The organism is Pantoea sp. IMH (genome assembly GCF_000599885.1).
Taxonomy (GTDB): Bacteria; Pseudomonadota; Gammaproteobacteria; order Enterobacterales; family Enterobacteriaceae; genus Erwinia.
Map to the genome: position 1 here is coordinate 685,306 of NZ_JFGT01000005.1, position 57,671 is coordinate 742,976.

The 57,671-nt window shown below is 55.4% G+C and carries 49 protein-coding genes and 1 other annotated feature (1 of these 50 running past the window's edge); of the genes, 30 read left to right on the forward strand and 19 right to left on the reverse strand.

Annotated features, from left to right (window positions below):
- The 4 genes from EA20_RS0111555 to ascF form a co-directional block, all read right to left on the reverse strand.
- Positions 1-689, reverse strand: the 5' portion of a protein-coding gene (locus EA20_RS0111555) for a mandelate racemase/muconate lactonizing enzyme family protein (protein ID WP_024966976.1). It extends 463 nt beyond the left edge of the window; only the first 689 of its 1,152 coding nucleotides appear in the window; the start codon lies at positions 687-689; its stop codon lies off the left edge, out of view.
- A gap of 371 nt (positions 690-1,060) precedes the next feature.
- Positions 1,061-2,080 (reverse strand): LacI family DNA-binding transcriptional regulator, encoded by a 1,020-nt coding sequence (locus EA20_RS0111560; protein ID WP_024966977.1) that lies wholly within the window; start codon positions 2,078-2,080, stop codon positions 1,061-1,063.
- Positions 2,081-2,431: 351 nt separating this feature from the next.
- Positions 2,432-3,859, reverse strand: a complete 1,428-nt coding sequence (locus tag EA20_RS0111565) for a 6-phospho-beta-glucosidase (RefSeq protein WP_024966978.1) — start codon at positions 3,857-3,859, stop codon at positions 2,432-2,434.
- A 12-nt stretch (positions 3,860-3,871) separates the two neighbouring features.
- The gene (ascF, locus tag EA20_RS0111570) at positions 3,872-5,338 is read right to left on the reverse strand and encodes a PTS cellobiose/arbutin/salicin transporter subunit IIBC (RefSeq protein ID WP_024966979.1); all 1,467 of its coding nucleotides are present in this window, start codon (positions 5,336-5,338) and stop codon (positions 3,872-3,874) included.
- A gap of 1,084 nt (positions 5,339-6,422) precedes the next feature.
- Here ascF and EA20_RS0111575 point away from each other — a divergent pair.
- Positions 6,423-9,494 (forward strand): autotransporter outer membrane beta-barrel domain-containing protein, encoded by a 3,072-nt coding sequence (locus tag EA20_RS0111575; RefSeq protein ID WP_038381665.1) that lies wholly within the window; start codon positions 6,423-6,425, stop codon positions 9,492-9,494.
- A gap of 311 nt (positions 9,495-9,805) precedes the next feature.
- Here the strand turns inward: EA20_RS0111575 and EA20_RS0111580 are convergent, their stop codons facing one another.
- Entirely contained in the window at positions 9,806-10,807 is a 1,002-nt protein-coding gene (locus EA20_RS0111580) for a zinc-binding alcohol dehydrogenase family protein (protein WP_024966981.1), read from the reverse strand.
- 97 nt (positions 10,808-10,904) lie between these two features.
- On the opposite strand from EA20_RS0111580, the gene EA20_RS0111585 reads away from it, so the two are divergent.
- Entirely contained in the window at positions 10,905-11,801 is an 897-nt protein-coding gene (locus tag EA20_RS0111585; RefSeq protein ID WP_024966982.1) for a LysR family transcriptional regulator, read from the forward strand.
- 92 nt (positions 11,802-11,893) lie between these two features.
- Here EA20_RS0111585 and ettA read toward each other — a convergent pair whose 3' ends face one another.
- Positions 11,894-13,561, reverse strand: a complete 1,668-nt coding sequence (gene ettA, locus EA20_RS0111590) for an energy-dependent translational throttle protein EttA (RefSeq protein WP_024966983.1) — start codon at positions 13,559-13,561, stop codon at positions 11,894-11,896.
- A 306-nt stretch (positions 13,562-13,867) separates the two neighbouring features.
- On the opposite strand from ettA, the gene EA20_RS0111595 reads away from it, so the two are divergent.
- Entirely contained in the window at positions 13,868-14,815 is a 948-nt protein-coding gene (locus EA20_RS0111595) for a 2-hydroxyacid dehydrogenase (protein WP_024966984.1), read from the forward strand.
- Positions 14,816-14,915: 100 nt separating this feature from the next.
- Here EA20_RS0111595 and deoR read toward each other — a convergent pair whose 3' ends face one another.
- Together deoR and deoC are read right to left on the reverse strand one after the other, a co-directional pair.
- Positions 14,916-15,692 (reverse strand): DNA-binding transcriptional repressor DeoR, encoded by a 777-nt coding sequence (deoR, locus tag EA20_RS0111600; RefSeq protein ID WP_024966985.1) that lies wholly within the window; start codon positions 15,690-15,692, stop codon positions 14,916-14,918.
- 22 nt (positions 15,693-15,714) lie between these two features.
- A complete protein-coding gene (deoC, locus tag EA20_RS0111605) occupies positions 15,715-16,395 on the reverse strand; it encodes a deoxyribose-phosphate aldolase (RefSeq protein ID WP_024966986.1) in 681 nt (226 codons plus the stop codon).
- A gap of 183 nt (positions 16,396-16,578) precedes the next feature.
- On the opposite strand from deoC, the gene rbsK reads away from it, so the two are divergent.
- The 5 genes from rbsK to trpR all read left to right on the forward strand — a co-directional run bounded on the left by rbsK (position 16,579) and on the right by trpR (position 22,421).
- Positions 16,579-17,493: a ribokinase gene (gene rbsK, locus EA20_RS0111610; RefSeq protein ID WP_024966987.1), complete on the forward strand. Its 915-nt coding sequence runs from the start codon at positions 16,579-16,581 to the stop codon at positions 17,491-17,493.
- Between the two features lie 13 nt (positions 17,494-17,506).
- Positions 17,507-18,832: an L-fucose:H+ symporter permease gene (gene fucP / locus EA20_RS0111615; protein WP_024966988.1), complete on the forward strand. Its 1,326-nt coding sequence runs from the start codon at positions 17,507-17,509 to the stop codon at positions 18,830-18,832.
- Positions 18,829-19,860 (forward strand): aldose 1-epimerase family protein, encoded by a 1,032-nt coding sequence (locus tag EA20_RS0111620; RefSeq protein ID WP_024966989.1) that lies wholly within the window; start codon positions 18,829-18,831, stop codon positions 19,858-19,860. The genes fucP and EA20_RS0111620 overlap by 4 nt, the downstream gene beginning before the upstream one ends.
- Before the next feature lie 255 nt (positions 19,861-20,115).
- On the forward strand, positions 20,116-22,038 hold the full coding sequence (sltY, locus tag EA20_RS0111625) for a murein transglycosylase (RefSeq protein WP_024966990.1): 1,923 nt from the start codon (positions 20,116-20,118) through the stop codon (positions 22,036-22,038).
- Positions 22,039-22,091: 53 nt separating this feature from the next.
- A complete protein-coding gene (gene trpR, locus EA20_RS0111630) occupies positions 22,092-22,421 on the forward strand; it encodes a trp operon repressor (protein ID WP_024966991.1) in 330 nt (109 codons plus the stop codon).
- On the opposite strand, the gene yjjX is transcribed toward trpR, so the two are convergent.
- Positions 22,401-22,955 (reverse strand): inosine/xanthosine triphosphatase, encoded by a 555-nt coding sequence (gene yjjX, locus EA20_RS0111635; RefSeq protein ID WP_024966992.1) that lies wholly within the window; start codon positions 22,953-22,955, stop codon positions 22,401-22,403. The genes trpR and yjjX overlap by 21 nt on opposite strands.
- 50 nt (positions 22,956-23,005) lie before the next feature.
- On the opposite strand from yjjX, the gene gpmB reads away from it, so the two are divergent.
- The gene (gene gpmB, locus EA20_RS0111640) at positions 23,006-23,653 is read left to right on the forward strand and encodes a 2,3-diphosphoglycerate-dependent phosphoglycerate mutase GpmB (protein WP_024966993.1); all 648 of its coding nucleotides are present in this window, start codon (positions 23,006-23,008) and stop codon (positions 23,651-23,653) included.
- Positions 23,654-23,792: 139 nt separating this feature from the next.
- Here the strand turns inward: gpmB and robA are convergent, their stop codons facing one another.
- On the reverse strand, positions 23,793-24,674 hold the full coding sequence (gene robA, locus EA20_RS0111645; RefSeq protein ID WP_024966994.1) for an MDR efflux pump AcrAB transcriptional activator RobA: 882 nt from the start codon (positions 24,672-24,674) through the stop codon (positions 23,793-23,795).
- A 187-nt stretch (positions 24,675-24,861) separates the two neighbouring features.
- Between robA and creA the strand changes: the two genes are divergently transcribed.
- Positions 24,862-25,335 (forward strand): protein CreA, encoded by a 474-nt coding sequence (gene creA / locus EA20_RS0111650; RefSeq protein WP_024966995.1) that lies wholly within the window; start codon positions 24,862-24,864, stop codon positions 25,333-25,335.
- Between the two features lie 54 nt (positions 25,336-25,389).
- On the opposite strand, the gene arcA is transcribed toward creA, so the two are convergent.
- Positions 25,390-26,106: a two-component system response regulator ArcA gene (arcA, locus tag EA20_RS0111655; protein WP_024966996.1), complete on the reverse strand. Its 717-nt coding sequence runs from the start codon at positions 26,104-26,106 to the stop codon at positions 25,390-25,392.
- A 614-nt stretch (positions 26,107-26,720) separates the two neighbouring features.
- On the opposite strand from arcA, the gene EA20_RS0111660 reads away from it, so the two are divergent.
- The 5 genes from EA20_RS0111660 (at position 26,721) to thrC (ending at position 32,451) form a co-directional block, all read left to right on the forward strand.
- Positions 26,721-27,407, forward strand: a complete 687-nt coding sequence (locus tag EA20_RS0111660; RefSeq protein WP_024966997.1) for a tRNA/rRNA methyltransferase — start codon at positions 26,721-26,723, stop codon at positions 27,405-27,407.
- Positions 27,408-27,611: 204 nt separating this feature from the next.
- Positions 27,612-27,683: a thr operon leader peptide gene (gene thrL, locus EA20_RS20980; protein WP_200868324.1), complete on the forward strand. Its 72-nt coding sequence runs from the start codon at positions 27,612-27,614 to the stop codon at positions 27,681-27,683.
- Positions 27,619-27,741 (forward strand) — a sequence feature (Thr leader region). It overlaps the preceding gene by 65 nt.
- A 25-nt stretch (positions 27,742-27,766) precedes the next feature.
- A complete protein-coding gene (gene thrA, locus EA20_RS0111665) occupies positions 27,767-30,229 on the forward strand; it encodes a bifunctional aspartate kinase/homoserine dehydrogenase I (RefSeq protein ID WP_024966998.1) in 2,463 nt (820 codons plus the stop codon).
- Positions 30,230-30,231: 2 nt separating this feature from the next.
- Complete coding sequence (gene thrB, locus EA20_RS0111670; RefSeq protein ID WP_024966999.1) at positions 30,232-31,161, forward strand: homoserine kinase; 930 nt, start codon at positions 30,232-30,234, stop codon at positions 31,159-31,161.
- 3 nt (positions 31,162-31,164) lie between these two features.
- The gene (gene thrC, locus EA20_RS0111675) at positions 31,165-32,451 is read left to right on the forward strand and encodes a threonine synthase (protein ID WP_024967000.1); all 1,287 of its coding nucleotides are present in this window, start codon (positions 31,165-31,167) and stop codon (positions 32,449-32,451) included.
- Between the two features lie 69 nt (positions 32,452-32,520).
- On the opposite strand, the gene yaaA is transcribed toward thrC, so the two are convergent.
- Entirely contained in the window at positions 32,521-33,294 is a 774-nt protein-coding gene (gene yaaA / locus EA20_RS0111680) for a peroxide stress protein YaaA (protein ID WP_024967001.1), read from the reverse strand.
- Positions 33,295-33,543: 249 nt separating this feature from the next.
- Between yaaA and tal the strand changes: the two genes are divergently transcribed.
- The 3 genes from tal to EA20_RS19715 all read left to right on the forward strand — a co-directional run bounded on the left by tal (position 33,544) and on the right by EA20_RS19715 (position 36,652).
- Complete coding sequence (tal, locus tag EA20_RS0111685; RefSeq protein WP_024967002.1) at positions 33,544-34,497, forward strand: transaldolase; 954 nt, start codon at positions 33,544-33,546, stop codon at positions 34,495-34,497.
- Positions 34,498-34,638: 141 nt separating this feature from the next.
- On the forward strand, positions 34,639-35,226 hold the full coding sequence (gene mog, locus EA20_RS0111690; RefSeq protein ID WP_024967003.1) for a molybdopterin adenylyltransferase: 588 nt from the start codon (positions 34,639-34,641) through the stop codon (positions 35,224-35,226).
- 127 nt (positions 35,227-35,353) lie between these two features.
- On the forward strand, positions 35,354-36,652 hold the full coding sequence (locus tag EA20_RS19715; protein WP_038381583.1) for an MFS transporter: 1,299 nt from the start codon (positions 35,354-35,356) through the stop codon (positions 36,650-36,652).
- 138 nt (positions 36,653-36,790) lie between these two features.
- On the opposite strand, the gene satP is transcribed toward EA20_RS19715, so the two are convergent.
- Positions 36,791-37,393, reverse strand: coding sequence for an acetate uptake transporter (gene satP / locus EA20_RS0111700; protein WP_024967004.1), 603 nt, complete (start codon positions 37,391-37,393; stop codon positions 36,791-36,793).
- Positions 37,394-37,713: 320 nt separating this feature from the next.
- On the opposite strand from satP, the gene dnaK reads away from it, so the two are divergent.
- The 4 genes from dnaK to nhaR all read left to right on the forward strand — a co-directional run bounded on the left by dnaK (position 37,714) and on the right by nhaR (position 43,320).
- A complete protein-coding gene (gene dnaK, locus EA20_RS0111710; protein ID WP_024967005.1) occupies positions 37,714-39,627 on the forward strand; it encodes a molecular chaperone DnaK in 1,914 nt (637 codons plus the stop codon).
- A gap of 206 nt (positions 39,628-39,833) precedes the next feature.
- Positions 39,834-40,979, forward strand: coding sequence for a molecular chaperone DnaJ (dnaJ, locus tag EA20_RS0111715; RefSeq protein WP_024967006.1), 1,146 nt, complete (start codon positions 39,834-39,836; stop codon positions 40,977-40,979).
- 201 nt (positions 40,980-41,180) lie between these two features.
- Entirely contained in the window at positions 41,181-42,341 is a 1,161-nt protein-coding gene (gene nhaA / locus EA20_RS0111720) for a Na+/H+ antiporter NhaA (RefSeq protein WP_024967007.1), read from the forward strand.
- Between the two features lie 58 nt (positions 42,342-42,399).
- Complete coding sequence (nhaR, locus tag EA20_RS0111725) at positions 42,400-43,320, forward strand: transcriptional activator NhaR (protein WP_024967008.1); 921 nt, start codon at positions 42,400-42,402, stop codon at positions 43,318-43,320.
- Between the two features lie 60 nt (positions 43,321-43,380).
- On the opposite strand, the gene rpsT is transcribed toward nhaR, so the two are convergent.
- A complete protein-coding gene (rpsT, locus tag EA20_RS0111730; protein WP_024967009.1) occupies positions 43,381-43,644 on the reverse strand; it encodes a 30S ribosomal protein S20 in 264 nt (87 codons plus the stop codon).
- A 314-nt stretch (positions 43,645-43,958) separates the two neighbouring features.
- Here rpsT and ribF point away from each other — a divergent pair, with 314 nt between their 5' ends.
- The 6 genes from ribF to rihC all read left to right on the forward strand — a co-directional run bounded on the left by ribF (position 43,959) and on the right by rihC (position 50,646).
- Positions 43,959-44,897 carry a bifunctional riboflavin kinase/FAD synthetase gene (ribF, locus tag EA20_RS0111735; RefSeq protein ID WP_024967010.1) on the forward strand — a complete coding sequence of 313 codons (939 nt, stop codon included), beginning with the start codon at positions 43,959-43,961 and terminating at the stop codon, positions 44,895-44,897.
- Positions 44,898-44,927: 30 nt separating this feature from the next.
- Positions 44,928-47,744: an isoleucine--tRNA ligase gene (gene ileS / locus EA20_RS0111740; protein WP_024967011.1), complete on the forward strand. Its 2,817-nt coding sequence runs from the start codon at positions 44,928-44,930 to the stop codon at positions 47,742-47,744.
- Entirely contained in the window at positions 47,744-48,244 is a 501-nt protein-coding gene (gene lspA, locus EA20_RS0111745; protein ID WP_024967012.1) for a signal peptidase II, read from the forward strand. Before ileS ends, lspA begins: the two co-directional genes overlap by 1 nt.
- 9 nt (positions 48,245-48,253) lie before the next feature.
- Positions 48,254-48,724 (forward strand): FKBP-type peptidyl-prolyl cis-trans isomerase, encoded by a 471-nt coding sequence (gene fkpB / locus EA20_RS0111750; RefSeq protein ID WP_024967013.1) that lies wholly within the window; start codon positions 48,254-48,256, stop codon positions 48,722-48,724.
- Positions 48,705-49,658: a 4-hydroxy-3-methylbut-2-enyl diphosphate reductase gene (ispH, locus tag EA20_RS0111755; protein ID WP_024967014.1), complete on the forward strand. Its 954-nt coding sequence runs from the start codon at positions 48,705-48,707 to the stop codon at positions 49,656-49,658. Before fkpB ends, ispH begins: the two co-directional genes overlap by 20 nt.
- A gap of 70 nt (positions 49,659-49,728) precedes the next feature.
- Positions 49,729-50,646: a ribonucleoside hydrolase RihC gene (rihC, locus tag EA20_RS0111760; RefSeq protein WP_024967015.1), complete on the forward strand. Its 918-nt coding sequence runs from the start codon at positions 49,729-49,731 to the stop codon at positions 50,644-50,646.
- A 184-nt stretch (positions 50,647-50,830) separates the two neighbouring features.
- Here rihC and EA20_RS0111765 read toward each other — a convergent pair whose 3' ends face one another.
- Genes EA20_RS0111765 through EA20_RS0111785 form a run of 5 tightly spaced genes read right to left on the reverse strand, consistent with a single transcriptional unit; the run spans position 50,831 to position 55,139 of the window.
- On the reverse strand, positions 50,831-51,649 hold the full coding sequence (locus EA20_RS0111765; protein ID WP_024967016.1) for a PTS system mannose/fructose/sorbose family transporter subunit IID: 819 nt from the start codon (positions 51,647-51,649) through the stop codon (positions 50,831-50,833).
- A complete protein-coding gene (locus tag EA20_RS0111770) occupies positions 51,649-52,443 on the reverse strand; it encodes a PTS sugar transporter subunit IIC (RefSeq protein WP_024967017.1) in 795 nt (264 codons plus the stop codon). Before EA20_RS0111770 ends, EA20_RS0111765 begins: the two co-directional genes overlap by 1 nt.
- Positions 52,444-52,453: 10 nt before the next feature.
- On the reverse strand, positions 52,454-52,948 hold the full coding sequence (locus EA20_RS0111775) for a PTS sugar transporter subunit IIB (RefSeq protein WP_024967018.1): 495 nt from the start codon (positions 52,946-52,948) through the stop codon (positions 52,454-52,456).
- Between the two features lie 9 nt (positions 52,949-52,957).
- Positions 52,958-53,386: a PTS sugar transporter subunit IIA gene (locus EA20_RS0111780; protein ID WP_024967019.1), complete on the reverse strand. Its 429-nt coding sequence runs from the start codon at positions 53,384-53,386 to the stop codon at positions 52,958-52,960.
- A 4-nt stretch (positions 53,387-53,390) separates the two neighbouring features.
- Complete coding sequence (locus EA20_RS0111785) at positions 53,391-55,139, reverse strand: class I mannose-6-phosphate isomerase (protein ID WP_024967020.1); 1,749 nt, start codon at positions 55,137-55,139, stop codon at positions 53,391-53,393.
- 186 nt (positions 55,140-55,325) lie between these two features.
- Between EA20_RS0111785 and EA20_RS0111790 the strand changes: the two genes are divergently transcribed.
- Together EA20_RS0111790 and dapB are read left to right on the forward strand one after the other, a co-directional pair.
- Positions 55,326-56,333, forward strand: a complete 1,008-nt coding sequence (locus EA20_RS0111790) for a LacI family DNA-binding transcriptional regulator (protein ID WP_024967021.1) — start codon at positions 55,326-55,328, stop codon at positions 56,331-56,333.
- A gap of 144 nt (positions 56,334-56,477) precedes the next feature.
- Positions 56,478-57,299: a 4-hydroxy-tetrahydrodipicolinate reductase gene (dapB, locus tag EA20_RS0111795; protein ID WP_024967022.1), complete on the forward strand. Its 822-nt coding sequence runs from the start codon at positions 56,478-56,480 to the stop codon at positions 57,297-57,299.
- Positions 57,300-57,671 lie beyond the last annotated feature (372 nt).

The following is a 57,671-nucleotide window of genomic DNA, read 5'->3' on the forward strand; positions in this document are numbered from 1 at the left end:
GGCTCCTCCAGCCAGCCCAGCTTGAGCTCTGCCAGCTGGCGGGCGCGGCGGCTGGCTTCTTCTGTCGTCCAGGGGCAGTTCACATCCACCATCAGCGTCGCCTCCTGCGGCAGCGCGGCTCTGGCAGCGGCAATAGCCGCGTAGTCGGTTTCATGCAGTTTGAGCGTGTGAAAACCGGCCTGCCACGCACGCTGTACCTGACGGGCAACTTCTTCCGGCTGGTTGTTATAGCTGACCAGGCTGGCATAGAGGCCAATCTCATGGCGCTCTGCGCCCAGCAACTGCCACAGCGGTTTGCCCTGGATCTGCCCCAGCAGATCCCAGAGCGCAATGTCTATCGCCGACAGCGCATAGCGTACCGGTCCGCTGCGGCCAAAGGCGTGCAGCGCTTTTTCCGCTTCGCTCACCAGCGCCGCCAGCGCTTCACGACTCTCTGGCACGGGCTTATTCAGAAAAAGGGGAATAACCAGCGATTCCAGCGCCTGAGCCGTCACCGGATTAGATAAATGCCCGAACCCCTCGCCCCAGCCTTGCAGGCCGTCGTCGGTGGTCAGACGGACCAGCAGCGTCTCCATCTGCTTCAGGGCGGGCGATGCCGCATTCCAGGCCGTTTCCTGCTTCTCGGGCGTTGCGCGATCGCTTGCAAAAGGAATAGCGAGGCGAATCACCTCAATGTGACTGATTTTCATGCCATAAACCTCATCATGTAGGGGAAGTCAGCAGCATATAATCGGATTTTTAAGCGCCAGCTGACCAGGAAAGCATGTTGCCTGTTCAGTATAAAAAGGGGGGCAGAGTGCGGCATCGTTCAGCCGCACAAGGATGGCGGGGGAGGAGGGAAGAAATTCTGGCATCTGGCTAAGCGGCTGCGAGATGGCTCACAAAAGACAGATAGAAACAAACGTAAGGGCCGTCGTGACACTGACCGCCCTGTAAAAAGCGCAGGCGGCCCGGCCGGAACCGCCTGCGGCGAGAGCGTCTTACCGCTCAGCGCGTGCAGCGGACTGCTGGCAAACGGTTAATAACCCATTTCCCCTTTCGGCAGGCCCCACCGCAGGCGTTATTTTTCCGGCGCGGCGGCATTAGCCACCGATTCACGCAGAATCAGCCCGCAGGTAAAGTCCTTATGGGCCGTCATGTCGCCGCCGTCCAGCATGGAAATAAGGCGGTTAATCACCTCATTGATCATCCCGGTTACCGGCGCTTTGACGCTTGCGAGCGCAGGCTGCAGGAAAGGCGCGACGGGGATGTCGTCAAAACCCAGCAGCGAGACCTGTTCAGGCACGCTGAGTCCGGCGGCGTTGAGCTGCTTTAGCGCGCCCACCGCCATATCATCATTACTGGCAATCAGTGCGCTAAAGGCGATGTCGTGCTCCAGCAGCTGCCTGACGGCCTGCGCACCGCAGGCGGGCGTCCACCGGCCTGCGACGATAAGTTGAGGGTCAGCGGGGAGGCCGGCATGGTGCAGCGCGTCTTTATAACCGGCGAGACGCTCAAGCGCGGTTGGGGAGTCGGGCGATCCGGTAATAAAGGCGATGCGCCGGTGACCGCGTGCGATCAGCGCCTGCGCGGCGTTAAAGGATGACGCTTTATGATCGCAGCAGACGGAATGGCTGGGATGCTTCCGCAGCCTTCGGTTCACGACCATAACCGGCTGGCGTGTTTGCCCGATAATATCGTCCAGATCGGCAATGCTGAGAAAACGCGGATATAAAATGATGGCGTCACAGCGCAGATCGAGAAGAAATTCTATCGCCTCGCGCTCCTGCTGCGCGTTGTGTTTACCGTCAACAAGGATAAGCTGGCGACCGCTTTCTTCCACTTTTTTAGCCGCCCCGGAAAGGATTTCGCTGAAGTAGCTGCCGCTATAGAGGGTATTGGTCACCACCATGCCGATGCATTGAGATTTGCTGGTGGCGAGATTACGCGCCAGCAGGTTAGGACGGTAGCCCGCAGCTTCAATGGCCGCGAAGACCTGTTTGCGGGTTTCTTCGCTAACGTATCCTTTCCCCGAGAGTACGCGGGAGACGGTCGCCTTGGAGACGCCCGCTTTTCTCGCTACTTCCTGCATCGTTGACATCGGTTTTTCCTGCTTTGGCTGGTCGCTCTATACTAAACGCTTTTAGCGTAAAGATTGCGGATTATGTCGCAGGCGTCCGGGCAGCGGCTGAGGTTTTCTGAACGGTCGCGGAACGTTCAGCGCATTGCTGCATGCTCTGGCTGGCGGCGGGCAGTCAGCCGCAGGCGGGGGATTAACGTTTATTATCAATGTTGCTGTCCCGCTTTCCCTGACGCGGAGGCTTTACGCCACGGCGCAAAGCCGCTCCCTTGCTTTAGCAGGGTGGCTTGCCGTTAGCTGGCGAAGCCCGGCAGGATCAAAAGTAAGGGCCGACCCAGACCGGAGAGAGAGCCGGCCTGGTCTGCCGGTAAACTAATCCAGATCTGCGCCGTTGCTGGCAATCACCTTTTTATACCACCAGAACGATTTTTTGCGCGTGCGCGCCAGCGTCCCCTGCCCACGATCGTCCCGATCGACATAGACAAAACCGTAACGCTTGCTCATTTCGCCAGTCGAGGCGGAAACCAGATCAATACAGCCCCAGCTGGTATAGCCCATAACCGGAATGCCATCTTCGATCGCTTTCGCCATCGCACGAATATGCCCGCGTAAATAGCTGATACGATAATCATCTTCAATCTCGCCCTGAGCGTTAAACGTATCTTTAGCGCCCAGCCCGTTCTCCACCAGAAACAACGGTTTCTGATAGCGGTCGTACATCATATTCATGGTGATGCGCAACCCCAGCGGATCGATGCCCCAGCCCCATTCACTGGCCTCGACATAGGGGTTTTTCAACGACTTAACGACGTTCGCTGCGCTGGTATTCTGACTGTTCATCTCCGCAGAGGCGCAGCGGGAAGCGTAATAACTGAAAGAGACGAAATCGACCGTGTGGCGCAAAATCTCGCTGTCTTCGGGCTGGCGCTCAATGGCGATCCCCTGCTCGCGGAACATCCGTTGAGTCCACGCCGGATAAGCGCCACGGGCCTGCACGTCAATAAAGAACAGGTTTTCGCGATCCTTTTCGAGCGCCGTCCAGACATCCTCCGGCTTGCAGGACCAGGGATAGAAATTGCCGCCCGCCAGCATGCAACCCACCTGATTTTGCGGGTTCACCTCATGGGCGATTTTTGTCGCCAGCGCGCTGGCCAGCAGCTCGTGATGGGCAGCCTGATATTTGACCTGCTGCTGATTCTCCCCTTCGGCAAAGACCAGCCCGGCACCGGAAAACGGGCTGTGCAGCAGAATATTAATTTCATTAAAGGTCAGCCAGTATTTCACCAGGCCATTGAAGGCCTCAAAGCAGGTGCGCGCATAGCGGCTAAAAAAGTCGACCATTTTGCGGTTGCGCCAGGAGCCATACTCTTTGACCAGATGCATCGGAACATCGAAGTGGCACAGCGTGACCAGCGGCTCGATATTATATTTTTTGCACTCGTTAAACAGATCGCGATAAAAAGCGATGCCAGCTTCGTTCGGCATCAGCTCATCGCCCTGCGGGTAAAGACGGCTCCAGGCGATAGAGGTACGGAATACCTTAAACCCCATCTCCGCCATCAACGCGATATCCTCTTTATAACGATGGTAGAAATCGATCCCCTCGTGGCTGGGGTAAAACTCATCGTCACGCCAGCTAAAACGCGGCTGCTGGCCCAGCTTAACCGCCAGACGTGCCGGCCCGTGCGGAAGCATATCTACCGTCGCCGCGCCTTTGCCGCCTTCACGCCAGGCGCCTTCGGCCTGGTTTGCAGCGATGGCGCCGCCCCATAAAAATCCTGCGGGAAATTTGGTTTCCATATGCGTCCTCTGTTAATACGTTTTTACGGGCTGAGAATCGGTAGACCAGGCGGCAGGCTGGCCGGTCGTCGCCTCGCTTGTTGTCTCTGCTTCTACCGGAATATCCTCAAAGCCCAAAATTAAAGTAAGGATAAATGAGAGAATCACGGCCAGCGCCATCACGGCAAATACCCAGACGATGCTCATTGGATTTGCCGGGTCGAAGAACTGTACGCTGGTAAACAGGCCCGGCGCCGCCATCGAATGGCTTGCCAGCCCGGCGACGCCCGCCACCGCACCGCAGACAAAACCGCTTATCAGGCTGGCGATAAGCGGACGCTTAAGGCGTACCGCCACGCCATACAGCGCAGGTTCGGAGATCCCGGCAACGATGGCGGAAGCGGCGGCGGCCAGTGCGGTCTGACGCAGTTCCGGATTTTTCGTGCGCCAGGCGACCGCCAGCGACGATCCGCCCAGCGACAGGTTGGCGCCGATTTCAGAGGGCATAACCATCCCCTCTTTGCCGGTTTCCGCAATGGTCTGAATAATGGTCGGGGTAAAGACGCGGTGCATGCCGGTCATCACCAGCAGCGGCCAGAGCGCGCCCATAATGGCGACAGAGAGCCAGCCGAGGTAATGATGGATGGTATAGACCACCGCTGAGATGCCGCTGCCGATCCAGATGCCAAGCGGTCCAATCAGCAGAATAGCGATCGGCGAGGCAATCAGGACAATCAGCATAGGCTTAAGGAAGTTTTTGGTGACCGCCGGGGTGATTCTGTCCACCCACTTTTCGATCCAGGAGAGGATCCAGGTCATGCAGAGCGCGGGAATAACGGTATAGGTATATTTTACCGCCGTCACCGGCACGCCAGCGAAGTCGACCGCCTGTCCCTGCGCGGCTTTCGCCATCAGGTCGATAAAGTTTGGATGCAGCAACACGCCAGCGATGGCGATCGCCAGCGACATATTGGTTTTGAATTTTACCGCTGCGGAAGCGGCTACCATCACCGGCAGGAAGAAGAAGGCACCATCGCCGATGACGTTCAGGATCGTCAGCGTGGAGGATCCTTCTGGGAATACGCCAGCCATATCAAGGATCATCGCCAGTAATTTTACCATCGACCCGCCGATGATCGCCGGAATTAGCGGCGACATCGTACCGATCAGCGCATCCAGAATGCCGGCGCCGATGCGCCGCAGGGTTAGTTTTCCTTTTTGCGGATCGGCATGCCGTGCCTGCATATTGGCCGGCAGTAACCTGACCACTTCGGCATAAGCGTGCGAGACGGTATTGCCGATGATGACCTGGCACTGGTTATCGTTTTGCACCACGCCCATGACGCCGGGAATTTTTTTCAGCGTGGCGGCATCTACCTGGCCGTTGTCGTTAAGCACAAAGCGCAGGCGCGTCATGCAGTGGGTTACCGTCGCCACGTTATCACCACCACCGATTGCATCGACGATAGCGCGCGAGATTGCCGCGTAATTCTTTGACATGAGTATGAAACCTCTTGTGTTATGACGCACCTTTATCGCAGGGTGTTTTTATATATTATTCATAGAATTAATTAAGAGCAGAGGCTGTCATAGCCTTCGTTCTCATGATGGGTGAATCTAGGTAACCGGTTTCACATAAGATTGATTAACTGACAAAATAAGATCAATAACTATTTTTTTGTAATTAATAATTTGTGATCAAAAGCGTGCTGACACCTTTCAGTTTTGGCAAGTGGAACTCAGAAGGGGAGTCGGCTGGCATCCTGACCAGGCCTGGCAGGATAAAATAAGCCGATAGTGATGGGCTGGCAGAAAAGTTTATCCTGCGCGGAAGGAGCAGGCTATTAGCCGTCCGGGATTTCTCCCATCCTGCGGGATTCCTGGCAGTTATAACACCACTTAACAAAATTCATGGTCGAAAACAGCGTGGTGCTTTCACGGCAACGCAGGTAGCCGGAGCTGAAGACCGCTCCCTAAAATCCCATAAATGACCTTTACGGTTATCCATTGATATTTTTGATTAGGTCGAAAAAAAGGATTTATTCTGAATTTTATTATGCCACCCGCAGGCGGTAAGAAGTAATGGTTTTAAAAATATAAAAAATAAGTTTTTTATATTAATGAATTTTTATTAGATATATTTATCAAGGTATTAGGGATATATCTTTATACAGATTACCCACTAAAAAATCACTAAGAAACTATTTCGACTCGATAATTACCCTCATGTGATTAATTCTGCCCTCTGCCGAAAAACCTCATTTTTAGGATCATTCTTAATATATTATCCCGAAATAACTCTTGATTACTTAACTCAAATTTTCTCAAGAGCGAACGGCGTAAAATATATGAAAATAATATGAAGGAAATCACCTTTTTAGGTCGTTATATTTCCTTTTGTTACTGGCGGAAATAAAAATTGTCTGCCAAAACTGATATTCACACCGGCTCGCTTAATGCGGTCAATTTTTTACACATTGAATAATTTAAAAAATCCTTGTCCGAAAATTAATAAAGGGTGGTATTGGCAATGGTCAGGAAAAGCAGAAAGTTGTCTCAGCCTCAGCGTGCAATGCCGTCTGGGATGGAAGGGCGGCGCGCGCGTTTAAGCGTGCTGGCAGTAGCGGTATGTCTAGGCTCGGTCGGTCAGGCTGCGGCAGTCAGTTATATCGAACAAGGCGCTCCGGGTAATCCGGCAAGCTGGCGCAGTAGTGAATATCAAGCGGAATGGGGGCTGGGCGCGATTCACGCAGATAAAGCCTATGCTGCCGGTTACAGTGGCAAAGGCGTTAAGCTGGGCATCTTCGATCAGTCTGTTTACGCCGCCCATCCGGAGTTTTCCGGCACCGATAAAGTGATTAACCTGGTGACCGAAGGCATACGCGCCTACACCGACCCTTATATTCCGGTAAAAGCGGGTGATGCGTTCCGCTATGACGGCACCCCCAGCGTGGATTCTGACGGTACGTTGGGATCGCACGGCACGCATGTGGCCGGCATCGCGGCAGGCAGTCGTGACGGCGGCCCCATGCACGGCGTCGCCTATGATGCGCAAATAGTCAGTGCTGAAAATGGCGATCCCGGCCCGGAGGATGGCATCGTCCTTGGCAACGATGGCGCGGTCTATAAAGCGGGCTGGGACAAGCTCAGAGAGAGCGGCGTGCGCATTATCAACAACAGCTGGGGCATCGGTATTACCGAAAAATTCGCTCAGGGCGGCAGCGATCCGGCATACCCGCATTTCACCGTGGCCGATGCGCAGAAACAGTTCGATCAAATCAAAACAATCCTCGGCACCGTACCGGGCGGCGCCTATCAGGGCGCGATTGATGCGGCCCGCAGCGGCATCGTCACCATCTTTGCTGCCGGTAATGACTACAACCTCAATAACCCTGACGCGATGGCGGGGCTGGCTTATTTCGTGCCGGATATCGCGCCCAACTGGCTGTCGGTCGCCAGCGTTGCGGAGGATGAGGCGTCAACCAACAGCGTGCCTTACAGCGTAAGCTACTTCTCTTCCCAGTGCGGTTATACCGCCAGCTTCTGCGTCTCAGCGCCTGGCTCCCGTGTTTACAGCTCGGTGATTGAGGGAACCAGTCTTGATAACCTTACCACCGACTATGCCAAATACAGCGGCACCTCAATGGCGGCTCCGCACGTAGCCGGCAGCGTAGCCGTATTAATGGAGCGCTTCCCCTATATGAGCGGCGCACAGGTGGCGCAGGTGCTGAAAACCACGGCAACCGATATGGGCGCTCCAGGCATCGATGCGCTGTACGGCTGGGGGATGATTGACCTCAGCAAAGCGATTAACGGACCCGGTATGTTCTATACCGTTGAAGATATCCCAGAAGCGCTGCGCGTCCCGGACCCGGAAGGCGTCGCCTATGGTCCTTCTCAGTTCGTCGCCAATATCCCCGGCACCGGCGCAACGGTGGATGCGGGCACGCCTTATGCGCGAATTTGTAATGACATACAGTGTGGTTTCGATCTCTGGTCTAACGATATTTCCGGCCACGGCGGGCTGACCAAAGAGGGCGCCGGAGGACTCTGGCTCACCGGCACCAACACCTATTCAGGGCCAACGCTGGTTAATGCAGGCCTGCTGGCGGTCAACGGATCGCTGACGTCAGACGTCAGGGTACAGCAGAGCGGCATCCTTGGCGGCTCGGGAAGCGTAGGATCGTTAACCGTCGCCAGCGGCGGTACCGTTGCGCCGGGCAACTCGATCGGCACGCTGAACGTCAACGGCGATGTGACCTTTGAAGAAGGATCGCGTTACGCCGTCGAAGTTGCTCCCGACGGACGCAGCGACCGTATAGCCAGCGCCAGCGCCATCACCATTAACGGCGGGGAAGTGTTAGTCTCGCTGGAAAACAGCGCCAACCTGCTTAGCCAGAGCGAAGCGCAAAGCCTGACGGGACGGTACAACATTCTGACGGCGGAGCAGGGAATTAGCGGCGAGTTCGACAGCTTACTGCCGGAATATGCTTTCGCCTTCGTGGGAACCTCGCTCAACTATCAGGATAATCAGCTTTCGCTGGCGGTGGGCCGCAACGACGTCGCCTTCGCCAGCGTCGCCGAATCTGCTAATCAGCGGGCAGTCGCGGTGGCGGCAGAAGCGCTGGGCGCGGGCAATCCGGTCTATGAAAGCCTGCTGCTGAGCGGAACGCCTGGCGAAGCGCGTCAGGCATTCCAGCAGCTTGCGGGCCAGGTCCACGCCGATATCGCGTCGGCACAGGTTAACGACAGCCGTTATCTGCGTGACACGCTGAACGATCGTCTGCGCCAGGCGGAAGGGCTGGCCGGATCGCCGGAGATCAAAGCTGATGAGGGAGGCTCCTGGGCGAAACTGTTGGGCGCGTGGGATCACGCTTCCGGCGACGCCAGCGCCACCGGCTATCAGGCTTCAACTTACGGCGTGTTGCTGGGGCTGGATTCGACGCTGATGGACAACGCTCGTATCGGCGTGGCCACCGGTTATACCCGCACCTCGCTCGACGGCGGCTACGGTTCAAATGCCGACAGCGATAACTACCACCTGGCGGTCTACGGCGGTAAAGAGTATGGCGCGCTGGCGTTGCGTGCGGGCGCAGGCTACACCTGGCACCGCTTCGATACTGAACGATCCGTTACCTACGGCAACCAGTACGATCGGGCCAGCGCTAAGTACAACGCCCGTACCGAACAGTTCTTTGCCGAAGCGGGTTACAGCATCCCGGTGGGTCCGGTCAATGTCGAACCCTTCGCCAACCTCTCTTATGTTAACTTCCAGAACAACCGTATCGCTGAACAGGGCGGAGCGGCGGCACTGCATGGCGATAAGCAGCACACCGACGCCACGCTCTCCACGCTGGGTTTGCGCTCCGACCTGGAATGGGAAGTGAGTCAGGGCACGGCGGTCGCGCTGCGCGGCGAACTGGGCTGGCAGCATCAGTATGGCGATCTGGATCGGGGAACCGGGCTGAAGTTTAACGGCAGCAGCACGCCGTTCGTGGTAAACAGCGTCTCCGCCTCACGCGACGGCGCGGTTATTAAGGCCAGCGCGGAAGTCGCGCTGAATCAAAACTCTCATCTGTCCCTGGGCTACAGCGGCCTGCTCTCGGAAAACTACCAGGATAACAGCGTCAACGCTGGTTTCAGCTGGAACTTCTGAGTGTGATATCAACCATGGGGGCCGCTTGCGGCCCTTTTTTATGTCTTCAGGTTATGGCTGACGCTCTGCTGTATAACATGTGCAGTGACAGTCCGGGAAGCATGTGGGCAGAAGAGCTACGACGAACGCTTTCTGCGCTGCTTGGGGGCTGGTGAAGGAGATGCTGGGCGATCGCAGTACCAGCGTCTGACGGGGCAAAGCACCGGGGCAGGAGGCCACACTTCCTGTTCCCGGCTTACACCTACGCCAGCGCGCGTAACATGTTTACGCTTCGCTCACGGACGAATCGCGCCAGTTGGGCCGTCTGGCCATCAGTAAACCATCACCACTTTGCCGCGCATATGGCCTTCAAGCACCAGCCGGTGCGCTTCCGTCAGCGTCTCCACGCTTAAACCTTCCAGCGTTTTGCTGAGTGACGTGGTGATCTTGCCGTCGTCCAGCAGCTTCGCCGTGGCATCCAGAATCTCCCCCTGACGTGCGATATCCGGCGTGTTATACATGCTGCGGGTATACATCAGCTCCCAGTGCAGCGCGGCGCTTTTGAGCTTAAGCTGTTCCATATCAAGCGGCTTTGCATTTTCGACGATGGTGCAGATGTGCCCCTGCGGCGCAATCAGTTTTGCCATCGCTTCCCAGTGGCCGTCGGTATCATTCAGACAGAAAATGTAGTCGACCTGTTTGATGCCCTGTTTTTCCAGTTCGCCAGGCATATCGTGATAATCGATCACCAGGTCGGCGCCGCGATCGCGACACCACTGCGCAGAATCAGGCCGTGATGCCGTGGCGATGATCTTTACCTTACTGTGCAGACGGGCGAAAGGGATCGCCAGCGATCCCACGCCGCCTGCGCCGCCGACGATCAACAGCGTTTTTCCTTCCTCTGCACGATCGAGATGCAGACGATCAAACAAGCCTTCCCAGGCGGTCAGCGCGGTTAAGGGGATCGCCGCCGCTTCTGCCCAGTTTAGCGAGGCAGGTTTACGTCCGGTAATGCGTGAGTCCACCAGCTGAAAAGTACTGTTACTGCCCGGACGGGTAAGGTCGCCGGCATAGTAAACCTCATCGCCGGGCCTGAAGCCTTCGACCTTGCTGCCGACTTCACGCACGATGCCGCTCGCATCCCAGCCAAGAATACGCGGCGCCTGTAGCCCGTTTTTCTGCGCGCCTTTATGCACTTTGGTATCGACCGGATTGACGGAGGCAGCACGCACCTCCACCAGCAGATCATATTCGCCCGCTGATGGTTTTTCAGGCTGAAATTCAATAAATTGCTGCGGGTTTTCTGGATTAATGGCAATAGCCCGGATAGTCATAGCGTCTCTCCTTCAGGTTGTGTTATTGAGTGTAGAGGCTAATGAAACTATTGATAAGATGTACAATAATGAATGGAGTGTTCGTTTCAGGTGAACAATAATGTTTAAACAGCTACAGGATATGGCCCTGTTTACGCTGGTCGCCGAGTGCGAGAGCTTCACCGGGGCGGCGAAACGTGCCGGCGTGCCGAAATCGAGCGTCAGTCAGCGTATCAGTCAGCTTGAGCAAAAGCTGGGGCTGCGCCTGATTAACCGCACCACCCGGCAGCTGAATCTGACCTTTGCCGGTGAGCGCTATCTTGTGCACTGTCAGGAGATGCTGCAGGCCAGCGAGCGCGCCAATCTGGCGATACAGCAGCTGCTCGACAATCCCAGCGGACGTTTGCGGATCACTTCTCCGGCCGGGATCGGCGCAACGCTGCTGGCGCGGCTGAATGTCGCTTTCCAGCAGGCGTATCCGCACGTGACGCTGGAGGTTTCCGTCTCTGACGAAATGCGCGATCTGGTGCAGGATGGGTATGATGTCGCGCTGCGAACTGGCCAGCCGCAGGATTCGTCACTTATCGGACGCCGCGTCGGTTACTGTGAACGGGTGCTGGTCGCCTCAAAAGCCTATCTGGCAAAACATGCGCCCATCACGCATCCCAGCCAGCTGGCGGAACATCGCTGTATTGCCCACCACGCCTGGAGCGAGTGGCTGCTGAAGCGAGATGAAGAATATTATCGCTGGCTGCTACCGCCTACGCATATGACCGACAACCTTATCTATGCAAGGGAGTGCGCAAACGAAGGGGCTGGTATCACGCTGCTGCCCCGGTTTCTGGCAGGCGATCTTTCTGCGGAAGGCTCGCTGGCGGAAGTGCTGCCGGAGTGGAAAGCGGAAGGAAACGAACTCTGGCTGGTTTATCCGGGCCGGAAGCTGAATTCACCCGCGCTGGGCCGGTTTGTGGAGTTCGCCCTGCAGTCGCCGGTGTTCCGGGATTATTACCGGTAAGCAGAAGAGTCACGGTGGCAACGCACCTCTCAGGCAAGTCGTATAAGGGAAAGAGATAAAAAAAGGCGAGGCACGATGCCCCGCCCTGAGCCTTACTTGCTCATACGCTTGTATTTGATGCGTTTTGGCTCCAGTGCTTCGGCACCCAGGGTACGCTTCTTATACTCTTCGTATTCGGTAAAGTTACCTTCAAAGAACTCGATTTTGCCCTCATCCTGGTAGTCCAGGATATGCGTGGCGATGCGGTCCAGGAACCAGCGGTCATGCGAGATCACCATCGCGCAGCCCGGGAACTCCAGCAGGGCGTTTTCCAGCGCGCGCAGCGTTTCAATGTCCAGGTCGTTGGTAGGTTCATCGAGCAGCAGCATGTTGCCGCCGACCTGCAGCAGTTTGGCGAGGTGCAGACGACCGCGCTCACCGCCGGAAAGTTCGCCAACGCGTTTACCCTGATCGACGCCTTTAAAGTTAAAGCGTCCCACATAGGCACGGCTCGGCATTTCCGTGTTGCCCACGCGCATAATATCCTGACCGCCGGAAACTTCTTCCCAGACGGTTTTTGAATTATCCATGCTGTCGCGGAACTGATCGACGGAAGCGAGCTTAACGGTCTCTCCCAGCACGATGCTGCCAGAGTCTGGCTGCTCCTGGCCGGACATCATGCGGAACAGCGTAGATTTACCGGCGCCGTTCGGGCCGATGATGCCGACGATGGCGCCCTTAGGCACAGAGAAGGAGAGATCGTCGATCAGCAGGCGGTCGCCATAGGATTTACGCAGATTAGTGACTTCCACCACTTTATCGCCCAGGCGTGCGCCAGGTGGAATAAACAGTTCGTTGGTTTCGTTACGTTTCTGGTAGTCGCTGCTGTTCAGCTCTTCAAAGCGCGCCAGGCGGGCTTTGCCCTTGGACTGGCGGCCTTTAGCGCCCTGACGAACCCACTCCAGCTCTTTCTCAATGGATTTGCGGCGTGCTGCTTCGCTTGAGGCTTCCTGAGCCAGACGCGCATCTTTTTGCTCCAGCCAGGAGGAGTAGTTGCCTTCCCATGGAATGCCTTCGCCACGGTCCAGTTCCAGGATCCAGCCTGCCACGTTGTCCAGGAAGTAACGGTCGTGGGTAATCGCGACCACGGTACCTTCGAAGTCGTGCAGGAAGCGTTCCAGCCACGCGACGGATTCCGCATCCAGGTGGTTAGTCGGTTCGTCGAGCAGCAGCATATCGGGTTTTTCAAGCAGCAGACGGCAAAGCGCCACACGGCGGCGTTCACCACCGGAGAGGTTAGCGATTTTCGCTTCCCAGTCCGGCAGGCGCAGCGCATCGGCGGCGCGCTCAAGCTGGGTGTTGAGGTTGTGGCCGTCGTGCGCCTGAATGATCTCTTCCAGGCGGCCCTGTTCAGCCGCCAGCTTGTCGAAGTCAGCATCTTCTTCCGCGTACAGCGCGTACACCTCGTCCAGGCGTTTTAACGCGCCCACCACTTCGGCGACGGCTTCTTCTACCGATTCGCGAACGGTATGCTCCAGATTCAGCTGCGGTTCCTGTGGCAGGTAGCCGATCTTGATACCGGGCTGTGGGCGCGCTTCCCCTTCGATATCGGTATCGATGCCGGCCATGATGCGCAGCAGCGTGGATTTACCCGCGCCGTTCAGGCCAAGTACGCCGATTTTGGCGCCCGGGAAAAAGCTCAGGGAGATATTTTTCAGAATATGACGCTTCGGCGGAACCACTTTGCCGACGCGATGCATGCTATAGACGAATTGAGCCACGTTAGGATGAGCCTCTTGGTGTCTGTGTTTTAAATGGGGCAGAAAAGCGCCCGCTCAGATGGGCAAGTTTAGCTGGTTTCCTCGGGTAATCACAGCCGTGTCCGGCCGATATCCTTTCTCCGTCATGCTGATATCACATCCGGCGTACAAACCACAGCCAGCCGTCTCCCGGATAACGGTGGCGTCGGGGGTCCCGTCGCTCTCTCGTTACAGCAGCCTGCCGGGGCAGATTTTGCCTGACGCTGTTTGATTTTCGCCCGCTGACCACTATGCTGAATTTTTGCCTTATAAAGCAGGGAGATAATCATGAAAGTTCTGATAGCCGCAGAGGAAAATGCCTGGGGCGGTATGATCCAGCAGTTTCGCCAGACCCTGCCTGACGTGGAATTTATCGCCTCTGCCGGACACGCCGCTGAAAGCCTGGCGGGGTACGATGCACTGATACCGGGTATGGCGCAGATCGGCGATAAGCTGCTCCAAACGGCCGATCGGCTTAAGCTTATTCAGCAGGCGGGTGCCGGGCTGGAGAGTGTGGATATTAACAGTGCCAAAGCGCTCGGCATTCAGGTAGCTAATGTGCCCTCAGACTGTTCAGGCAATGCGGACTCGGTGGCGGAACTCGGCATCTGGATGATGATTGGGCTGGCGCGCAGAGCGCGTGAGCTGCCCGATATGATCGCGACCCGCCAGCTTGGTCTGCCGGTGGGACTGGGACTGAGCGGCAAAACTGTAGGGCTGGTGGGAATGGGCGGTATCGGCAAAGCGCTGGCGAAACGGCTCTCGCCTTTCGGCGTGCGGCTGATGGGGGTAAAGCGGACGGCTGACGCCGCCTTTGCCAAAGCGCATCAGCTCGACTGGCTGGGCAATATGGCGCAACTGCCTGTGCTGCTGAGCGAAGCGGATTTTGTTGTCCTGAGCCTGCCCGATAACAGGGAGACGCAGAATATTATTGATGAAACCGCACTGGCACGAATGAAAGCAGGCAGTTTTTTAATCAATCTGGGGCGGGGTGGACTAATTGAGAAAGCGGCGCTGCTGGGGGCGCTGGAGGCCGGACATCTGGCTGGCGCGGGGCTGGATGTGTTCTGGCAGGAGCCGCCGGACCCGCAGGAGCGGCTTTTTGCCCTGAATGTTATCGCCACGCCGCATGTGGGCGGCGTTACGGATAATTCGCTGGCGGGCAATGTGCAAGGGGTTTGTGAAAACCTGCGCCGCCTGCGTGATGGTGAGACGATCCTGAACCGCTGGGCGTAACCTGCCATCGCGGCCAGCATTCGCCCTGGCGGCTTCATGGAGAACTCACCGGTCTGGCCTTCCACCGAAAAGGCTGGCGCTGACCGCTTCAGCGAAAAGTTCAGCGCTCAGGCTTTCCACCGAAAATGTTGACGCCTGACAGCGTAAGCTGCTGTACGAGTTTTTTCGGCGGGGCTTCATCACTGACCAGCGTACTGAATGCGCTCAGTTCACCAATGCGGGCGGGCAGCACTTTACCAAATTTGCTGCTGTCCGCGACCAGAATAGTGTGGCTGGCACGCTGCATCGCCTGATGCTTCATCGGTAATTCATTCAGGTTGTAGCAGGTTGCACCCTGAACGGCGTCGATACCCGCCGCAGAGAGAAAGGCTTTGCCAGGGCAGAGGCTGTCCATCACCGAACCCTGGCCCAGCGGCGTAAAAATGGCGTTATCGGCGTGATACTCGCCGCCGTTAAGAATAACTTTGCAGGCGGGCTTCTCTTTCAGCGCCAGAAACGTGTTCATGGCACAGCAGATGGCCGTAAAGGAGAGGGCATTATCAATCGCATCGATGACCCAAGGCATGGTCGTGCCACAGTCAAAAAACACCGTGTCGCCAGGTTCAATCAGCTGTGCCGCAAGTTGTCCAAGGCGGCGCTTTTTGTCGACATTCTGCGCCTGCTGATCCGAGACAAAATAGTGGCTCTGCGCGCTTTTGGGATCGCAGACGATGTAGCCGCCAAGCAACACCACCGAAGAGGGTTGTTCGTTCAGGTCCCGGCGGATGGTCATCTCAGAAACGCCCAGCAGCTGAGCGGCTTCTTTCAGATGGATCTTATCTGTTCGCTTCAGCGCCTGCGCCAGCTTATTTACGCGTTCATCGCGCCGGGTTTCCATGTCATTTTTCCTGATTTGTCGGTTAATATCCCTGCGCGCAAGCGCGATTGCCCGTCACGATGGCGATGCCTGAACTGGTGCCGATGCGGGTAGCGCCTGCCAGAATCATGGCGTCAGCCGTCTCGCGATCGCGCACCGCACCAGAGGCCTTCACCGCCACATCCGGGCCTGCACTTTCCGTCATCAGCCGGATATGATCTTCACGCGCGCCGCCAGAGCTGAAGCCGGTAGAGGTCTTCACAAAAGCCACTTTCAGCTCACGGCAGATTTCGCAGAGTAGAACGATTTGGTCATCGCTCAGCAGGCAGGTTTCTAATATTACCTTCAACGGTATAGGGCCGCAAACTTCGCGCACTGCCTGGATATCGTTGCGCACTGCGGCCACATCGCCGCTTTTCAACCAGCCCGTATTGATCACCATATCAATTTCCTGCGCGCCCGTCTCGATGGCCGCCTGAGCCTCGAACACCTTCACCGCCGTCAGCGTGGCCCCCAGCGGAAAACCGATCACCGAGCAGACTTTTACCGGCGAATCCTTCAGCGTTTCCGCCGCCAGTGGCACATAGCCGGCATTGACGCAGACCGCATAAAAGCGATGGGCGATCGCTTCTTCACAAAGGGTGGTGATTTGCCCGGCGGTGGCGTCAGCCGCGAGCAGCGTGTGATCGATATAAGGGGCGTAGTCGGGCGTTGTTAAGGTCATTTCCATCTCCGTGATCGCTATTTTTGTTAAAATAGTAACATTCCTTTCCTGGCGTCAATCTTCTTTATATTTCTGCAGTAGCCTAATTTTCAGGCTGAGACTGGTGTCACATAATTAACATCTGGCGCTTGTTGGTGTTATTTTTATAACATTTAATGGGGCAAGTTTACAGGGGAGGATGTGATGGATATTGCCGTTGTCGGTTCCAATATGGTCGATTTAATTACCTATACCAATACGATGCCTAAAGCGGGCGAAACCTTAGAGGCGCCTGACTTTGCGCTGGGCTGTGGGGGTAAAGGCGCAAATCAGGCCGTTGCCGCCGCGAAGCTTGGGGCGAAAGTCATGATGGTCAGCAAAGTGGGTGAAGATCTCTTTGCTGAGAATACGGTTAAAAATCTGCAACAGTTCGGCGTGGATACCCGTCATGTCACGGTCGCGCCCGACACCTCAAGCGGCGTTGCGCCCATTTTTGTCGATGACCAGTCGCAAAACCGCATTCTGATTATCAAAGGCGCCAATGCGAAGCTGGCGCCTGCGGATATTGACGCGGCCGCAGAAGCGCTGAAAGGCTGCCGTCTGATCGTGCTTCAGCTGGAGATCCCGCTGCCAACCGTCTATCACACCATCGATTTTGCCCGCCAGCACGGCATCCAGGTGATCCTTAATCCGGCGCCCGCCGTTGCCGATTTAGCGATCGACTACGTCAGCCAGTGTGATTTTTTCATGCCCAACGAAACCGAGCTGGAGATCCTTACCGGCCTGCCGGTCAGCAGCGAAGAAGAAGTTTTGAGCGCTGGCCGGATGCTGCTGGCGCGCGGGCTGAAAAACCTGATTATCACACTGGGTAGCCGCGGCGCGGTCTGGATGCAGGGCGACAACGTCCACCGCATCAACGCTTCACCCGTCAAGGCGGTGGATACCAGCGGTGCCGGCGACGCGTTTATCGGCTGCTTCGCGCATTTCCTGATACAGCACGGCGATATTCCCCGGGCGATGGCGTCGGCTTCGGCTTATGCCGCCTGTAGCGTCACGGGAAGGGGAACGCAGCGTTCCTATCCCGATGCCGACACCTTTCACCGTTTTCTCACCGCTTAAATGAGGATGCGCTATGCACCAGAACATCGTCCAGCAGTCTGACGGCTACCTGAATAAGACGCCGCTGTTCCAGTTTATTCTGCTTTCCTGCCTGTTCCCGCTGTGGGGCTGTGCCGCCAGCCTGAATGATATTTTAATCACTCAGTTTAAAAGCGTGTTCGAGCTGAGCGATTTTGCCAGCGCCCTGGTGCAAAGCGCCTTCTATGGCGGTTACTTTCTGATTGCGATCCCCGCCTCGCTGGTGATCCGCAGCAGCAGTTACAAGATTGCTATTGTGCTGGGGCTGGCCCTCTATATTGCAGGCTGTATGCTCTTTTATCCCGCTTCGCATATGGCGACCTATACGATGTTCCTCGCGGCGATTTTTGCCATCGCGATCGGGCTGAGCTTTCTGGAAACCGCAGCTAATACGTACAGTTCAATGATCGGGCATCGCGAGCATGCCACGCTGCGCCTGAACATCAGCCAGACGTTCTATCCCGTTGGCGCACTGATGGGCATTGTTTTAGGTAAATATCTGGTGTTTCAGGAAGGGGACAGCCTTGAAAGTCAGATGGCCGGGATGAATGCGGAGCAGCTGCATCAGTTCCGCCTGAGCATGCTTGAGCATACGCTGGAACCTTATAAGTATCTGGTGATGGTGCTGATCGTGGTGATGGTGTTGTTCCTGCTGACGCGCTATCCCCATTGCAAACCGCAAATGGAGGCGAAGCAGCGTCCCTCTCTCGGGGAGACATTCCGCTATCTGGCAAAAAACCGTCACTTCAAGCGCGGCATCATTGCGCAGTTCCTCTACGTTGGTATGCAGGTGGCCGTATGGTCATTCACCATCCGGCTGGCGCTGAACCTGGGCGCGGTCAATGAGCGTCATGCGTCCAACTTTATGATTTACAGTTTTATTTGCTTCTTTATCGGCAAGTTTGTCGCCAATTTCCTGATGACGCGCTTCCGGGCTGAGAAGGTGCTGATGGCGTATTCTGCCGTGGGCGTCGCCACGCTGCTCTATGTGATGCTGGTACCCGACTTCACCGCTGTCTATGCCGCCGTCTTCGTCAGCGTGCTGTTTGGTCCCTGCTGGGCAACAATCTATGCCGGAACGCTGGCGACCGTAGAGAACAAGTATACGGAAGTAGCCGGCGCCTTTATCGTGATGGCTATCGTTGGCGCGGCATGTGTTCCTGCGATTCAGGGGCTGGTTTCCGACATCATTGGCTCCATGCAGCTGGCTTTTGGTGTCTCGCTGCTCTGCTTTGCCTGGGTAGGATTCTACTTCTGGGGAGAGCTTCGCCATAAAAACCAACCTGTAGCGGACGGACGCCTGGCTGAGGAGGCACGATGAAAACGCAACTCCCACTGACCCGGGCGATGTTTACCGAAACGCCGCAGACTTTACTTTCCTGTGCGCCATTCAACGTGGTGCTGTTTCGCTACCCCTCCGGCATTGAGGCGGTCCGGCTGGAAAACAGCCGGGGTAGCGTCACTCTGTTGCCCTTTTACGGGCAGATGATCTGGGATGCCACCTTTGACGGCCGTTCTCTGACCATGGGCAGCGGTTTTAAACAACCGCTGCCGGGCAGTAATATTATCGACACCTACGGCTGCTTTGCGTTTCATTCCGGCCTGCTGGCCAACGGTTGCCCGGCACCGGAGGACGATCATCCGCTGCATGGCGAAATGGCCTGCGCAACGATGGACGCGGCCTGGATTGAGCTGGAAGAGGATGGGGTAACGCTGCGGGGAGAAGTGGAATATATAAAGGGTTTTGGTCATCATTACCGGGCTTCCCCTGCCGTGACGCTGCTGGCCGGGCGGCCACGTTTGCGGATTGAAATGGCTGTAGATAACCTTGCTGGCCGCGAGATGCCGCTACAGTACATGTGTCATATGAACTATGCGTGGGTGGCGAAGGGCACTTTCAGCCAGTCAATTCCCGACGAAGCATTCCGGTTGAGAACGTCCGTTCCGGGTCATGTTCATCCCACCCCCCAGTGGCGTGACTATACCCAACAGCTCGAAGCGGCTCCCGAGACGTTTGACGGGCTACATCGTCCCGAAATGTGCGATCCGGAAATCGTCTTTTTTGCCGATAATCTGGCGCAGTATGGCCGGCAGGTCACTTTTAGCGTCCATTCGCCTGAAGGGTATGGTTTCAGTACGCAGTTTGATACCGCCCAGTTTACTGCCGCCACGCGTTGGGTTTTGCATAATGCCGATCAGCAGGTTGCCGCCTTTGTGTTACCCGCAACTTGCCGTCCGGAGGGCTTTACGGCGGCGAAACAGGCTGGCAGCCTGATTTACCTTGCGCCAGGTGAGTCACGCCACTTTGCCGTTGAAACCGGCCTGATTGAAGAGGCTCCGCAGCGATAACAAAAATGCCGCTGGTGGGATAATTATCCGTTATCTGACCAGCGGCGCTTTCAGCTTTTCCTCTGATGCCAGCCTGATTTTTACACCCCTGCCAGTTTCTGCATAACGCTTTCCCTCGTTTCTTTCTGACTTTTCCGCCAGGTCGTTGAGTAAATATTTGTGCTTAACATAGCGGTACGGGCTATGCCTGGTTAGCATGAAGGGAGTTAATTTGGCAAGTTCAGGACAAAGAGAGGCGCGAACGTGGGGAAAGTCATGGCAGACAAGTGGCAGTACTGGATAGCCGGAGCCTGTTTAACGGTGATTGCCGGCGCGGCGCAGGCCGATTCACTGGATGCGCAGAGAAGTCGTTATCTGGAGATTAAGCAGGCCTGGGACAATAATCAGATGGATACCGTTGAGCGGCTGATGCCCACGCTGCGCGATTATCCGCTTTACCCCTATCTCGAATACCGGCAGCTGACGCAGCATCTGGATCAGCAAAGCGGCTTTGTGGTTACCGATTTCATCAAAAAATACCCGACGCTGCCGCCGGTACGTTCGCTCTCTGCACGCTTTGTTAATGAACTCGCTCGCCGGCAGGACTGGCGCGGCCTGCTGGTTTTCAGCCCTGAGGAACCGAAGCCGGTCTCTGCGCGGTGTAACTGGTATTACGCAAAATGGGCCACCGGGCAGCAGCAAGTCGCCTATGAAGGCGCCAAAGCTATCTGGCTGCGCGGCACCTCGCTGCCTGGCGCCTGCGATAAGCTTTTCAGCGTCTGGCAGGCGGCAGGCGAGCAAAACCCGATCACGACGCTTGAGCGCATCCGTCTGGCGATGAAAGAAGGGAATACCAGCCTGGTAAATTATCTGGCGAAGCAGCTACCTCAGGATTATCAGACCATGGCTGAGGCCGTTATGGATCTGCAAAATAATCCCGCCAATGTGATGACCTTTGCCCGTGCGGTTGGCCCTACCGATTTTACCCGTCAGGCGACCTCTCTGGCGTTTGCCCGCCTCGTTCGTGAAGATCCAGAAAATGCCCGCGCGATGATCCCCTCGCTGGTCAAAGCGCAAAAGATGAGTGAGCAGGAAGAGCAGGATCTGCAGGAAGCCGTCGTCTGGCGCATGATGGGCACCGACGTTACCAGCGAACAGGCCCACTGGCGCGATCGGGTGGTGATGCGCAGCAACTCCACCTCGCTGATTGAGCGGCGGATCCGTATGGCGTTGGGCAATAACGATCGCCGTGGGATGAACACCTGGATTGCCCGTCTGCCCGTTGAGGCGAAACAGCAGGATGAATGGCAGTACTGGCAGGCTGATTTGCTCTCAGAGCAGGGCAGAAAAGAGGAAGCGGAGAAAATTCTACGCAGCCTGACGCAGGAGCGCGGTTTTTATCCGATGGTAGCCGCGCAACGTCTCGGTGAAGCATATCCGCTAAAAGTGGTGAAAGCGCCTGAGCCTGAGCCGGGCCTGACGCAGGGCGCAGCCATATCCCGCGTTCGCGAGCTGATGTACTGGAACATGGATAATCTGGCGCGTACCGAATGGAGCTATCTGGTTGCCAGCAAAACCAGCGCGCAACAGCAGCAGCTGGCGCGTTACGCTTATCAGCAGAACTGGTGGGATCTCAGCGTGCAGGCCACGATCACCGGCAAGCTCTGGGATCATTTGCAGGAACGCTTCCCGCTTGCCTGGCAGGAACAGTTTAAGCGCTACATGAGTGATAAAACGATTCCAGTCAGCTACGCCATGGCGATTGCCCGCCAGGAGAGCGCCTGGAATCCGAAGGCACGCTCGCCGGTTGGCGCTTCCGGGCTGATGCAGGTGATGCCGGCGACGGCGGCGCATACGGTTAAAGTGTTTAAGCTGCCGGGATACAGCAACAGCAGCCAGTTATTCGATCCTGAAACCAATATCCAGATTGGCACGCAGTACCTGGAATCGGTTTATCAGCAGTTCGGGCAGAACCGGATTTTCTCTTCAGCAGCCTATAATGCGGGGCCTTCGCGGGTAAAAACCTGGCTGGGCAACAGCGCCGGACGACTCGATGCCGTGGCCTTTATTGAAACCATTCCGTTCTCAGAAACGCGTGGCTATGTGAAAAACGTGCTGGCATATGATGCCTATTACCGCCATTTTATGGGTAATCCGGGCGATATCCTGACGCAGGCGGAGTGGCAACGGCGCTACTGATTCGGTCGGGCCTGTGCTATGCTGCTGTACTAGTTTAATAGTATGGGCCTGATATGACCGATTCTTCTGTTCCCGTCACGGTGGAACCCCATAACGAAGAGTGGCAGCGTTTTGTGACGCTGCTTCAGCACGCTTTTGAAAACGGGCTGCATTTGCCGCTGCTTCAGCTGATGACAACGCCGGACGAACGCGAAGCCTTTGGCACACGTCTGCGGATTATCGAAGAGCTGATGCGTGGAGAGCTGAGCCAGCGCGAGCTGAAGAATGATTTGGGGGTGGGGATTGCGACGATAACGCGCGGGTCGAACAGTCTAAAAAGCGCCCCCCCGGCGCTGAAAGCCTGGCTGGAGGCGCAGCTGCTGTCAGGCAGCGGTAAAATCTGAGGATTCGTCGCCCGGCTTCATCTGATAAAGCGCGTTGTGGAACGGACACAGTGCCAGAATCAGTGCCTGATGATATACGCTGGAGCGGGTAAGGTGACCGGCGGTAAATGCCCCAATCGCGCCGCCCTTATGCTTGATATTTTCAATCCCGGTCAGCCGGGCCATCTCCTCGCCCAGCTCACGACCCTGATGAATGCCTGCCATCACAATGGCCGGTAGCGTAAAGCTGGCGGAACGGGATTCGCCGCGCAGTTTATGATTCTCAATCACCATCCAGGCAAAGGCGCTGTTCTCTTCGATGCCGGCCTCGATCGCCACCCAAAAGTCCGCTTCTGGTCTGACCTGGCGGGCGTTCATCACGCGCTGGCGTGCGCCAGTTCTCGTTTCCGTATTTGTCATCGGCTGCGCAGCAACCCCGCTGTCGACCCCGACACCTTCAATATGGCAGGATCCCTCACCGAAGATATCGCTGAACGCCTGAGATATTGCCTTAATTTTGGCTGGATTGATTGTGGCGGCGACAACATGGTACATAATTGGTTGAACCCTTTAGGCAAATTTGTCGCAGTATAACGGAAAATAGCATGTTAGAGGTCTATCTTGTTCGTCACGGAGAAACGCTCTGGAATGCGGCACGGCGCATTCAGGGTCAGTCAAACAGCGCGCTCACGGAAAAAGGGGAGCGGCAGGCTCATCAGGTGGCCGACAGGGTGAAAAAACTGGGCATCACCCACGTGATTTCCAGCGATTTGGGGCGGGCGAGGCGTACGGCTGAAATCATTGCTGACGCCTGTGGCTGCAGCGTTAACCTGGATCCGCGTCTGCGCGAGCTGAATATGGGCGTGCTGGAACAGCGTCCAATCGACCTTCTGAGCGAGGAGGAAGAGGGATGGCGCAGATCCATGATCGACGGAACGGAGAATGGCCGTATTCCTGAAGGCGAAACGATGGCGGAACTGGCGGAACGGATGCATGAAGCGCTCAACGCCTGCCTGAATCTTCCTGCCGGTAGTCGTCCGTTGCTGGTCAGTCATGGAATGGCACTTGGCGTGCTGGTGGGAACGCTTCTCGGGCTGCCGGCGCATGCCGAACGCCGTCTGCGTCTGCGGAACTGTTCGCTCTCGCGCGTGGATCATCAGCAGAGCGCCTGGCTGGCATCGGGCTGGGTGGTGGAAACGGCGGGGGATATTTCTCATCTGGATACGCCAGCACTGGATGAGCTTCAGCGTTAAGCGGATAGTGGGGCGTTCATCGCCCCGCAAGCGCACCGGTCTCCGACAGGTCATCGGGCTTCGCCCGACATCAGGGCGTTAATCGCCCCACAGTGCATCTGATTTCGTTCGTTGATACAGGCCTGTATTGCGCAGGCCGTTATGCTTCCGTACGCGGACGAATAGGGATCAGATATTCGCAGCGAATATTAGCTGGCGGTTCCGCGCGTTTCTTCCCACCGTGCGTATAGAAGCGCTCAATATCCTGGCCGTGTCGACGGGTCAGCTGAAGCGTTGGCATACAGGTGCCGTAAATCAGCAAAATAAACTCCTGAAGACTACTGCGTGGCCCTTCATAGGTAAATTGCGCATATTCGCCCGCCTCCAGCAGCACCGTCTGGGTTGACTGCATAGTCTGGGAAAGCTGGTCTGATGGGACCGCTGTGGTATAGAGGATCTCCTGTTCATCATCCTTCTCGAGGCTCGGCCGCGACTGATGAAGACCATACAGTACCGGGGGGATCATGTCCGTTTCCGTCAGGAACTGATGCCAGAAGTGCAGGCGCATCTCATCACGGTAGCTGGAGATTTGCTCGAGCGTACAGGTGTATGATTGTGTCTGGCCCACCAGTACTGTTTCAGGCAGGTCAACAAAGGTGACCTCCGGCATAAAGGTATCATCCAGCCTGATCGGCGGTCGCAGACCATACGCATTCCAGTCCGATGACCGGCGATACCAGGCGGGCGTCTGATTGAATTGCTTTTTAAAGGCGCGGGTAAAGGTTTGCTGCGAGTCGAAACGATATTGCAGGGCAATATCCAGAATAGGCCGGCTGGTCAGGCGCAGCGCCACGGCAGCTTTTGAAAGGCGGCGGGCGCGAATATAGGCGCCAATCGCGTGTCCGGTGACTTCCTTGAACATTCTTTGCAGATGCCACTTAGAATAGCCTGCCTTGGTCGCCACATTATCGAGAGAAAGAGGCTGATCAAGGTGGCCTTCAAGCCAGACTAGCAAATCGCGAATGATACCGGCTTGATCCATAAAACGTCCTCATCCTGGTTGAAATTGGTACTCTAAAATTGTCTTGCTGCTGGCGGTATTTTCGGTTTTCCCGCAGCGAATGTGCTATACCAGTGCGCAATAAGCGTTGTAAGCACCTCTCATGGCGGTAAAATATCGCAGAAAAGTCACTTACACTGTCATCTATTTTCACTGCAATGGTAACGTTATGACAATGAGAATTTTGTTAATAGTCACGTCTGTAATTTTCACAACTTTTACCGCACGGGCCGACGTGGTCGGCTCGGTAGACACAGTATTTAAGATATTTGGGCCGGATCATAAAATCATCGTAGAAGCCTTCGACGACCCTGATGTCAAAAATGTTACCTGCTATATCAGTCGGGCAAAAACCGGCGGCATCAAAGGCGGTCTGGGCCTGGCGGAAGATACCGCTGATGCAGCGATCTCTTGTCAGCAGGTCGGTCCGGTGACGCTCAGCGATAAAATCGCTCAGGGAAAAGCAGAAGGCGAGGTGGTGTTTCGCAAGCGCACTTCACTGGTATTCAAAAAGTTACAGGTGGTGCGTTTTTACGATCAAAAGCGGAACACGCTGATCTATCTCAGCTATTCCGATAAAGTCGTCGAAGGCTCCCCTAAAAATGCCCTCAGCGCCGTGCCTATTATGCCGTGGAATAACTGATCTGAAAAGAAAAAGGGCCGGAAAACCGGCCCTTTCAGGAAAGCGAACGGCAGCTTAATCCTGAAGGTCACCACAGAAGCGGTAGCCTTCCCCATGAATGGTAGCGATGATTTCCGGCGTATCCGGCGTCGATTCGAAGTGTTTACGAATGCGGCGGATAGTGACGTCGACGGTACGGTCATGCGGCTTCAGCTCACGACCGGTCATCTTCTTCAGCAGATCGGCACGGGTCTGGATTTTCCCTGGGTTTTCACAGAAGTGCAGCATCGCGCGAAATTCGCTGCGCGGCAGCTTGTACTGTTCACCATGAGGGCCAATCAGCGAGCGGCTGTTGATATCCAGCTCCCAGCCGTTAAAGCGATAGCTTTCGACAAGCTTGCGCTCTTCACTGTGCGGCGCCAGGTTCATGGTGCGCGACAGCAGATTACGTGCGCGTATGGTCAGCTCACGTGGATTGAAGGGTTTGGTTATATAATCGTCAGCGCCAATTTCCAGACCGAGGATCTTATCCACCTCGTTATCCCTTCCGGTCAGGAACATCAGTGCCACGTTCGCCTGCTCACGCAGCTCACGCGCCAGTAACAGCCCATTTTTGCCCGGCAGATTGATATCCATGATCACCAGATTGATATCGTTCTCGGTCAGAATATGGTGCATTTCAGCACCGTCCGTAGCTTCATAAACCATGTAGCCTTCGGCCTCAAAAATACTTTTGAGAGTATTGCGAGTAACTAATTCGTCTTCAACGATAAGTATGTGCGGGGTCTGCATGTGTTCGCTACCTAAAATTGCCAACAAAATCGAATCAGGGCATACAGCTGTCACGGCGGCAGAGAAACAAGGTTCGTCGTTCCTGGCGTAATAACAGCTGTACAGAAATATGTTTCAGATGCTCTGACCTGCGCCGCTAACGTTCAGATTGTTCCATCGGACGGAACGAAAACCGACGTCAGCACGGTCAAAAATGGCGTATATCCTAACCGCATTAACAGCAACATAACAGCATTTGCCACAATCAATAAGTAATAAAACAACGCTTAATTGACTTATATCAAACCTATTGTAGCACGTTAACAGTTTTGTGAAAAATGCTCAGCAGAATGCCAGCTTAGCTCACAGTAATGCGCCGTTAACGCCACGTTTACTCCCCGGCTGGGGTCTAAAAAGAGATGAATTTTAACAATCGTTAATTAACTGAAGCGTAATCAGTTATCAGGAGATAAGTAGTTTTATCTGGTCTTTCAGAGAGAAAAAAATATGAAGCCCATAAAGACCATTATTTATGAAGGGTTATAGTGTTGCTAATTTGTTAAATTAGCGCTGCTGTTTTTCCTTACCTTGCCGTGGCAAAGTACACCCCTTACAGGCTGATCTCCGGGATTTTTATGCGTTTTCCTTTTATTCTTGTTTCCCCTGCCAGAGCCGAAAATGTCGGCGCGGCGGCCCGTGCGATGAAAACCATGGGCTTTGATGAACTGCGTATCGTTAACAGCCAGGTGTGGCAGGAGCCTGCTGCCCGGCGTGTTGCTCATGGCGCAGGCGATATTCTTGATAACGTGACGCACTGGGACTCACTTGATGCCGCTCTGCATGACGTTGATTTCAGCATTGCGACAACGGCGCGCAGCCGCGCTAAATTCCGCTACTATGCCACGCCACAGCAGGTGGAGGCTCTGCTGGAAGAGAAACAGCAGTGGGTAAAATGCGTCGCGCTGGTTTTTGGCCGGGAGGATACCGGTCTGACCAATGATGAACTGGATCGTGTGGATGTCCTGACCGGCATTCCAATGGCGGCAGATTATCCTTCGCTGAACCTGGGACAGGCGGTCATGGTCTATAGCTATCAGCTTGCCGCGTTCCGTCAGGTCAGCGCCCGGACTGAAGCGCCCGCCGACGTACAACAGCTGGCTGCGCTACGTCAGCGCTGCGACCGGCTGCTGCATCGCCTTTCGGTCAGCGACGACCATAAACTGGCGGACTGGCTGACCCAGCGGATTGGGCTGCTCGCCCAGCGCGACAGCGCGATGCTGCACCGTCTGCTCGCCGACATTGAAAAAAAACTTCCAGAATAAAATACTGTATAGCGCTTATGTTTTAGCGCGAGTCGCTGGGTTAAGCCCGACAGATTATATGAAAGTCCTGCTGCGTGGCTAAACGGCTTCCCGCATCTTCAGCGGGCTTTGCGGCACGTAAAGATAAAAAAATTGACTTGGTGGGACGTTTGCTTTAATTCTGAAAGCCGACAGATTTTAAAACAGACAGACGATAAATCTACTATGCGTAATCACAGCCTGATGACAACAATCATTATTACCACCACCATTACCACAGGTAACGGTGCGGGCTGACGCATACAGTAAAAAATAAAAAACAAGCCCGCACCTAACCAGTGCGGGCTTTTTTTTCGGCAAAAATTCAGGAGATGTTGAGAATGCGAGTGCTGAAATTCGGTGGAACCTCAGTAGCCAACGCGGAACGATTTCTGCGCGTGGCCGATATCATGGAAAGTAATGCTAAGCAGGGACAGGTGGCTACCGTATTGTCCGCTCCCGCAAAAATCACCAACCATCTGGTGGCGATGATTGAGAAAACGATCGGTGGTCAGGATGCGTTACCGAACCTGAGCGATGCCGAAACCATTTTCGCTTCGCTGTTACAGGGACTGGCTGATGCCCAGCCCGGCTTTGCCTCTGAACGGCTGCAGGCAGTTGTCGATCAGGAGTTCGCCCAGCTCAGACAGATGCTGCACGGCATTGGCCTGCTCGGGCAGTGTCCTGACAGCGTCAATGCGGCAATTATCTGTCGTGGCGAGAAGCTCTCCATCGCCATTATGGAAGCGCTGCTTCAGGCTCGCGGGCACGCCGTCAGCGTTATCGATCCGGTCGAAAAACTGCTGGCTGTGGGTCACTATCTTGATTCTACCGTCGATATTCCTGAATCCACCCGGCGTATCGCCGCCAGTCAGATCCCGGCGGAGAATATGATCCTGATGGCGGGTTTTACCGCCGGCAATGAGAAGGGCGAGCTGGTGGTTCTTGGCCGTAACGGCTCCGATTACTCTGCCGCGGTGCTGGCCGCCTGTTTACGCGCCGACTGCTGCGAAATCTGGACGGATGTGGACGGCGTCTATACCTGCGATCCGCGGCAGGTTCCGGATGCACGACTGCTCAAGTCCATGTCCTATCAGGAAGCGATGGAGCTCTCTTATTTTGGTGCCAAAGTCCTTCATCCCCGGACCATCACACCAATCGCCCAGTTTCAGATCCCTTGTCTTATCAAAAACACCGCCAATCCACAGGCGCCGGGCACGCTCATCGGCGGTGATGGATCGGACGAGGAGAATCCGGTCAAAGGCATCACCAACCTGAATAATATGGCGATGTTCAACGTTTCCGGGCCGGGCATGAAGGGAATGGTTGGCATGGCGGCCAGAGTCTTTGCCGCTATGTCCCGTAGCGGAATTTCCGTGGTACTGATCACCCAGTCTTCCTCCGAATACAGCATCAGTTTTTGCGTGCCGCAGAGCGATCAGGCCCGGGCCCGACGCGTGCTGGAAGAGGAGTTTTATCTGGAATTGAAAAATGGTCTGCTCGAACCGCTTGCGGTGACGGAACGGCTGGCGGTGATCTCTGTGGTCGGCGATGGGATGCGAACGTTGCGCGGCATTTCAGCGAAATTCTTCTCTGCGCTGGCGCGTGCCAACATCAATATTATCGCCATTGCGCAGGGCTCCTCGGAGCGTTCCATTTCCGTCGTGGTCGATAATGATGATGCGACCACCGGCGTACGCGTGGTGCACCAGATGCTGTTTGCCACCGACCAGGTAATTGAAGTCTTTGTCATCGGCGTGGGCGGTGTGGGCGCCGCGCTGATCGATCAGCTGCACCGTCAGCAGGCCTGGCTGAAGAACAAGCATATCGATCTGCGCGTTTGCGGCATTGCCAACTCAAAGGCGCTGCTGACCAATGTGCACGGCATTCCGCTGGAAAACTGGAAAGAGACGCTGGGAAGCGCAAAAGAACCCTTTAACCTGGGCCGCCTGATTCGTCTGGTAAAAGAGTATCACCTGCTCAATCCGGTGATTGTCGACTGTACCTCCAGCCAGGCGGTGGCCGATCAGTATGCCGATTTCCTTGCGGAAGGTTTTCACGTGGTCACGCCAAATAAAAAGGCGAACACCTCCTCCTGGAATTACTATCAGCAAATGCGGACGGCAGCGGCCCGTTCCCGCCGTAAGTTTCTCTACGATACCAACGTCGGCGCGGGGCTGCCGGTCATTGAGAATTTACAGAACCTGCTCAATGCGGGCGATGAACTGATCCGCTTCACCGGTATTCTTTCCGGCTCGTTATCCTTTATTTTTGGCAAGCTGGATGAAGGGTTTTCGCTTTCAGAGGCGACCAAACAAGCCCGTGAGCTCGGTTTTACCGAACCCGATCCGCGTGACGATCTTTCCGGCACCGACGTGGCGCGCAAATTGCTGATCCTGGCGCGTGAAGCGGGCTATCAACTGGAACTGAGCGATATTGAGATTGAGGCTGTATTACCCGAAGCCTTTAACGCTATTCCGGATGCCGGGACCTTTATGTCCCGTCTGCCCGAACTCGACGATGCCTTTGCCGCCCGCGTCACTTCGGCTCGTGATGAGGGCAAAGTGCTGCGTTTTGTGGGCGCGATTGAGGAAGGCGGACGCTGCATCGTCAAAATTGAGGCTGTGGATGAGCATTCGCCGCTATATAAAGTGAAAGATGGTGAGAATGCGCTGGCGTTTTACAGCCGCTATTATCAGCCTATTCCGCTGGTGCTGCGCGGCTACGGTGCCGGTAATGACGTCACCGCCGCCGGCGTGTTTGCCGATCTGCTGCGTACTCTGTCATGGAAGTTAGGAGTTTAACCATGGTGAAAATTTATGCCCCGGCCTCGATTGGCAACGTCAGCGTGGGCTTTGACGTACTGGGCGCGGCCGTCTCTCCCATTGACGGTACGCTGCTGGGCGATTGCGTGACCGTTGAGGCCGCCAGCGAATTCAGCCTGCGTAATGAGGGGCGTTTCGTCAGTAAGCTGCCCGCTGATCCTCAGGACAACATCGTCTGGCAGTGCTGGGATCGCTTTTGTGAAGCCACGGGCAAACGCATCCCGGTAAGCATGACGCTGGAAAAAAATATGCCGATAGGCTCGGGATTAGGTTCGAGTGCCTGCTCGGTGGTTGCCGGGCTGATGGCGATGAATGAGCACTGTGGCAAACCGCTTAGCGATACTGAACTGCTGGCGCTGATGGGCGAGCTGGAAGGACGCATTTCCGGCAGCGTACATTATGATAATGTGGCGCCTTGTTTCCTCGGCGGCATGCAGCTGATGCTGGAAGAGAACGGCATCATCAGCCAGGCGGTACCGGGTTTTGAGGAGTGGCTGTGGGTGATGGCCTATCCGGGGATCAAGGTTTCCACCGCAGAAGCGCGCGCGATCCTGCCCGCGCAGTACCGTAAAGAAGAGATCATCAGGCATGGGCGCTATATGGGCGGGTTTATTCACGCCTGTCATACACAGCAGCCTGAACTGGCGGCGAAAATGATGAAAGATGTTATCGCCGAACCTTACCGAACGAAGCTTTTGCCAGGCTTTGCGCAGGCTCGTCAGGCCGCTCAGGATATAGGCGCGCTGGCCTGCGGTATTTCCGGCTCCGGCCCGACGCTGTTCGCTGTCTGCAATACGCCTGATACGGCGCAGCGAATGGCCGACTGGCTCAGCCAGCACTATCTGCAAAATGATGAAGGCTTCGTCCATATTTGCCGTTCAGACACGGCAGGCGCACGTAAACTGGGATAACGCATGAAACTCTATAATCTTAAGGACCATAACGAGCAGGTAAGCTTTTCACAGGCGGTTAAGCAGGGATTAGGCAAGCAGCAGGGGCTTTTCTTTCCGCTGGAGCTGCCCGAGTTTGAGCTGACCGAGATTGATGAGATGCTGGAGATGGATTTTGTTACCCGCAGCAGCAAAATCCTTTCGGCGTTTATCGGTGATGAAATCGCGCCGCACCAGTTGCACGAACGTCTGAAAACGGCTTTCACCTTTCCCGCGCCGGTGGTGAGCGTCACCGACGATATCGCCACGCTGGAGCTGTTCCACGGGCCGACGCTGGCATTTAAGGATTTTGGCGGCCGCTTTATGGCGCAGATGCTCTCTTACGTCAGCGAAGCCGATGAGAAAATCACGATTCTGACCGCCACCTCGGGTGATACCGGTGCCGCCGTCGCTCATGCTTTTTACGGTATGGAAAATGTGCGCGTCGTTATCCTCTATCCGCAGGGAAAAATCAGTCCGCTGCAGGAGAAGCTGTTCTGTACGCTGGGCGGTAATATCCAGACCATCGCCATTGAGGGGGATTTTGATACCTGTCAGTCGCTGGTTAAGCAGGCGTTTGATGATGAGCTGCTGAAAAAAGCGATCGGCCTGAACTCCGCCAACTCGATCAATATCAGCCGTCTGCTGGCGCAGATTTGCTACTACTTTGAGGCTGTGGCGCAGTTGCCGCAGGAGAAGCGCAATCAGCTGGTGGTCTCCGTTCCGAGCGGAAACTTTGGTGATTTAACTGCGGGCCTGCTGGCGAAAACCCTGGGGCTGCCGGTGAAGCGCTTTATTGCCGCGACCAACGCCAATGATACCGTGCCGCGCTTTCTCAGCGGCGGCGAATGGCTGCCCAATGCGACCGTTGCCACGCTGTCGAATGCGATGGATGTCAGCCAGCCCAACAACTGGCCACGGGTCGAGGAGATCTTCCGGCGTAAAATCTGGCAGATGAATGAGCTGGGCGTTGGCGCGGTGGATGATGAAACCACCAAAGCGACGATGCGTGAACTGGATGAGCTGGGTTATGTCTCCGAGCCGCATGCGGCGATTGCTTACCGGCTGTTGCGCGATCAGTTGCAGGAAGGGGAGTTTGGGCTTTTCCTTGGCACCGCGCATCCCGCCAAGTTTAAGGAGAGCGTGGAGGCGATCCTGGGGCGTTCGCTGCCGCTACCTGAAGCGCTGGCCGAGCGCGCCGATCTGCCGCTGCTCTCTCACCAGATGGCGCCTGACTTCGCGCAGCTTCGCGAATTCCTGCTCCATAAATAATCATTCAGCCCCTTCGCTTCAGAAGGGGCTTTCATTTTTGCGCACGCGTTTACAGGCAGGTTTGCGTCATTATCTTTCGTTACGTTTAAACACCCACTCAGCTTCACTACTCTCTTCCGCCGCAAAGCGATAGCCATCAAGATCAAATTGTTTCAACTGCGCAGGATCGGTCAGGCGCTGCTGAATAATGTAGCGGCTCATCAGCCCACGCGCTTTTTTCGCGTAGAAGCTTATTACCTTAAACTTGCCGTTTTTTTCATCCAGAAAGACGGGCTTAATGATCCGTGCGTTGATCTTTTTCGGCTGTAACGCCTTGAAGTATTCATCGGAGGCCAGGTTGATCAGCACCTCTTCATCCTGCTCTTTCAGGGCCGCGTTCAGCGCCGTGGTCAGCTTCTCACCCCAGAAGGCGTAGAGATCTTTTCCAGCCGGATTTTCCAGGCGGGTGCCCATTTCCAGGCGATAAGCCTGCATCAGGTCAAGCGGGCGCAGCAGGCCATACAGACCGGAGAGAATGCGGAGATGGCGCTGGGCAAAATCGAAATCCGCTTTATCCAGGCTCTCTGCAGCCAGGCCGGTATAAACATCCCCTTTAAAGGCCAGAATGGCCTGGCGGGCATTATCAGGTGTGAAAGGAGGATGCCAGTCGTTAAAGCGTTCGGCGTTCAGCAGCGCCAGCTTGTCGCTGATGCTCATCAGTGAGCCGATTTGGGCAGGTGTTAAGCGACGGGCTATCTCAATCAGTTTTTGTGACTCATCCAGCAGGGCGGGCTGGGTGAACAGCTCGGTCGCCAGCGGGCTTTCAAAATCTAACGTTTTGGCCGGAGAGATAACCATTAACATGCCTGAATCCTTATATGACGCCACTAAGGCGGGCTGACAAAAGCGTACTTTACCAAAAAAGCGCGATGAAAAGATAAATCGCTGCCATAGCTGCGGCATTACCCGGCGGGTCAGATAGCGCTTTTGGCTGCCGTTTAGCACTCAGTGGCTCCGGGCTAACCTTACCTTGCATGGCATAGTGCGCGTGATATTATCCGGGGCAGACATTTTCAACATTCCGATAACTCTACTTTGACGAGAATGACAATCATGACGGATAAACTCACTTCCCTGCGTCAGCTGACGACTGTTGTTGCCGATACCGGTGATATTGCCGCAATCAAGCTCTACCAGCCTCAGGACGCCACTACCAACCCATCGCTTATTCTCAGCGCCGCGCAGATCCCTGAATACCGCAAGCTGATTGACGAAGCGGTGAACTGGGCGCGCAGCCAGAGCAACAAGAAAGAAGAGCAGATCCAGCACGCCGCGGATAAGCTGAATGTGAACATCGGGCTGGAGATCCTCAAACTGGTGCCGGGTCGTATTTCTACCGAGGTGGATGCCCGCCTCTCTTATGATACCGAAGGTAGCATCAATAAAGCCCGCACGCTGATTAAGCTCTATAACGATGCGGGTATCAGCAATGACCGCATTCTGATCAAGCTGGCGTCCACCTGGCAGGGCATTCGCGCCGCTGAGCAGCTGGAAAAAGAGGGTATCAACTGTAACCTGACACTGCTGTTCTCTTTTGCTCAGGCTCGCGCCTGTGCCGAAGCTGGCGTGTACCTGATTTCGCCTTTTGTTGGCCGTATTCTCGACTGGTATAAAGCCAATACCGATAAAAAAGAGTATGCGCCGCAGGAAGATCCGGGCGTCATCTCCGTCTCTGAAATTTATGAATACTATAAGCAGCACGGCTATGAAACTGTGGTTATGGGCGCGAGCTTCCGTAACATCGGCGAAATCATCGAACTGGCTGGTTGCGATCGCCTGACCATTTCTCCAGGTCTGTTAAAAGAGCTGGCGGAGAGCGAAGGGACGCTGGAGCGTAAACTCTCTTTTACGGGCGAAGTGAAAGCGCGTCCGGCCAAAATGACTGAATCTGAGTTCCTGTGGCAGCATAATCAGGATCCGATGGCGGTCGATAAGCTGGCTCAGGGTATCCGTAACTTTGCATTAGATCAGGGCAAACTGGATAAGATGATTGCCGATCTGCTGTAATGTCATCACCGCAGCCGGCTCTCCGGCTGCGGTATTTTCCTCGCTGTACATCCCGCTTTGCAATGGTTTATCCTGCCCGCTAATAATCCTTTTCTCCCCCGTCCGCGCAGTTGACGTGGCCGGAATCACGGTGACGACACAATGACAACATTACGCATAGGCTTAATTTCCGTTTCCGATCGTGCTGCCAACGGCATTTATCAGGATGAAGGAGTGCCCGCGCTTGAAGCCTGGCTGTCGCAGGCACTGAGCACGCCTTTCGAGGTGGAAAAACGGCTGGTACCGGACGAGCAGACGATGATCGAACAGACGATTTGTGAGCTGGTGGATGAGCTTTTCTGCCATCTGATATTGACAACCGGCGGCACCGGGCCTGCCCGCCGTGACGTAACGCCGGATGCCACGCTGGCCATAGCCGATCGTCAGATGCCGGGTTTTGGCGAGCAGATGCGGCAGATCAGCCTGAACTTTGTGCCCACGGCGATCCTTTCCCGCCAGGTGGGCGTTATCCGCAAGCAGTCGCTCATTATTAACCTGCCGGGTCAGCCGAAATCGATCAAAGAGACGCTGGAGGGGGTGAAAGATGCGGAAGGGCAGACCAAAGTGCACGGAATATTTGCCAGCGTACCTTACTGCATTCAGCTGCTGGAAGGCCCGTATGTGGAAACTAACGCTGATGTGGTAGCAGCATTTCGTCCTAAAAGCGCCCGTCGCGAAACAAACGGCTAAAAATGGCCCGATTCAGGCATAAGATCCAGCTGCGCTGGTGTGGCAGGGAATGTACGGTATAGTACGTATAGCTTTACACACCTTCACTATACTTTTTTCTTCTGACTCTGGATATGCCTGAAAAATCATGCTTCACGAGACGAACCGTCGCTTAAACCGGCAGGATTATAAAACGCTCTCTCTGGCCGCGCTGGGCGGCGCGCTGGAGTTTTATGACTTTATCATTTTTGTGTTCTTTGCCGCCGTTATTGGTGAGCTCTTTTTCCCTCCCGATATTCCCGACTGGCTGCGCCAGGTTCAGACCTTTGCGATCTTTGCCGCAGGCTATCTGGCGCGTCCGCTGGGCGGCATCATCATGGCGCATTTTGGCGACAGCCGCGGCAGGAAAAAGATGTTCAGCCTCAGCATCCTGCTGATGGCATTGCCAACGCTCGCGATGGGTTTACTGCCGACCTATGCAACGCTGGGGATAACAGCTCCGGTTCTGCTGCTGCTGATGCGCGTGTTGCAGGGGGCGGCGATTGGTGGTGAAGTGCCGGGCGCATGGGTTTTTGTAGCGGAGCATGTGCCGGAGAAACGTATCGGCTTTGCCTGTGGCACCCTGACGGCGGGCTTAACCGCCGGGATTTTGCTGGGTTCCGTGGTGGCGACGCTGCTTACCACGTCGCTGAGTGCTCAGCAGCAGGCTGACTTTGGCTGGCGCATTCCTTTCCTGCTGGGCGGCGTATTTGGTTTTATTGCGCTCTATCTTCGCCGCTGGCTGCATGAAACACCGGTATTTACCGAAATGCAGGCGCGAAAAGCGCTGGCAGAAGAGTTACCGTTGAAAAGGATCGTCGTCAGTCATAAGCGTGGCGTGGCGATCTCAATGCTGCTGACGTGGTTGCTTTCAGCCTGCATTGTCGTGGTGATCCTGATGGCGCCCGCGCTGATGCAGAAGCAGCATGGATTGCCTGCGGCGCTGACCTTACAGGCTAACAGTCTGGCAACGGTGATGCTGATTGTCGGCTGCGTAATTGCCGGTGCGCTTGTTGACCGCATCGGGGCGGCGAAAACCCTGATAAGCGGCAGCCTGCTTCTTGCAGTCAGTAGCTGGGTTTTCTTTTACGTTGCCGCATCGGCACCACACTATCTGTTTGTCGCTTATGGGGCGGCAGGCCTGTTTGTCGGTGTGGTCGGCGTAGTGCCCTGTATCATGGTGAAGGCGTTTCCGGCTGAAGTACGCTTTACCGGGATCTCCTTCTCCTATAATGTCTCGTATGCGATTTTCGGCGGTCTGACTCCCATCTTCGTCACGCTCATTATGGCCCTCACGCCACTGGCACCCGCTTATTATGTGCTGGCGTTGTCTCTCATGGGATTATTGCTGGGGATCTACCTGAAATGGGATACCGCGCAGCGCACTGTGATTCGTCAGGACATATAACGCAGGCGTTTTCAGAGCCGATTGCTGGAACGCCTGAAACGCATGGGGAATAAGAGGGCAAAAAACCGTCTGTGGCGCGAGACGTGTCATGTCGCTGTTCCCCATGCGCTTTTACCTGTTGTGCCCGGCGCGTTAAGCTTACGCCTGGCTCATCTCGCCAGTCAGTGCGCCAGCCCGGCCTGGTTCGCCAACCGGCAGCACAGTACGACCCAGTTGTTCATTAATCACTTCTGCCATCGCCAGATAAATTGCGCTGGCGCCGCAGACAATGCCTTCATAACCCGCAAACGTCAGCACGGTATGATTACCGGTGATATTGCCGTAGGCCAGCAGAGCAAACAGCACCGTCAGGCTGGCAAAAACGAATTGCAGCGTACGGTTGCCTTTCAGGGTGCCGAAGAACATAAACAGGGTAAACACGCCCCACAGCGCCAGATAGGCACCCAGCATGGTGGCATCGGTCGCGTCAGCCAGTCCCATCTTCGGCAGCACTAAAATCCCCACCAGGCTCAGCCAGAAGCAGCCGTAGGAGGTAAAAGCCGTCAGGCCGAAGGTGTTGCCTTTTTTATACTCCAGCAGACCCGCCAGGATCTGCGCAAAACCGCCAAAGAAAATCCCCATACTGATAATGACTGCAGTCAGCGGAAAAAAACCTGCATTGTGCAGATTCAGTAAAACGGTGGTCATCCCAAAACCCATTAGCCCTAAAGGGCCTGGATTTGCCAGCTTATTGGTATGCATAAACCCTCAGCAATATAAAGAAAACAGGAACAGGTGAAGCTGTGTCAGCACAGGTCTGGATGAGGAAAAAACCGCCAGTTGCTTCAGTGCGCGCGGCATAATAATGAGCTGGCGTGTGGAAAACATTGATCTGGAGAGCGGGAAATTCGAATTTTTTTTCCTCCGCCCCCTTGATGCCGTGCGGGATGGCCCCATCTTAGTTGGCATCCAAGATTATGGACCTGGAAAAAAGCGCGGCGCCGGCAGTTGAAAAGGTAAAAAAAGCCCGCATTAAGTGTGCATAACCTGATTTGAAACAAATTTAAGTGGGAGATGTTTAGATGGGTAAAATTATTGGTATTGACCTGGGTACGACTAACTCTTGTGTCGCGATTATGGACGGCGGCAAAGCACGCGTACTGGAAAATGCGGAAGGCGATCGTACCACCCCTTCCATCATTGCTTACACCCAGGATGGTGAAACGCTGGTCGGTCAGCCTGCTAAACGTCAGGCCGTGACCAACCCACAGAATACCCTGTTTGCGATCAAGCGCCTGATTGGCCGTCGCTTCCAGGATGAAGAAGTGCAGCGTGATATCAAAATCATGCCTTATCAGATCATCGGTTCCGACAACGGTGACGCCTGGCTGGACGTGAAAGGCCAGAAAATGGCACCACCGCAGATCTCTGCGGAAGTCCTGAAAAAAATGAAGAAAACGGCGGAAGATTACCTGGGTGAACCGGTAACTGAAGCGGTTATCACCGTTCCGGCCTACTTTAACGATGCGCAGCGTCAGGCAACAAAAGATGCTGGCCGTATCGCGGGTCTGGACGTGAAGCGTATCATCAACGAACCTACCGCTGCCGCGCTGGCTTACGGTATGGACAAAGGTCAGGGCAACCGCACTATCGCGGTTTATGACCTGGGTGGTGGTACCTTCGATATCTCCATCATCGAGATCGATGAAGTTGACGGCGAAAAAACCTTCGAAGTGCTGGCGACCAACGGGGATACCCACCTGGGTGGTGAAGACTTCGACAGCCGCATGATTAACTATCTCGTGGCGGAATTTAAGAAAGACCAGGGCATCGATCTGCACAACGATCCGCTGGCGATGCAGCGTCTGAAAGAAGCCGCAGAGAAAGCGAAAATTGAGCTTTCTTCCGCGCAGCAGACCGACGTTAACCTGCCGTACATCACGGCGGACGCAACTGGTCCTAAACACCTGAACATTAAAGTGACCCGTGCGAAACTGGAATCACTGGTTGAAGATCTGGTTGCCCGTTCGATTGAGCCACTGAAAGTGGCGCTGCAGGATGCCGGTCTGTCCGTTTCGGACATCAACGACGTGATCCTGGTGGGCGGTCAGACGCGTATGCCAATGGTGCAGGCGAAAGTTGCTGAGTTCTTTGGCAAAGAGCCACGTAAAGACGTGAACCCGGACGAAGCGGTTGCCGTAGGCGCTGCGGTTCAGGGTGGCGTACTGGCCGGTGACGTGAAAGATGTGCTGCTGCTGGACGTAACGCCGCTCTCTCTGGGTATCGAAACCATGGGTGGCGTGATGACCGCGCTGATCAGCAAGAACACCACTATTCCGACCAAACATAGCCAGGTGTTCTCAACGGCGGAAGATAACCAGTCTGCGGTAACCATTCACGTGGTGCAGGGTGAGCGTAAACGTGCGGCGGATAACAAATCGCTGGGCCAGTTCAACCTTGACGGCATCCAGCCAGCACCGCGCGGTATGCCGCAGATCGAAGTGACCTTCGACATTGATGCTGACGGTATTCTGCACGTCTCCGCGAAAGACAAAAATAGCGGTAAAGAGCAGAAGATCACCATTAAGGCTTCTTCTGGTCTGAACGACGATGAGATCGAAAAAATGGTGCGTGATGCGGAAGCAAACGCCGAGTCTGACCGTAAGTTCGAAGAGCTGGTGCAGATTCGTAACCAGGCCGATCATCTGTCGCACAGCACCCGTAAGCAGCTGGATGAAGCCGGTGATAAACTGCCAGCCGACGATAAGGCGCCGATTGAGGCAGCCCTGACCGAGCTGAACACCGCGCTGAAAGGCGAAGACAAAGCGGAAATCGAAGCCAAAATGCAGGCGCTGATGGAAGTCTCCGGCAAGCTGATGGAGTTCGCTCAGCAGCAGGCCGCTGGCGGTGCCGCTGATGCCGGTAACGCCTCTGCGAAGAAAGAAGACGACGTCGTCGACGCTGAATTCGAAGAAGTGAAAGACGACAAAAAATAATCGCCTTTGAGCGGACAAGGTGGCAGGTTCCTGCTGGCCTGAGGATGCATCTGGCGGTATTGAGCGTAAACCGACTGGCTCTGGTGAGTCAGTCGGTAAGCCAGCCGGATGACGGCAGGTCAGAAGTGAACAGGACCACTGATTAAACCCACGGGCGTCGGAGTTTCTCCACGCCCGTGCACGCATGTTAAGGGCAGAACACCAGAATGGCGAAAAAAGACTATTACGAGATTTTAGGCGTTTCCCAAACGGCGGATGAGCGTGAAATCAAAAAGGCCTATAAACGTCTGGCGATGAAATTTCACCCCGACCGCAATCCGGGAGATAAAGAATCCGAGGCCAGATTTAAAGAGGTCAAGGAAGCATATGAAATCCTGACTGACGCACAGAAGCGTGCGGCCTACGACCAGTACGGCCATGCCGCCTTTGAACAGGGCGGAATGGGTGGCGGCGGTTACGGTGGCGGCTTTGGCGGCGGCGGCGCGGACTTCAGCGATATCTTTGGCGACGTGTTCGGCGATATCTTCGGCGGAGGACGCCGTCAGCAGCGTGCCGCTCGCGGCGCCGATTTGCGCTACAACATGGAGCTGACGCTTGAAGAAGCCGTCCGCGGCGTGACCAAAGAGATCCGCATTCCGACGCTTGAAGAGTGTGACGTCTGCCACGGCAGCGGCGCGAAAAGCGGCACCAAACCGCAAACCTGTCCAACCTGTCATGGACAGGGCCAGGTGCAGATGCGTCAGGGCTTTTTTACCGTGCAGCAGGCATGTCCAACCTGTCATGGTCGCGGCTCGGTTATTAAAGATCCTTGTAACGCCTGTCATGGCCATGGTCGCGTTGAGAAGTCCAAAACCCTGTCGGTAAAAATTCCGGCTGGCGTGGACACCGGCGATCGTATCCGCCTGAATGGCGAAGGTGAAGCGGGCGAGCAGGGCGCACCAGCAGGCGATCTCTATGTTCAGGTGCAGGTGCGTAAGCACCATATCTTTGAGCGTGAAGATAACAACCTGTACTGTGAAGTGCCGATTAACTTCATTATGGCTGCGCTGGGTGGCGAGATTGAAGTGCCAACGCTGGATGGCCGCGTTAACCTGAAGGTGCCTGCGGAAACGCAGACCGGTAAGCTGTTCCGTATGCGCGGTAAAGGCGTTAAGTCGGTGCGTGGCGGTGCGCAGGGCGACCTGCTGTGCCGCGTGGTTGTCGAGACGCCGGTCAACCTGAACGACAAACAGAAAGCGCTACTGCGTGAACTGGAAGAGAGTTTTGGCGGGCCGAGCGGTGAGAAAAACAGCCCACGCTCCAAAAGCTTTTTCGACGGCGTGAAGAAGTTCTTTGACGATTTGACGCGTTAACCTTTTCATTCTGTCAGTTTATTAAGCCGGGCACTGCCCGGCTTTTTTACGTCTGTGAAAAAGCGGAATCGCTGCAAGCGACACCATAGCTCGGTAAAACCTGCGTGATAAGCGGGTATAAACTGTTTTTTACGAGTGATAAAAAAGCGTATGCTGGACGCCCCTGAACAACGCCATCAACGAAAGTAACTGGATTTTGTGATGAATACTGCGATAAGAAAACTATTAAAAAGTGAAGCGACCGGCGGGATGATCCTGATCCTGGCGGCCGCCATAGCCATGTATCTGGCCAATAATACCGGTACGCAGCAGGCCTACCAGTCGATCCTGTCGATGCCCGTTGAGTTTCGTTTTGGCCCGCTGGATATCAGTAAAGATCTGCTGCTGTGGATTAATGATGCGCTGATGGCGCTGTTCTTCCTGATGATTGGTCTGGAAGTGAAACATGAGCTGGTCTCCGGCTCGCTCGCCACCCGCGAAAAAGCGATGTTTCCACTGATCGCGGCCATTGGCGGCATGATCGCCCCGGGCGTGATTTTCGCCCTGCTTAACCACAGCGATCCCCAGGCCGCCAACGGTTGGGCGATCCCTACTGCAACGGATATCGCTTTTGCATTGGGTATTCTGGCGCTGCTTGGCAGCCGCGTTCCGCCAGCACTGAAAATGTTTCTGATGGCGCTGGCAGTGATTGACGATCTGGGTGCCATCCTGATTATCGCCTTCTTCTATACGGCCGATTTGTCGCTGGGATCGCTTGCCGTGGCGGCGGGCGCCATCGTTGTTCTGGCCTTGCTGAACCGCTTTGGGGTACGCAACCTCTCCGTTTACATGTTGGTGGGATTGGTGCTCTGGATTGCCGTACTTAAATCTGGCGTGCATGCGACCGTCGCGGGCGTCCTGCTGGGCTTTTTCATCCCGCTGAAAAAGGAAAACGGCCACTCTCCGGCGCTGCATATGGCGCACAGCCTCGCGCCCTGGGTGACCTGGCTTATCCTGCCGCTGTTTGCCTTCGCCAATGCTGGCGTTTCTCTGACGGGTATTTCTTACGATGGCCTGCTCTCGGCAGTACCCTTGGGTATTATTCTGGGGCTGTTTATCGGTAAACCGGTAGGCATCACGCTGATATGCTGGGTGGCGCAGAAGCTGGGCATCGCCACGCTGCCAGAAGGGACCAGAATGCGGGATATTGCCGCGGTCGGTATGCTTTGCGGTATCGGCTTTACCATGTCGATCTTTATCGCTTCGCTGGCCTTTGATGCCGCGCATGAAGAGATGGTAACCCTTGCCAAGCTGGGCATCCTTACCGGATCGGTGATTTCAGCCGTGACGGGTTATGTGCTGTTGCGGATCAAACTTCGTTAGCGTTCGCCCGGCCGGCTCAGCTGGCCGGGTGTATTACTCCGTTCGCTGAGGATTACCCGTGTCGCACATCAATTACAACCATCTCTATTATTTCTGGCAGGTATGCAAGGCCGGTTCCGTAGTGGGTGCGGCGGATACCCTGAATCTTACGCCGCAAACCATTACCGGGCAGATTAAAGCACTGGAGGAACGACTGCAGGGAAAACTGTTCCGGCGGCAGGGCAGAGGACTGGTCCCTTCTGAGCTTGGGCAGATGGTGTTCCGTTACGCCGATCGCATGTTTACGCTCAGTCAGGAAATGCTGGATATCGTTAATTACCGCAAAGATGTGAATCTGCTGTTTGATGTTGGGGTGGCCGATGCGCTCTCTAAACGCCTTGTCAGCAAGGTGCTGGAAACGGCGGTAGTTGAGGATGAAGGCATCCATCTGCGCTGCTTTGAATCGACGCACGAGATGCTGCTGGAGCAGCTAAGCCAGCATAAGCTGGATATGATCCTCTCTGACTGCCCGGTGGACTCAGGACAGCAGGAAGGGCTGTTTTCCGTTAAGCTGGGGGAATGTGGCGTCAGCTTCTGGTGTCGCGATCCCTTACCCAGGCTTACTTTTCCTGCCTGCCTTGAACAGCGTAAGCTGCTGATCCCCGGACGGCGTTCGATGCTCGGGCGTCGCTTGCTTAACTGGTTTCAGATACAGGGATTGCAGGTCGATATTCTGGGTGAGTTTGACGATGCGGCCTTAATGAAAGCGTTCGGGACATCGAGCAATGCCATTTTCGTGGCGCCTTCGCGCTATGGTGATGACCTGTTTCATGAAAAAGGAATAACGGAGCTGGGAAGGGTTGATAACGTGACGGAGGAGTATCATGTGATATTTGCCGAACGTATGATCCAGCATCCGGCAGTCAGACGCATTTGTGAGAAAGACTTCTCCTCGCTTTTTCCTTCACCCGGGCAGTCAGTGACCGATGACCTGCGTTAAAGACAAAAAAAAAACCGGCATAGCCGGTTTCTTTTTCAAAGCTGATTAACAGCCTGGCGATTAAGCCAGTTTGTTGATCTGAGCCGTCAAATTTGCTTTATGACGAGCCGCTTTGTTTTTGTGGATCAGGCCTTTAGCTGCCTGACGGTCCACAATTGGTTGCATTTCATTAAATGCGTTCTGTGCAGCAGCTTTATCGCCGGTAGCAACAGCAGCGTAAACTTTCTTGATATAAGTACGCAGCATTGAACGACGGCTAGCGTTGTGTTTACGACGCTTCTCTGACGTTACGGCGCGTTTCTTAGCTGATTTGATATTAGCCAAGGTCCAACTCCCAAATAGTTCTATGAGGACAATTCAAAGGCCGAGGAATATGCCTCTTTCGCCCATGGTTGTCAATGGATTTGTGCAAATAAGCGTCATAAAAGAACGACACTTGGTTACGTTTCGATGGCGCAAGATTCTATCAGCTTCATGAGGATGAATACAGCTTAATCATAAGAAAAATGAGATCCGCGAGCGCAGGCCGCATTTACCTCAGAAAATGCCGGCCTGAAAGCAGTAAAGCCGCATTCGCGGGTTAACCTTCCTGGTGGTAGTTGGTATAATCCGCCGATTTCCACCCATTTGAGCCAGCCATGAAGTTTATCCGCGGCATACATAACCTCAGGGAGCAGCATCGCGGCTGCGTTCTGACTATCGGCAATTTTGATGGCGTACATCGCGGTCACCAGGCGCTGCTGACAAGACTGTGCGAAGAAGGGCGGCGGCGCAACTTGCCCGTTGTCGTGATGCTGTTCGAACCTCAGCCGCTGGAGCTGTTTGCTGCCGAAAAAGCGCCGGCGCGTCTCTCCCGCCTGCGGGAAAAGGTGCGCTATCTCCGCGAAGCGGGCGTGGACGCGGTACTGTGCGTCCGCTTCGATCGCCGCTTTGCCGCACTGTCAGCGCAAAATTTTGTTGCTGACCTGCTGGTGGATAAGCTGGATGTGAAATTTCTGGCGATAGGGGATGATTTCCGCTTCGGCGCTGGTCGCCAGGGCGATTTCCTGCTATTACAGAAAGCGGGCGCGGAGTATGGTTTTGACGTCATCAGCACCCAGACCTTCTGCGATAGCGGTATGCGGATCAGCAGCACGGCGGTTCGTCAGGCGCTGGCAGAAGATAACCTGCCGTTAGCCGCCTCGCTTCTGGGGCATCCTTTCAGCATTTCAGGCCGGGTGGTGCACGGTGATGCGCTGGGCCGGACTATCGGTTTTCCTACCGCTAACCTGCCGCTCAGGCGCTACACGTCGCCGGTCAAAGGGGTTTATGCCGTTGAGGTGCTGGGGCTGGGCGACCAGCCGCTGCCGGGCGTCGCTAACATTGGCACCCGCCCCACCGTGGCCGGGTTACGCCAGCAGCTTGAAGTTCACCTGCTGGATGTTGCAATGGACCTGTACGGGCACCATATAGAAGTGGTGCTGCGTGAAAAAATTCGAAACGAGCAGCGCTTCGCTTCACTGGACGCGCTTAAAGAGCAAATTGCTAAAGATGTGGTGACTGCCCGAACCTTTTTTGGGTTGAAAACACCGGTTTAAACAGAACCGAAATACGGAATCGAGAATCTGATGAGTGACTATAAATCTACCCTGAATTTGCCGGAAACGGGGTTCCCGATGCGTGGCGATCTGGCCAAACGCGAACCGGGAATGCTGCAACGTTGGTATGATGACAATCTCTACGGCATCATCCGCGAAGCCAAAAAAGGGAAAAAAACCTTTATCCTGCATGATGGCCCTCCTTACGCGAACGGCAGCATTCATATTGGTCACTCCGTTAACAAGATTCTGAAAGACATTATTGTTAAGTCCAAAGGCCTGTCGGGGTTTGATTCCCCTTATGTGCCGGGCTGGGACTGCCATGGTCTGCCTATCGAGCATAAAGTCGAGCAGATGATCGGCAAGCCGGGCGAGAAAGTCACCGCCGCCGAGTTCCGTGAAGCCTGCCGTAAGTATGCTGCCGAGCAGGTTGAAGGCCAGAAGAAAGACTTTATCCGTCTGGGCGTGCTGGGCGACTGGGATCGTCCTTACCTGACGATGAACTTCAAAACCGAAGCCAATATCATCCGGGCGCTGGGCAAAATTATCGGTAATGGTCACCTGCATAAAGGCGCCAAGCCGGTGCACTGGTGCATGGACTGCCGCTCCGCGCTGGCGGAAGCGGAAGTGGAGTATTACGACAAGACGTCGCCTTCCATTGACGTGATGTTCAACGCGGTTGATGCCGATGCCGTAGGCGCGAAGTTTGGCGCTGACAAGGTTAATGGTCCGGTTTCCGTGGTGATCTGGACGACGACGCCGTGGACCATGCCGGCGAACCGCGCTATCTCACTGCATCCGGAGTTCGACTACCAACTGGTACAGGTCGCGGACAGAGCGCTGATCCTGGCGAAGGATATGGTAGAGGGCGTAATGAAACGCGTCGGTATTGCCGAATGGCAGGTGCTGGGCGAAGCGAAAGGGGCGGCGCTGGAACTGATGCAGTTCAAACATCCGTTCCTCGATACCCATTCGCCAATTGTGCTGGGCGAGCACGTTACGCTGGAAGCCGGTACCGGTGCTGTTCATACCGCGCCGGGCCACGGTCCAGATGACTACGTGATTGGTCAGAAATATGGAATCGAAACCGCTAATCCGGTCGGTCCGGATGGCCGCTTCCTGCCGGGCACTTACCCGACGCTGGACGGCGTAAACGTCTTTAAAGCCAACGATATGATCGTTGAGCTGCTGCGTGAGAAGGGCGCGCTGCTACACGTTGAGAAACTGCTGCACAGCTACCCGCACTGCTGGCGCCATAAAACGCCAATTATCTTCCGCGCCACGCCGCAGTGGTTTATCAGCATGGATCAGAGAGGCCTGCGCGAGCAGTCTTTGCGTGAAATCAAAAGCGTGCAGTGGATCCCGGACTGGGGCCAGGCGCGCATTGAGTCGATGGTCGCCAACCGTCCTGACTGGTGTATCTCCCGTCAGCGCACCTGGGGTGTGCCGATGGCGCTGTTTGTACATAAAGATACCGAGCAGCTGCACCCTGATACGCTGGCGCTGATGGAAAAAGTGGCGCAGCGGGTTGAGCAGGAGGGTATCCAGGCCTGGTGGGATCTTGATGCGAAAGAGCTGATGGGCGACGACGCGGAAAACTACGTGAAAGTGCCCGATACGCTGGACGTCTGGTTTGACTCCGGCTCCACCAGCTACTCGGTGGTTGATGCGCGTCCTGAATTTGACGGACATTCACCCGATATGTACCTGGAAGGCTCAGATCAGCATCGCGGCTGGTTTATGTCGTCGCTGATGATTTCAACCGCGATGAAAGGCAAAGCGCCTTACCGTCAGGTACTGACCCACGGCTTCACCGTCGATGGCCAGGGCCGGAAGATGTCGAAATCTATCGGCAACACGGTGTCGCCTCAGGACGTGATGAACAAGCTGGGCGGCGATATTCTGCGCCTGTGGGTTGCCTCGACCGACTATTCCGGCGAGATGGCCGTTTCTGACGAGATCCTCAAGCGTTCCGCAGACGCCTACCGTCGTATCCGTAACACCGCCCGTTTCCTGCTGGCGAACCTGAACGGCTTCAACCCTGAAACCGACAGCGTAACGCCGGAAGAGATGGTGGTGCTGGATCGCTGGGCGGTTGGCCGGGCAAAAGCCGCTCAGGACGATATCCTGGTCTCCTATGAGAATTACGATTTCCACGAAGTGGTGCAGCGTCTGATGCAGTTCTGCTCCATTGAAATGGGGTCGTTCTATCTGGATATCATCAAGGATCGTCAGTACACCGCCAAAGCCGATGGCCTGGCGCGCCGCAGCTGCCAGACCGCGCTCTACTATATTGCAGAAGCGCTGGTTCGCTGGATGGCGCCGATCATGTCCTTCACCGCAGATGAGATCTGGGGCGAACTGCCGGGCAAACGGGAAAAATATGTCTTTACCGGCGAGTGGTACGACGGGCTGTTTGGCCTGGCGGAGAACGAACCGATGAACGATGGCTACTGGGCCGAGCTGCTGAAAGTGCGTGGCGAAGTGAACAAAGTGATCGAGCAGGCGCGGGCAGACAAGCGCGTGGGCGGCTCGCTGGAAGCGACCGTGACCCTCTATGCCGATCCGGAACTGGCGGCGAAGCTGACCAGCCTGGGCGACGAGCTGCGCTTTGTGCTGTTAACTTCCGGTGCACAAGTTGCCGATTATGCGCTGGCCACCGACGATGCTCAGCAGAGCGAACTGGTGAAAGGACTGAAAATTGCGCTGCATAAAGCGGAAGGTGAGAAATGCCCGCGCTGCTGGCACTACACCACCGACATCGGTCAAAGCGAGGCTTATCCGGAAATCTGCGGACGCTGTGTCACTAACGTAGCCGGCGACGGCGAACAGCGTAAGTTTGCCTGATGAGTAAACCTATTTTCTCTACCGGGCTGCGCTGGCTCTGGCTGGTGGCCGTCGTTATCGGCATCGATTTCGCCAGCAAAATGTGGGTTATGAACACGCTGATGCTGCATGAATCGATGCCGGTCATGCCGTTTATTAACTTCTTCCATGCGCACAACTACGGCGCCGCGTTCAGCTTCCTGGCCGATAAAGGCGGCTGGCAGCGCTGGTTTTTCGCCGGTATTGCTATCGCCATTGTCGTGGCGCTGCTGGTGATGATGTACCGGACGCCAGCCAGCCATAAGCTGAACAATATTGCCTACGCGCTGATTATCGGCGGCGCGGCGGGTAACCTGTTCGATCGGGCTTATCACGGCTTTGTAGTCGATTTTATCGACTTCTATGTGGGCGACTGGCATTTTGCCACGTTTAATATCGCCGACTGCGGCATCTGTGTCGGTGCCGCGCTGATTGTGCTGGAGGGCTTTCTCAGCCCCGCCGGCAAACAGGCCAAAAATTAAGGGCAGGCTATGACAGATTCTGTACAGAGCAACAGCGCGGTGCTGGTGCATTTCACCCTGAAGCTGGACGATGGCTCCACGGCGGAATCCACCCGTAACAACGGCAAGCCAGCGCTGTTCAGCCTCGGTGACGGTAGTCTTTCGGACGCGCTGGAAGCCGAGCTGATCGGTCTTCGGGCGGGCGAAACAAAAGCGTTTACGCTGACGCCCGACGCGGCGTTTGGCCCGACCAGCCCCGATTTAATCCAGTATTTCTCCCGCCGTGACTTTACCCAGGCGGGCGAGCCGGAAATCGGGGCCATCATGCTGTTCAGCGGCAGGGACGGTAACGAGGTGCCCGGCGTGATCCGTGAGATCTCCGGTGATTCCATTACCGTGGATTTCAACCATCCGCTGGCCGGACAGACCATTCACTTTGAGGTTGAAGTGCTGTCAATCGACCCGGCACTGGAGGCGACAAATGCAAATCCTGCTGGCTAATCCCCGCGGCTTCTGCGCTGGCGTTGATCGGGCTATCAGCATTGTGGAACGGGCGCTGGAAATGTACGGCGCGCCGATCTACGTGCGTCATGAAGTGGTGCATAATCGCTACGTGGTCAACAGCCTGCGCGAGCGGGGGGCGATCTTTATTGAGGAGATCGGCGAAGTGCCGGACGGCTCTATCCTGATCTTCTCAGCGCATGGCGTATCACAGGCGGTGCGGGCAGAGGCGAAAGCCCGCGATCTGACGATGCTGTTTGATGCAACCTGTCCGCTGGTCACCAAGGTGCATATGGAAGTGGCGCGCGCCAGCCGCAAGGGCACGGAAGCGATTCTGATCGGCCACGCGGGCCATCCCGAAGTGGAAGGCACCATGGGGCAGTACAGCAACCCTGAAGGCGGCATGTATCTTGTTGAGTCGCCTGCGGATGTCGCTAGGTTGCAGGTGAAGGATGAGGAAAACCTCTGCTTCATGACCCAGACGACGCTTTCGGTGGATGACACTTCAGAAGTGATTGATGCGCTGCGGGCGCGTTTTCCGAAGATTATCGGTCCACGCAAAGACGATATCTGCTACGCCACCACCAACCGTCAGGAAGCGGTACGGACGCTGGCAAAAGATGCGGATGTGGTGCTGGTGGTCGGATCGCGTAACTCGTCAAACTCCAATCGCCTGGCGGAACTGGCGCAGCGTGCCGGCAAGCTGGCGCGGCTGATCGACTCCGCTGAGGATATTCAGGAAGAGTGGATCAAAGGTGCAAACTGTATTGGCGTGACCGCGGGTGCCTCCGCGCCCGATATTCTGGTGCAGGAAGTGATCCAGCGCCTGCGCGACTTCGGCGGCGAAGCGGCGGTGGAACTGATCGGACGGGAAGAAAATATCGTTTTTGAAGTGCCGAAAGAGCTGCGAATGGATGTGCGTGAGGTCAAATAACCGCCTGCCTCTGTTATGAGATAATGCCGGAAGGTTTTCACCTTCCGGCATTTTTGTTATGGAGAACACGATGTACAGGACCCCAATTATTCTCGATACCGATCCCGGTATCGATGACGCCGTAGCTATCGCTGCTGCGCTTTTTTCCCCCGAGATTGATGTAAAACTGATTACCACCGTCGCGGGTAATGTCTCTGTGGAAAAAACAACCCGCAACGGCCTGCAGTTGCTGGACTTCTGGCAAAAAGACATTCCACTTGCCAGAGGCGCCTCAATGCCGCTGATACGCCCGCCGCGTGACGCCGCGAATGTGCACGGTGAATCGGGCATGGGAGGTTACACGTTTGCTGATACCCAGCGTCAGCCGTTGGCAAAACCCGCTTTTCAGGCGATCTATGACTGCCTGAGCGCCAGTGAAGAACCGATCACGCTGATCACTATCGGCCCGCTGACCAATATTGCGCTACTGCTTTCCCAGTATCCTGACTGCAAAAAAAGGATTAAACGGCTGGTGATGATGGGCGGTTCAGCCGGGCGCGGTAACCTGACGCCCAATGCAGAGTTCAACATTGGCATCGATCCCGAAGCGGCGGCAAGAGTGTTTGAAAGCGGCCTGGAAATTGTGATGTGCGGGCTGGATGTGACGCATCAGGCGGTGCTTTCACCAGACTTTCTGGCCCAGTTGCCGGCGCGAAACCGCACCGGGAAAATGTTTCATTCTCTGTTCAGCCACTACCGTAGCGGCAGCCTGGCAACCGGACTGCATATGCACGATCTCTGTACGATTGCCTGGCTGGTGAAGCCATCGCTGTTCAGGGCGCACGACTGTTTTGTGGCCGTCGAGACGCAGGGGCTGCTGACCAGCGGTACCACGGTGGTGGACATTGATTGCTACCTCGGGCGTCCGGCTAATGCGCGGGTATTACTGGATATTGACGTTCCTGCGTTCCAGCAGTGGTTCTCAGGCATGCTGGACTTAATGCCGTAGCGCATGACAATGCGTGCAATTTGTCCCGGCGGGCTTATGCGCAGGGACCGTCAGTTGCGATCACGCCTGCGCTCCGAAAAGATGAGGGAAGAAAGCATCGGGCCATAAGCCGTAAGCTGGCTTGCGGGGCAGACGAAAAAATGTGAAGGCGGCGGGAACGCAAAACGTTTCCGCCGCCTGTATGTCAGCCAGCAAACAGCCCGGTGGCGACACCAGCCGCGGCGAGGATCAGCAGAAGTAACATCGCTTTTACTGGCGACAGCCCCCGTTTCGCCATCAGGTACCAGGTGCCGATAACCACTGTCAGCGGCAGCAGCTGGGGAAAAATGCCGTCCAGCATCTGCTGCAGATGAATATTAACGCCATCGCGCGTAACGAATTCCAGCCCGGTGCCCAGCTTGATATAGCTGGCCGCCACGCCGCCCATCACAAAGACGCCCAGCAGTGACAGCGCTTCCCTCAGGCGGGTCGATTTGCTGCTCACCAGCATTTCCACCGACGTTGAGCCCATATGGTAGCCTTTCAGAAACAGAAACCAGGTACCGGGAATAACGATCCCCAGCCAGGCCACGCAGTAAAACAGCGGTCCGAGAATGTTCCCGCCGGCGGCCAGCGCCATCCCGATACTGAGCAGGATCGGGATCAGCATTCCCGGGATCATCGAATCGCCAATCCCGGCGACCGGCCCCATCAGACCGACTTTCAATGTATTAATGGTTTCACCGTCAATGGGTTCGCCGTTGGCGCGCTTCTCCTCCAGCCCCAACACCATTCCGTTTACGATGGCTCCCATCTGAGGTTCAGTGTTATAGAAGGAAGCGTGGCGCTTCAGCATCTCCTTGCGCTGCTCAAGGTCGGGATAAAGTTTTCTGGCAACCGGCAGCATGCTCAGACAGAACCCAAAGGAAGCAAGGCGCTCGAAGCTCATCGAGGAGAGGTTGTACATCATCCAGCTACGCCAGCAGCGATGCAGATCCCGGCGGGTAAGTTTGCGTTGTTCCATCAGAATTCATCCTCATCATTGCCCGGTGTGGTCGCGCTTACTGTCTGCGCTTCCGGCTTATAGTTGTAATGAATAAGTGCCAGAAGCGCACCCACGATCACCAGCGCGACCATATTCAGCTTCAGAAATACGATGCAGATAAAGCCCACCAGAAAGTAGATCAGCATGCTGTAGCTTTTGATGATCTGCTTAAGCAGGATGGCGATACCTACCGCAGGCAAAATGCCGCCCAGCACGTTCATCGTCGACAGCACTATCTGCGGCAGCGTATCCATAAAGTCATTGATGTACTGCGCGCCAAAATAGACGGCAATAAAGGTGGGTATAAAGCGCATCAGAAAGTTGGTGACCTGAGGCCAGATAGCGCTGTTGAGATAAACCTCGCGCTCATTACCCGTTCCCAGTGCCAGATCGGCCCGGTGGTTCCACCATGAATTGAGCACCAGCATGGCGTTAAACAGCACCGTACCGGCAATACCGATGGTGGCCGCCAGCGCGACGGCCACTTCCGGACCCTTACCGGACAAAATCCCCAACGCGATAGCGGGATAGGCAACAAAGTTAAGGTCGGCGGGCATTGAACCGCCGGGCGTGACCATGGCGATATAAACTGCCTGCACGGCCACACCAATGATAATCCCGCTTTGCATATCTCCAAGAATAAGCCCGACAAGCATGCCTGAAACCAGAGGGCGGGTAAGCAGATACCAGCCGCCGGTGACACCGAGCAGCCAGGGCGTGCTGAGCGCGCCCAGATAACAGAGTATGCCGATTAACGCTGCTTCAAAAACCATAACGCTCTCCTTATTTTATTTTTTGCCGGGCATCCTGCCAGCTGTAGGCACCTGCATCCGGCACCAGGCGAAACTCAATCTGGTGGCCGCGCTGGGCCAGGTAGTCGAACGCGGTGGCTTCCTCCGGACTGACCGCCTGGTTTGGGCCGATGGTTGTGGTATTGGCGCGGGCGCTCATCGGCCCGACGTTAATTTTACGGTGACCGTTTTGCAGACCGATTCCCGCCTCTTCAATGCGCTGTAGCGTGACCGGGGATTTGCCGATAACAAAATAGCGCTTCTCGCTGGCGATAATTTTCGGCAGTTTTTCTATCGCGGTGAGCGTATCGAACAGCCAGACTTTGATATCCTGAACCGCGCCTTTCATCACCGCCGAGAGAAGCGGATCGGCGGCGACGGCATCATCAATGGCGATAATACCGTCGCACGGCAGCTCTTTGGCCCAGCGGGTAACCAGCTGACCGTGGATGACACGATCGTCAATACGTACAAATGAAATGCTCATCGTTCCCCCTTAAAAATCTTCTGATTGCTGCGTGTCACTCAGCCGGGCCAGCACCAGCGTCTCTTTAGCCTGATTAAGCAGAATGGCGGCAGCCTGATTCACATCCGTTAGCGTTTTAATCTCGTCGCTTAACAGCAGCATGGGAAAGTTAACGCCACCCAACACTGCCACCGGTGGCGACGTTTCAGGGGCAAAGGCGTGGTGGCAGGCGATGTTCCACGGCGTACCGCTTTGCAGGTCGCACAGCACCAGCACACCGTCCGCCCCTTTGCTGGCCTGGTGTAAAACGGCGGCAAACTCATCGCGAAAACCGTTGATCCCTTTGGTTTCGCTAAGCGTTACTGGGAAGATATGCGGCAAATCGCCATATACCATCCGTGCGCTGGCCAGCATGGCATCAGCCAGCGGGCCGTGCGTGGTTAAAATGACATGAATCATGGTGTTATCCTCTTACCCAGGCTTTCATGGTGGCCAGCCGCTTTCCCGCGCTGCTGCCATAGGGTGCAATCCGGTATTCCCCGACTGCGGCGGGAACGATAAAGGTTTCCGCGTAGTGCACGACAAAAGGCGCAAAGGCATTATCCGGACTGTCGACCAGCGCTTCGCTCCCTTCCACCAGATTGAGGACGTTAACGTTGCCCTGCGTGTGATGAATAACCGGTTTGCTGAACCAGTGCCGACGCGTTTCAATAAACTGCCGATCGTGCAGCCCGGTTCGTTCTTCAGTCCAGCCATCGCCTTCGGCAACGGATTCAAAATGGTTAACCAGGTGTTCGTTTACCCATTGAGTATCCCGTTCCCACTCAATAGCCTGAGCGCCATGCTCCAGATGTACCGGGCGCGGCAGACCGTCGAGTCCGACCCGGCCCCAGTCCCATAATTTAAACGTGAAAATATAGGGTGTGGCGCTGATTTCGAGCACCATGGTTCCGGCACCCGCGCAGTGCACGGTGCCTGCCGGGATCAGAAAGTGATCGTGTCTGCGGGCCGGTAAACGGTTGATAAACTTCTCGTCGTCAAAGGCTTTTTCACCGCGCTGGGCCGCGGCCAGTTCGGCCAGCATCTCTCCGGGATCGGTGCCGGTTTTAGTCCCGAGAAAAACCTCCGCACCCGGTTCGGCATCCAGCAGATAGTAACTTTCATCCTGGGTATAGTGCATGCCGAAGCGCTGCTGGATATATTCGGTAAGCGGATGTACCTGCACGCTGAGATTCTGGCCGCCCACGGTATCCAGAAAATCAAAGCGGATCGGAAACTCTGTACCAAAACGGGCATGGACTTTCTCGCCCAGCAGCGGACGTGGGTAGAGCAGTATCAGATCCTGTGAAGGGATTTCGACGCGTACCTCACTGAACCGCAGCAGCAGGCTGTTTTCCTCGGGCACACAGTCGAAACACCAGGCGTAATTCGGCGCCGACGCCTCAAGACCAAAGCGCTTTTTCATCCATTGGCCACCCCAGACGCCCGGATCGAAGAAGGGCACGACGCGAAACGGCTGACGGGTTGTCTGTTGCAGAGCACCACGTAGCGCCTCACCGGTGATCAGTGCCGGATCGTTCTGCCTGTTGGTATCCAGCAAGTAATCCGTTCGTTTCAGCAGCGGGGTTTTATGGCGGTCAAACACACGCCACTCAATAAAAAAGGCCCGCTTGTAGCGGCGCAGAATATCCTCATCCTGATTCTCCACGCCCCAGTTACCCAACTCACCGCTGCGAAAACGCTGCTGGATTTCCCAGCGGGCCAGATCGGCATAAATCAGCAGATCGCCGGGATGCACCAGCGCGGCCCCGGAGCCGTAAATCACAATCGTGCCTTCCCCGGCATCGGCAATTTCTTGCCGGAGCCTTGCCAGCCGGTCGGGGCAGAAAAAATCGCTGAGCTGATGGCAGGAGAGTACGCCGAAGACGCGGTCATCCGTCAGGTTAGCCGCCAGTAAATCATGCAGGCGCGCTTCATTCAGGCGTGCGGTTTCCGCATTGATGATCAGGGCCGGATTCAGCCTGGTGATAAGCTGCTGCTCTAGCTCTTCAAGACGTACGCCCGGATAGCAATCAATAACGACCACGGTTTTATGTCGGCCTGACAGACGTGTCTCAAGGGTTTGCCGGACAGCTGGCCAGCCGCGCCAGGCGTGGTCAGCAAAACCGTCAATACGGACTTCGGGATACTTCTCGTAATTAACCTGTTTCATCATTAGCTCCCTGTTCTCGAGAGCTGAACTTAATCGATTAACCGAAAGGTTAACTGCGATTAACCCACCATTTTTTGTGAAGCCTCCTTTCACAGCGCGGAATCTTTGCGGTCTTTCACAGGAAAAATGGTATTAAAAGGTTATTCGATTAACCTTGATGGCGAGGTAATCAGAAAAGGAGGGAAAATGACCACTGTTACCCTGGCGCACGTTGCTGACCGCGCTGGCGTCTCTACCGCCACTGTCTCCATGGTGCTGCACAACCGGGGGCGAATATCAGAAGCAACGCGCCTGCGGGTACTCAAGTCGCTGGATGAGCTGGGCTATGTATATAACCAGACGGCGGCGAATCTGCGAAACCGCAGCAGCAACCAGGTTGGCCTGCTGCTGCATGACATCACCAATCCTTTTTATGCTGAAATGACCGCCGGTCTGAGCCAGGAAATGGAGCATCACGATCTGCTGCTTTTTCTCGCCAACAGCGAAGAGTCAGGCGAGCGGCAGCAAAAATTCGTTGATTCCCTGATGCGTAACAACGCCTGTGGCATGGTGCTCTGTGCGGCTAAAGAGACCCCGCCGCTCTTTTTTGAGGCCCTTAAACGGCGCAATATTCCCACCATTATGGTGGTGCGTCCGCTGGATGATGTCGATTTTGATTTTGTCGGAACCGATAATTTCCTCGGGACTCAACTGGCGACGCAGCATTTACTGAGCCTGGGGCATCGGCATATCGCTTTTATTGGCGGCAGTGAAAATTCCGTCAGTCGTGCGCAGCGCATGGGAGGATACAGCAGCAAACTACTTGAACACCATATTCAGCCCAACAGTAACTGGGTGGTCGCTTCTCTCGCCAGCCAGAGTGACGGCGCAAGAGTGGCAGAAGCGCTGTTTGAGCGCTATCCGGAAATCACCGCAGCGGTTTGTTATCAGGACATTGTAGCGCTGGGCGTCATGCAGACGCTGCGAAAAATGGGCTGTGTACCCGGTAAAGACTTTGCGCTGATCGGCTTCGACGATATCACCGAGGCTTCGCTGGTAACGCCTGGACTCACCACCGTTTCCGTCGCCTCGAAGGAGATTGGTCGTCAGGCCGGAGAGTTGCTGTTCAGCCGGATTCAGGGAAATGATGAGCCGCCGAAGCGGATTATTTTGCCTCCTGCGCTGATTGTCCGGGAATCCTGCGGCTTTCGCTGAACCAATCCTGTGGTAACCGCTGCGGCTGATAATGCCGCCGCGCTGACTCAAAATTCTTATTATCGGCGTTTTTCACTGGCGGCGTCGCCTGCGGCTGGTTAACCTGAATCCGTTTACGTCATTCAATAACTTAAGAGTCATATTATGCATGATGCACAAATCCGCGTGGCTATCGCGGGAGCGGGGGGCCGCATGGGGCGGCAGCTGATTCAGGCTGTTGTGGAAGCGGAAGGCGTTACCCTGGGCGCCGCGCTGGCGCGTGAAGGCTCCTCGCTGATCGGCACTGACGCGGGCGAACTGGCGGGTACGGGCGCGCTGGGCATTCGCGTGGGAGAGAGTCTGGCTGCTGTTGTGGATGAATTCGACGTCCTGATCGATTTCACACGACCTGAGGCGACGCTGGACTATCTGGCTTTTTGTCGTCAGCACGGCAAACGGATGGTCATTGGCACCACCGGTTTCGATGAGGCGGGTAAGGCCGCTATCGGGGCTGCCGCGCAGGACATCGGTATCGTCTTTGCGGCCAACTTCAGCGTGGGCGTCAACCTGGTACTGAAACTGCTGGAGAAAGCCGCCAAAGTGATGGGCGATTACGCGGATATCGAAATCATTGAAGCGCATCACCGTCATAAGGTTGATGCCCCTTCAGGCACCGCGCTGGCGATGGGGGAAGCGATTGCCGATACGATGCAGTGGAAGCTGGATGAGCATGCGGTATACGCGAGGGAAGGGCTGACCGGCGAACGCCAGGCGAATACGATTGGCTTTGCCACCGTCCGCGCGGGCGACATTGTGGGTGAGCATACGGCCATATTCGCCGATATCGGCGAGCGTGTGGAGATCACTCATAAGGCCTCCAGCCGGATGACCTTTGCAAAAGGCGCAGTGCGTGCGGCACAGTGGCTTGATAATGTCGATAAGGGTATTTTTGATATGAAAGATGTGCTTTCCCTGGCGGATTTGTAGCAATTTAATTTTTTATAAGATCATTAATTATTTTTATCTCATTGATTTAAAGGGTGAATTTTATCACCCTTTTTTTAAAAATTACTAAAATAGAGGGTTTTTAAATGTTTTTGTTTAAGATTCTTTAAAGTGCAAATTTCAATGGATTTTTAGTGGTTAAGAAGTTAATTTTGACCAGATGGTCCATATTTTTTCCTTTGATCTGCCTTTTTTATGCGTTAAAGGCCAGGCAACCGTTTTGGTGAGCGCCTTAACTGTCTTTTTCAGGGTGAATCTTCTTAGTTTTCCTTCAGTACCGCAAAAAGAGGTGAAAAATAGCCTTTCAGGGTAGACTTTATCTGAGGTGATGATTAGAATGCGCGCAATTTGCCA

Coding starts and splice junctions, on each gene's coding strand:
- EA20_RS0111560 (WP_024966977.1), bottom strand. CDS start 2,080: ATGTCAACGATGCAGGAAGTAGCGAGAAAAGCGGGCGTCTCCAAGGCG.
- EA20_RS0111565 (WP_024966978.1), bottom strand. CDS start 3,859: ATGGAAACCAAATTTCCCGCAGGATTTTTATGGGGCGGCGCCATCGCT.
- ascF (WP_024966979.1), bottom strand. CDS start 5,338: ATGTCAAAGAATTACGCGGCAATCTCGCGCGCTATCGTCGATGCAATC.
- EA20_RS0111575 (WP_038381665.1), top strand. CDS start 6,423: ATGGAAGGGCGGCGCGCGCGTTTAAGCGTGCTGGCAGTAGCGGTATGT.
- EA20_RS0111580 (WP_024966981.1), bottom strand. CDS start 10,807: ATGACTATCCGGGCTATTGCCATTAATCCAGAAAACCCGCAGCAATTT.
- EA20_RS0111595 (WP_024966984.1), top strand. CDS start 13,868: ATGAAAGTTCTGATAGCCGCAGAGGAAAATGCCTGGGGCGGTATGATC.
- deoR (WP_024966985.1), bottom strand. CDS start 15,692: ATGGAAACCCGGCGCGATGAACGCGTAAATAAGCTGGCGCAGGCGCTG.
- deoC (WP_024966986.1), bottom strand. CDS start 16,395: ATGACCTTAACAACGCCCGACTACGCCCCTTATATCGATCACACGCTG.
- rbsK (WP_024966987.1), top strand. CDS start 16,579: ATGGATATTGCCGTTGTCGGTTCCAATATGGTCGATTTAATTACCTAT.
- fucP (WP_024966988.1), top strand. CDS start 17,507: ATGCACCAGAACATCGTCCAGCAGTCTGACGGCTACCTGAATAAGACG.
- EA20_RS0111620 (WP_024966989.1), top strand. CDS start 18,829: ATGAAAACGCAACTCCCACTGACCCGGGCGATGTTTACCGAAACGCCG.
- sltY (WP_024966990.1), top strand. CDS start 20,116: ATGGCAGACAAGTGGCAGTACTGGATAGCCGGAGCCTGTTTAACGGTG.
- trpR (WP_024966991.1), top strand. CDS start 22,092: ATGACCGATTCTTCTGTTCCCGTCACGGTGGAACCCCATAACGAAGAG.
- yjjX (WP_024966992.1), bottom strand. CDS start 22,955: ATGTACCATGTTGTCGCCGCCACAATCAATCCAGCCAAAATTAAGGCA.
- gpmB (WP_024966993.1), top strand. CDS start 23,006: ATGTTAGAGGTCTATCTTGTTCGTCACGGAGAAACGCTCTGGAATGCG.
- robA (WP_024966994.1), bottom strand. CDS start 24,674: ATGGATCAAGCCGGTATCATTCGCGATTTGCTAGTCTGGCTTGAAGGC.
- creA (WP_024966995.1), top strand. CDS start 24,862: ATGACAATGAGAATTTTGTTAATAGTCACGTCTGTAATTTTCACAACT.
- arcA (WP_024966996.1), bottom strand. CDS start 26,106: ATGCAGACCCCGCACATACTTATCGTTGAAGACGAATTAGTTACTCGC.
- EA20_RS0111660 (WP_024966997.1), top strand. CDS start 26,721: ATGCGTTTTCCTTTTATTCTTGTTTCCCCTGCCAGAGCCGAAAATGTC.
- thrA (WP_024966998.1), top strand. CDS start 27,767: ATGCGAGTGCTGAAATTCGGTGGAACCTCAGTAGCCAACGCGGAACGA.
- thrB (WP_024966999.1), top strand. CDS start 30,232: ATGGTGAAAATTTATGCCCCGGCCTCGATTGGCAACGTCAGCGTGGGC.
- thrC (WP_024967000.1), top strand. CDS start 31,165: ATGAAACTCTATAATCTTAAGGACCATAACGAGCAGGTAAGCTTTTCA.
- yaaA (WP_024967001.1), bottom strand. CDS start 33,294: ATGTTAATGGTTATCTCTCCGGCCAAAACGTTAGATTTTGAAAGCCCG.
- tal (WP_024967002.1), top strand. CDS start 33,544: ATGACGGATAAACTCACTTCCCTGCGTCAGCTGACGACTGTTGTTGCC.
- mog (WP_024967003.1), top strand. CDS start 34,639: ATGACAACATTACGCATAGGCTTAATTTCCGTTTCCGATCGTGCTGCC.
- EA20_RS19715 (WP_038381583.1), top strand. CDS start 35,354: ATGCTTCACGAGACGAACCGTCGCTTAAACCGGCAGGATTATAAAACG.
- satP (WP_024967004.1), bottom strand. CDS start 37,393: ATGCATACCAATAAGCTGGCAAATCCAGGCCCTTTAGGGCTAATGGGT.
- dnaK (WP_024967005.1), top strand. CDS start 37,714: ATGGGTAAAATTATTGGTATTGACCTGGGTACGACTAACTCTTGTGTC.
- dnaJ (WP_024967006.1), top strand. CDS start 39,834: ATGGCGAAAAAAGACTATTACGAGATTTTAGGCGTTTCCCAAACGGCG.
- nhaA (WP_024967007.1), top strand. CDS start 41,181: ATGAATACTGCGATAAGAAAACTATTAAAAAGTGAAGCGACCGGCGGG.
- ribF (WP_024967010.1), top strand. CDS start 43,959: ATGAAGTTTATCCGCGGCATACATAACCTCAGGGAGCAGCATCGCGGC.
- ileS (WP_024967011.1), top strand. CDS start 44,928: ATGAGTGACTATAAATCTACCCTGAATTTGCCGGAAACGGGGTTCCCG.
- lspA (WP_024967012.1), top strand. CDS start 47,744: ATGAGTAAACCTATTTTCTCTACCGGGCTGCGCTGGCTCTGGCTGGTG.
- fkpB (WP_024967013.1), top strand. CDS start 48,254: ATGACAGATTCTGTACAGAGCAACAGCGCGGTGCTGGTGCATTTCACC.
- ispH (WP_024967014.1), top strand. CDS start 48,705: ATGCAAATCCTGCTGGCTAATCCCCGCGGCTTCTGCGCTGGCGTTGAT.
- rihC (WP_024967015.1), top strand. CDS start 49,729: ATGTACAGGACCCCAATTATTCTCGATACCGATCCCGGTATCGATGAC.
- EA20_RS0111765 (WP_024967016.1), bottom strand. CDS start 51,649: ATGGAACAACGCAAACTTACCCGCCGGGATCTGCATCGCTGCTGGCGT.
- EA20_RS0111770 (WP_024967017.1), bottom strand. CDS start 52,443: ATGGTTTTTGAAGCAGCGTTAATCGGCATACTCTGTTATCTGGGCGCG.
- EA20_RS0111775 (WP_024967018.1), bottom strand. CDS start 52,948: ATGAGCATTTCATTTGTACGTATTGACGATCGTGTCATCCACGGTCAG.
- EA20_RS0111780 (WP_024967019.1), bottom strand. CDS start 53,386: ATGATTCATGTCATTTTAACCACGCACGGCCCGCTGGCTGATGCCATG.
- EA20_RS0111785 (WP_024967020.1), bottom strand. CDS start 55,139: ATGAAACAGGTTAATTACGAGAAGTATCCCGAAGTCCGTATTGACGGT.
- EA20_RS0111790 (WP_024967021.1), top strand. CDS start 55,326: ATGACCACTGTTACCCTGGCGCACGTTGCTGACCGCGCTGGCGTCTCT.
- dapB (WP_024967022.1), top strand. CDS start 56,478: ATGCATGATGCACAAATCCGCGTGGCTATCGCGGGAGCGGGGGGCCGC.